Genomic DNA, 57,671 nt, shown 5'->3' with positions numbered 1-57,671 from the left:
GACCGCGACCTGGCACATGTGAAATGGGCTCCGCGCGTGAATATCTCGGCAAAAACCGGATGGCATAAAGATAAGCTGGTTCCCGCCCTGGAACGCTCGCTGGAATCCTGGGATTCGCGTATCCCAACCGGGCGACTGAACGCTTTCTTAGGCGAATTGGCGGCGGCCCATCCCCATCCGCTGCGTGGCGGTAAGCAGCCGCGCATCCTGTTCGGTACACAGGTGTCTTCACGCCCGCCGAAGTTTGTGCTCTTTACAACCGGGTTTTTAGACCCGGGGTATCGGCGTTTTATCACGCGCCGCCTGCGTGAAACCTTTGAGTTCACAGGTACGCCGATCGAAATTTCGATGCGCGTACGCGAACGCCGCTCTCTCGGGGACCGTCAGGGAAGCAAAGCGAAAAAGGGCGGCAAGGGCTCACGCAAACGCTAACGTGCTACCCAAACGTGAACGAGCATAACTACCCCACCCTTTGTATCTTTGGTGGGGTGCTTATGCTTCCCTTGGCTAATTCGTCGCGCTCATCTAAAACGGTACGTTTGCGAGTAACTGGGCGCGTTGCTCAGCTGTCATTTTGTCTACCCGCGCATAAGGAAGCCACCGGAAATTTTTGATCCCGGTCTTCCGGAAAATACTTTGTTTGAAAATTCTGACGGCGGGCGCTCGCATGATGTATTTGTATATGGGCAAGGGCATACCGAGCGGGGTTACAAGAACGATTTCGGTATCGTGATTCAGCGTAGTGACAAGCCGGTATTCGCTAGGCTGTGTGTACAGCAGATCTTTGGCGTAGACTTTATCGATAAAGCCCTTGGTCATGGCGGGCATAGAATCCCACCAGATAGGGAAGATAAAGATCAAGCGATCTGCGGATTTTACACGCGCCTGATAGTCCGCTATCTGGTTAGTGATGGGATTACCACGACGCCAGTTAGCAAGGTCTTCTGCTCGCATGACCGGGTCGAAACCGTCGGCATGTAGATCAAGAAGATCGACCTCGTTGCCGCGTGCCTCAAGTTTATCGGTTATATTCTTGCATAGGGCAGCGCAAAAAGACCGCTGATGGGGGATATTACGCCAAGCCTCGGCAGTGTAGGGATGATCGAAAATAATGAGGTTTTTCATGATGCCCTCTCTAAAAATCTGTAGCGTCTGTGAAGAGTCAGTGTGTTTTAACACTGTCATCGCAGTAGCCCATATGCAAGCAGGGCTTTGGCAGGAATCCAAGCATTCTGAAGAGACGCTATGTTCTCAAAGTTCCCTTAGTCGTCTGCGTGGAATATATATTGAGCGGCAGCGAAAAATCCAGTATTTTCGCGTTTTCTAAGTTGCACGGGGTGAGAACCTGGGGTATAGTTATTCGAGTGTTCGCAGGGATTTCCTGGAAACACGGTACATAATAGTGTGATGTACATCGGGTTGTGGCGCAGCTTGGTAGCGCACTTGACTGGGGGTCAAGGGGTCGCAGGTTCAAATCCTGTCAACCCGACGCAGAAGACGCTCTAATCGGTAAAACTATCGATTGGAGCGTTTTTATTATTGGGTTTATCGTATATCGCTGTTTTCTGTCTACAACGCCGTTTTTTGTTAAGCTCTGCCGTGGTACGGGTAATCCCCGTCTTGGTTATTGAGCTGCTACTCTCGTATTTTTTTACCGCATCTGAACATTCTTTAGATCTGTGAGGGCGATGTCGCTGCAAGCTCCTTCTTGGATAGATTATTTCGCGAATCAATATCGTTTTTTCTCTCGATTCGTATGCTTTGCGTATTATGGCTTTCACTAGGCAAGAATACGCTTTAGGTGAAAGTACAACTATGATGTTCCTGTCTTTGAGTGGGAATACTTGCGAATTATTCTGTCGATAGTGGTATATTTTGGAGTGGATGAGGTGTCTACAGCTGGTCTGCCAAGGTAAATTCCTTGACACTACAAAGAGGTACTGGTAGCGCAGTGTGGAAGCAACATCCGCACACACTGGCTTTCATGGCCAAAAACCACAGAATCGCAACCGTGGATCTTGGGTAAAAGTTCATGAACCCACGTTAATCCACATTAGCGGTACGCAGTGACCACTAAGAACCGCGTATGTCGCGGAAAGGAAAAACCATGTGGCAGCAGGTATATGACCCGCTCAATTCCACTATGCTCTCAGCACTAGTAGCGGTAATCCCCATTGTCTTCTTCCTCCTTGGACTAACCATTCTCAAACTCAGCGGTATCAAAGCGGCGATTATTTCTCTCGCACTCGCACTCGGTATCGGAATCTTCGTATTTGGGCTGCCACCCGGCGCTGGAGCGGGCTCAATCCTTTATGGTTTCTTGGCTGGCCTATGGCCTATCGGCTGGATCGTGCTCATGGCGGTGTGGCTATACCGCATTACAGTGCGTTCCGGTCACTTCGACATTGTTCGCTCCTCTATCTCGGCCATCTCCACTGACCAGCGTATCCAGATGCTGCTGATCGCATTCTGCTTCGGTGGATTTCTTGAAGGCGCGGCAGGGTTCGGTATTCCGATCGCAATTTGTGCGGCTTTGCTGGTCAGCCTCGGGTTTAACCCGCTCAAGGCCGCAATGTTCGCGCTGGTTGCTAACGTTTCTTCCGGTGCATACGGTGCTATCGGTATTCCGGTCAGCACCGGCGCCGAAAAAGGCAGTATTCCTCTGGCCGAATTATCGGCAAATATGGTTCCTGTGTTGCAGATTTTTGCGATGCTTATCCCAGTGCTCATGGTCGTTATCCAAGACGGGATACGCGGGTTACGCGAAACCGGCTTGGTGGCTCTGATAGTTGGTGCCGTTTACTCTGGCGGACAATCCCTTCTGCTACTGACCTTGGGAAACCCTGAGCTGGTTGATATTATTCCGCCGCTTCTATCATTGATCGTTTTGGCTCTCATCATGCGCGCATGGCAACCCAAGCATATTTTCCGTGAGCCTACCGCTCCCTCCCTGGAGGAAGTGCAAGCACAAGGCGAGACCAAGCATACCTCCGGTGAAATATTCAAGGCTTGGAGCCCATTCATCTACCTGTCCGTCGCAATTCTGCTCTGGTCTACGGTCCTAAAACCGGTATTCGCTAAAGCAGCTAAAGCAGGGGAGAGCGATGGCCCCCTAGGTTTCACTAATATCCTTGTCAATGTTCCTGGTATTCATGGGGCGATCGAGCAGGTGGCTCCTATTGCTAAAAACCCGACCCCTGTGAAAGCCGTCTTCACCTGGAATATTCTGGGAGCCTCGGGTACCGCTATCCTTGTGGCTGTTATTATTACCGTGCTGTTCTCCTCTATCAGCTGGAAGGCCGCTTTCGAAGAGCTGGGCGGTGCTTGGAAACAGCTACAGACGCCCATCATTATGATCTGCCTTGTGATGTCAGTTGCTAACGTGATGAACTATGCGGGTATGATCTCTTCCATCGCACTGGCCGTTGCGACGGTAGGGACGTTCTTCCCACTCTTCTCGCCGATTATCGGCTGGATCGGTGTGTTTGTGACCGGTTCGGTGGTTAACAACAATATTCTCTTCGCGGGTCTGCAATCGACTACCGCTCACCAGATCAGCGTGAACCCAACCCTGCTGGTGGCATCAAATACCGCCGGTGGTGTGATGGCGAAGATCGTCTCGCCGCAGTCTATCGCTATTGCGGCCGCAGCTGTGGAAAGCTCTGGGCAGGAGTCGAAGATCACCTCAATGGCGATCAAGTACAGTGCTATTTTGCTGGTGCTGACCTGCGTGTGGGTATACCTGCTGTCGCTCGTCGTCCACTAGCACATACCCCCCGAATGCGTCAGTCTTGTGCCTCGAACGAGGTATGAGCTGGCGTATTCTGTATGTAGGTGGGAGGAGGTTCCTCTTGTTTATCCTTGAGCCTTGGCTGTCTTACGGATTATGACGATGAGATAGTAGAATTGGTGCTTGATTTACCGACTACCTTCGAGAAAGAGGAAATAGCAATGTCTACCTTGGCAAGCGTCGTCACGGTCTTCGCATTCGTGTCCATCGCTATTCACGTGTATATCTGGATTCTTGAGACTTTCCTGTGGACTAAACCTCGGGGTCGGAATACCTTCGGTACCACGGAAGAATTTGCCGAAGCCTCCAAAGAAATGGCTGCAAATCAAGGGCTCTACAATCTCATGCTGGCCTGGATTGCAGCAACCGGCCTGTTAGCGTTCTGGGTTGGTGGTCTGCCTCAAGTTGGCATCGCCCTCATGTTTGCCGGTCTAGGTTCGATGGCCGTCGCGGGAATTTATCTCTTCTCGACCTCACCGGATAAGCGTAAACCTGCGCTTATCCAGTGTGTGCCGCCAATCCTATCTCTCATATTGCTTTTCACGATGGTGTCATAACGCAGGGCTTTAAAAACAAGACCCAACTAGCCACACAGTAGAGGTTTCTGCTTTCGCCTTTCAGCAGGCGAGGCAGGAATCTCTTCGTTTTAACCAAAACCCTTTATATCTATGAGCCCCGGCGCAGTTCTCCTTCGGGAGTGAATAATCCTGATGATCCACGCCGGTGTGAGTCCAGTAGGTGCGCATCCACCATACCAACGGCACTCATTAAGGCGTAACAGCTGGTTGGACCCAAAAATTTGCCTCCGAGCTTCTTGAATGCTTTCGACATAGCTGCAGAGACATCATTTTGCGTAGGAACCTCCTCAAGAGTTTTCGGAGTAATAGTGCTTTCGGGAAGGAAAGACCAGATAAAAGCGGGTAAACCAGGTTCAACCCATAACCCGTTTGGGAGGTAAAATCCTGCTAATGACTCGTCTCCAGCAGCTGCACGCTCGCGTAGGTCAAGAGTTAGGCGCGCATTTGAGATAGTGGCACGAATCTTGAGGTTATTCCGAATGATACGTTTATCGTGGAGCAATCGTTCAACATCATCGTCTGTAAATGCTGCAAGCTTTTCAGGAAGAAAGTTGGCAAAGACTTCCCGAAACACTGGCCTTTTGACTAAGACCGTATACCATGAAAGACCGGCCTGAAACCCTTCGAGACAAACCCGTTCAAGCACCCCGGTTTCATGGGTGATAGGTATGCCCCACTCCTTATCGTAGTAGTCGCGTTCAAGATCATGACGTACCCAAGCAGGATATTTTCGGTCTGCGCTCGTTTCGACTTTGCCAGAAGCGACAGCGTTCGCAGAATCATCTGACGACATGGCTACCTCCTAATATCGTAAATATGTACTAGTATAGTATATAGAGATTCAGTTGGAAGGCAAATATAGAATATTATTTCGATAAAATAGTCGAGAGCCTAAAAGAGTCGACCCTCGCGAATTTCTGCAGGTTCTTCGAGGTCGAGAAGGAACTGTTTGCGGTCGAGCCCGCCTGCGTAGCCGGTGAGCTTGCCATTAGACCCCAAAACGCGATGGCAAGGGATGATGATTGAAATTTTATTGTGCCCAACAGCTTGTCCGACCGCCTGTGCGGGTGCGCCTGGTCCCACGGCATGTGAGATGGTTCCGTAGGTTGTGGTGTATCCGTAGGGGACTGAACATAAATATTCCCATACCATGAGCTGAAAATCTGTTCCCTCAGGCGCTAAAGGAATTGTGAAGGTTGTACGTTTGCCGGCGAAATACTCCTGCAGTTCGCGAGTGGTGTGCTTAAGGATGCTCGCTGCAGGCGCTGGCTCGCTGTTTGCAGCGATTGCCGAGGGGTCTGGAATAAACTCACCGAGCTCGTCTGGTATAGGAAAATGTGTCTGTTCCTCATACCAAAGCCCGGTAAGAGCTTTGGTGCTTGCTGCAAGATAAAGGCGTCCTACTGGGCTGTCGATGAGGCTGTGCCAGCGTTTTGCTGTGTTGTTAATGAGTTCTTGTGGTGCTTTAAGTTTCTTCTCGCTCATGACAGCTCCTTTGTGTTTTTACTTCCTTAATCATAAACTCTGCCGCGAAAACATGACGTAGAAAAACTTTACATTGCATATTATTGTATGAAAATATGATATAAAATACATAGTTGTTTTTAAATTTTTTAGTTATTTTGGGTAAAATAAAACTTACATACTCACTCTTTCACTCATATGTTCGGGACCCAAAGATGACTTCCTTGACTTACCCGCAAAAAACTGTGGGCGCGCATACCGTACATTCGGTGCCAAACCTAGATTACTGGCGTAATTTAGTTCTTGACTATCTTGATGATAGTGATGACATAAATCTTTATTTCGCTGCGCAAAAACTCAACGTTTTAGCACCTGAAGACCCGGTAGGTTTATATGGACTAGCTTGCGCTCAACGGTATAGAGGGGAACTTAATACCGCATATTTTAATGTTATCCAAGCACGTCGACGATTGGCATACAATTCCGGGTTTCCCGTAACCTACGAGGAAGCTCTAGAACTTGAAGCAGCTATTGCCGTCGATCTGGGACATATTGCAACTGCGATCGATCGTTATGGGGAACTCATTGAGTTGAACCCCTTAGAACCTAACTATGTATCGGCTCGCGCAAAGTTATTCGATACCGCTGAGAACATGACGGTTAGCGCGCATAAGCGACGGCAGGGACAGGACGATTCCTCTCTGGCTGATGCGCAGACCAGCCTGTTTTTGCGCGCTGCTGAGGCACACGCAATTGAGCTTGAGGGTAAGCCGGTTTTCGTTTCCTACGAAGCCGCTCTTGAAGCATCCAAGGCACTAAGGCGCATTCAGGATATTCAGCGGGCACCGCAAAACCTCAGAATGCGATATACCGAATTGCAATCCGCTGTTACCTATGCTCTCCGTAGAAATTTTGTGCGTTACCAATGGTGGCAATTTTGTCTTTACGTTCTGTGCGGAATGACTCTGCCAGGATCGGTCATGAACAATATTGCAAAAGATATTGCAGAAAAGGGGAGCGCCGGAGTTTTCTCTGGAATATTCACGAGTATTATGATGATTTCTCTCTTTATTCTTGTGGGACTTTATTTTTTCTACCCCGTAGGGCATAAATACAATGCTCGTCGCGTGCGTAAACGTGATGCAAAACTACGTGCAGAGATGCTTGAAGAACCTGAGGGCATCTCTAGTTAACCCTGCGAATCCTGCGATGATAGACTCGTATCCCGTACACTTTCCTGCATATCGTACGCTTTTACCCTACGAAGATGCAGGAAGTGTACGGGATATTTCTATCCTTAGATTATTTAGCTTTAACTAGTGCAGATTGTGAACGCATTATCGCAACGGTTGCCCCGAACGAGGTTCCTATGCTTCGTACTTGGCTAAGTAGAGTTGTCTCTTAAAATCCAAACGGTATACCTTATATCCAGTGGCTTAACTACTCGACAGCATAGTTTGTCAATGTATTAGGGGACTCTGCCTCCCAAATTGCCAGCGTCTAGGATAATCATCAATATCAAGTGCGATGGTGCCGGAGTTGAACTCTGTCAAGATTTCAGGTGCACTGTGCGATGACGTGAAAACCTATTGGAGGGGTCTGTTATGGAATCGATGCGCCAGATGATGACGGTGCTCCAGTGCGCGATTCCTGATGTGGGCGTGTGGTGGCCAGCCGAAACAAAGTTCGAGATCCTGGTAGGCGCAGTATTGGTGCAAAATACCACGTGGACGAACACCGAAACCGCATTGGCAAACCTGCGTACCCTCAACCTCCTCACTCCTGAAACACTTGCTGCAGCTGATTCGGCTGTGGTGCAAGACGCGATCCGACCCTCAGGATATTGGCGCACTAAAACCGTCTATCTGCAAACCGTCACCGATTGGTTCCTCACTACTGATACCCTTGCTGAATCCATGGGTGATGCACAGTTGAGGGCTTCGCTGCTAGGGGTGAAGGGCGTAGGCGAGGAAACCGCTGACGATATTTTGCTGTATGCCTATCACCGAGGTGTGTTTATTTACGATGCTTATGCGCGCAGGCTTCTCGCAGCGGCTGGATGGGGAGATTACACCACCTATGCGCAAGCACGTAAAGCGTGCGATGAACGCATCCGTTCTGAAGTATTGAGCGTTGAAGAGTATGCACTGTTACATGGGCTAATCGTCCAAGCAGGCAAAGCGGCCCGAACCGCGGGAGGATGGCAAACCTATTGGCCTGCTATTGCTGGTAACTAAGGTTGTTCTCATACCTGATATAGACACGTGCTGTAATTACCCCGTACATTTTCCTGCAATTTCGTAGGGTAGAAGCGTACGATATGCGGCGAAATGTACGGGATGCAGTAAAAATATAAAACCCGCACTCTTTTGCATGTCTCGAACAGCGATGCTGTGCGTTTTACGCAAAAGAGTGCGGACTTTATGTACGAAGAAAATCCTTAGGAAGTCGGCACGTCCTCATCCACCCAGTCGAGGGTGCGTGCCACGGCTTTCTTCCAGAGGCGGTACTGGCGGTCTACCTCGGACTGCTCCATGGCAGGTAGCCACCGCTTATCCTCAGCCCAGTTTTCAACGACGTCTTTCTCGCCGTCCCAGAAACCAACCGCAATACCGGCTGCGTAGGCGGCACCCAACGCAGTAGTCTCAATAACCTTCGGACGGATCACCGGAACCCCAAGAATATCTGCCTGGAACTGCATCAGGAACTCGTTCGCGGTCATACCGCCATCCACACGCAGCTCGGAAAGCTTCACGCCGGAATCGGCGTTCATCGCGTCCAGCACCTCGCGGGTCTGGAAAGCGGTTGCCTCCAACGCCGCGCGCACAATATGCGCCTTGTTTACATAGCGGGTTAAGCCCACGATCACGCCGCGCGCATCCGAACGCCAGTGCGGTGCAAACAGGCCCGAGAATGCAGGAACCACATAGCAGCCACCCGAATCCTCAACCGAAGTTGCTAGTGCTTCAGAATCGGAGGCGTTGGTGAGCATGCCCAGGTTATCGCGGAGCCACTGAATTAGCGAACCGCTCATCGCAACCGAACCCTCTAGGGCATAAACGGGGTCAGCGTCACCAATCTTGTACGCCACGGTCGTAAGAAGGCCGTTATCTGAGAACACGGGCTCATTTCCGGTGTTCATCAGCATGAAGTTACCGGTGCCGTAGGTGTTCTTCGCCATGCCCTTCTCGAAACAAGCCTGCCCGAAGGTTGCCGCCTGCTGATCGCCCAGAATACCAGCAATGGGGGTGCCGCGCATCAGACCGGTGGGGCGACCATAGCCGTAGACCTCAGATGAAGACTTGATTTCGGGGAGCATACTCATGGGAATACCCATATCGGCGGCGATCTGCGGATCCCACTCAAGAGTACGAATGTTCATGAGCAAAGTGCGGGATGCATTCGTAACGTCGGTTACATGTACACCGCCATCAACACCGCCGGTCAGGTTCCACACTACCCAGCTGTCGGTGTTGCCAAAAAGCAGATCACCACGTTCGGCACGCTCACGAGCACCGGGAACGTTATCAAGAATCCACTTAATCTTGGGTCCTGAGAAGTAGGTTGAAAGATTCAAACCCACAATGTCATGGTATTTACCCACGCCGTCATCGCCAGCGAGCTCATCAACAACTTCTTGGGTGCGAGTATCCTGCCAGACAATTGCGTTATAGACCGGCTCACCAGTGTTCTTATCCCACACCACCGTGGTCTCACGTTGATTGGTGATGCCCACTGCGGCAATCTCGTGATGGTTTACCTCACCGTTTGCCATCGCCATTGCAGTGGCTTTACGCACGTTATCCCAAATCTCAACGGGGTTGTGTTCAACCCAGCCTGCCTTGGGGAAAATCTGCTCGTGCTCAAGCTGACCCACAGAAACGATCTTGCCCGCCTTATCGAAAAGGATAGCTCGGGAACTGGTGGTGCCCTGGTCGATAGACATAATGTATTTACGTTCAACATCCAAAGTTGCCGAATGCAAGGAAGTAGTCATGAGTAACCTCACTTAAATGGTTGGGGGGGGCGCATGACCGCGCCATAACAAGGAATAATGGGTGATGCCCACTCACCAAAATATCTTTAAACCGTGTAGTGGTTTCTAAAATCCCAAGACTGCAGGCACAATCAAGCCAGCCAATACGCCACCGATGATAGGGCCCAGAATCGGAACCCAAGAATATGCCCAATTCGAGCCGCCCTTACCGCGAATAGGCAGAACAGCATGGGCCATACGAGGGCCAAGATCACGCGCAGGGTTAATAGCGTACCCGGTAGGTCCACCTAGACTCATGCCGACAGCTACTACAATAAGTGCCACGGCCAGTGGACCCAAGCCGGAAGGAGTCTGTCCGGAGGCAACAACCCAGCCAACAAGTACGAATGTACCCAGAATCTCCGTCACCAGGTTCCAACCATAAGACTTGATCGCGGGACCGGTCGCAAAGATACCCAGACGATTACCGGGCTCTTCATCAAAGTGCTTCTTGTAGGCCAAGAACGCGGCAACAGCACCTAGGAAAGCCCCAAGAATCTGCGCCACAATATAGATCGCAATGTTTTCCGGAGTTGCTGGAACACCCTTGGCCAAATCTTTACCGGCCGCCGCTAAGCCAAGGGTAACCGCCGGGTTAAGATGCGCACCCGAAGGCCCGGAAAGATAAACGGCCGCAAAAACCGCAAACCCCCAAGCGAAAGTAATGACAACCCATCCGGCGTCCTTCGCATACGATTTGGGGAGTGAGACACCGGCAACCACGCCAGCGCCCAGAAGAATCAAAATGAACGTTCCAAAGAGCTCAGAAGCAAAAAGCCCAAGATGGGTAGCAACACCATTATCTCCCACCAGCAGGCTTACCGCCTGCACAGGAATGGTTGCAGCCAAGAGAGACATATTTTTCCTTTCGTCGCCGTACAAGATATCCGCACTAGGGCACGTTACCGGGTAGCCCGGTCGTGCCATTGCGGATGCGCCATGACGGTGCGTTTGTGAGGTAGAGGAATCTCACGGAATACAACATATCGTAGGATTCCAAAATTATGGGTGGTGTGCCTGCTGGAAAAATACTAAATCAAACAGGCATACCATGCAGGATACGGCAACTATAAATGCCGTATCCTGCGGCAGTATTGAGCGAAACTCTGAGCTTCGCACAAGTTTTAGTGGTGCTGCACGTTGAGCTTCCTGCGGGGAGCCACCGGGTCTACAGCCACAATCTTGGCAGACGCCTCAGCATCGGTAGAAGTGGACTCTGCCTCGCGAATAGCTTTCACCCGTTCGGTGTAGAGTGCAAGTTCGCGCGCGACCTTCGCATCATCCCAGTTGAGTTCGGATCGCATAATCTCAAGGATCTCAGGGGCCGCAGCCAACCCGCGATCACGTTGTTCAAGGTCAAGACGCACGCGGCGAACCAGTACATCCTCGAGGTGCAGGACACCCTCGTAGCGAAGAGCGAACACGACATCGGCGCGTAAGAACTGCGGTGCATGTTTAAGAGGTTTGCCAAGATCCGGATCAGCATCAATAAGCGCACCAAGATCTTCAATCTGCGCGCCATAGCGTTCCAGCAGATGGGTAATACGGTCTTCATCCCAACCATAGCGTTGCGCGTAACGGTCACGGCCCGCCTCAATAGCGCGATACCCCTCGGCACCCACCAGCGCGATTGTTTCCGTCACCGACGGACGTTCCTGCGCACGATCACCGAGTGCAAAATCAACCGCATCCGCTGCCATTACGCGGTAGGTAGTCAGCTTGCCGCCAGCAATGGCACTCATACCGGGGGCAACCTCCGTGACAGTATGTTCACGAGACACCTTGGTGGACTGTGCACCATCACCCTTAACCTTCGGCTGCAAGAGGGGGCGCAGCCCCGAATAGGTACCGATGATGTCGTCGTGGGTCAGCGGATTAGCAATCAGCTTATTCGCCTGCTCCAGCACATAATCAATATCCTGACGCGTTGCCACAGGGCGCTCGCGATCCTCGGTATACGGGGTATCGGTCGTACCAATAATCCAGTAGCGCTGCCACGGGATAATGAAAAGCACTGATTTTTCGGTCTTCGTGAAAATACCGCTAGTAGCCTGGATACGATCACGCGGCACGACAATGTGAATACCCTTAGAAGCAAGCACTTCAAGGCCGGCATCCGGGTTTGCCAGAGATTCGGATTCTTCGGTCCAGACCCCGGTGGCGTTAATAATGTGCTTGGCTTTGACCGTGAGTTCCTGTCCGCTTTCAAGATCGGCCAGTCGCGCACCTACCACCTTGCCAGAGGTGTCTTTATCAATACCCACCACCTGGGTACGTGAGGCAGCCAGGGCACCATAACCGCTGGCGGTGCGAACAACATCAACGACCAAGCGGGCATCATCTACACGGGCATCGTAGAACTGAATAGCGCCGGTAAAAGCGGAGTCTTTGATATCTGGGAAGACTGTTTTGGTGCCTTTTTTTGTAAAGTGACGCTGCGAAGGAACTCCCTTTTTACCACGCGAACCGATATATGCGAGAGCATCGTACATGCCAATACCGATAGCGGAATAGGAGCGCTCAATGACCGGCGTCTTCAATGGCCACAAAAAAGGCTGCGCGTGCACAAGATGAGGTGCAATTTTTTCGAGCAACAGTCCGCGTTCCTTGAGAGCCTCGGTTACGAGTTTGAAATCTAGGTTATAGAGGTAACGTAGGCCACCGTGAATAAGTTTTGAGGACCAAGCGCTGGTGCCCGCAGCCCAGTCTCCGGCCTCCACAATACCTGTACGTAGGCCGCGAGTCGCCGCATCAAGGGCAATACCGGCACCAGTAATGCCGCCGCCAATTACCAGAACATCAAGTTCAGTACCGCTGCTCATCTCAGCTAGGGCACGTGCACGGGATTCTGTTGTTAGGTGCGAGAGTTGCGCAAATTGTTGAGAGCTCATAGGTATCTTTCTTCTTGTGAGTATGGAGGCCGGACTACATGCCGAACCGAGGACGTATTGCTCTCAAGTAAAACTTAGTGGTGAAATAATTACCAAGTGGAGTGAACGGATTTTCACTTAAGGTTAGGAACGAATGAACGAACGACTCAGCCAAACCTATGAGGTTGCGCAGCTGTATTACATCCAAAATCTCACAATGGATACTATTGCATCCCGCCTAGGAGTTTCACGCGCAACTATCTCGCGTTTACTCAAAAATGCGCGCGAGACAGGCATGGTGCAAATTCGCCTCGACGACTCGTATAGAACCCGACATGAGCTCGAAAAACGGTTGGGGGAGCGGTACAAAGTTCGCGTTACTCTTGTGAATACCAAGCAGGACGCTACCCCAATCGCTAGGATGAGCCAGGTTGCGCGTTCTGCCGCGCAACTTCTTGATTCGCTAGTCGATAACGGCACAAGCATCGGGGTGGCCTGGGGTGCAACTCTCACAGAGGTTTCGCGGCATCTGCCTAAACGACCACTAGAGGGGGTGAGCGTGGTGCAATTAAATGGGGCAGGGAATGCGCATCATTCTGGAATACCATATTTAGGCACGCTATTGGGACGCATGGTAAGCGCTTACGATGCTTATATGATTCATTTTCCGGTGCCCGCATTCTTTGACTTTGCCGATACCAAAGCTGCGATGTGGCGCGAGCGGAGCATCCAGGCAACACTGCAGGTACAAAGCCGGGTCGATGTAGCAGTTTTCGGTATTGGCGCTTTCGGAGGGGCTATTCCCTCACATGTGTACTCTGGTGGGTACTTTGATGCGGCAGAACAGCGCTTATTGCGTGAGCAGGGAGTCGTCGGCGATATCTGTACGGTGCTTCTGCGGGAGGACGGAAGCTGGAACGACCTTGAGATTAACCGCCGAGCATCCGGACCCAGCCCCCAAGAACTTTCCCGCATTCCTCGGCGTATATGCGTAGCCTCCGGAACGCACCGTGCGGCAGCGCTAAGAGGAGCGCTGCGTACGGGCGCTATTACAGACCTGGTGCTCGACGAAAAACTCGCCCGAGCCGTGATAGAGAAATAAGTGTTTAGGTTTCTTGTTATGAGCCGAATGCTTCTTTAACGGCATGCTGAAGTGCATCACGAACCATTACTAGAGCCGGATTCTTCGCCGACTCTGTGCGGACTGCGGTAAAGATCTTGCGTGAAGGCTTACCCGGAAGATCTACTGTGCGAATACCCTTTGTGTTAGAGAGGCTTGAGAGTACGAATCCAGGCACTATAGTGGTTGCGCAGCCTGAACGCACCAGGTTTGCATTAGTGATCATATCATTTGCGCTGTACCGAATATCTGGTTCGAACCCTACAGTGCGGCACTGATTGATAGCCCACTGACGTGATGTATTCTGCTCCATCTCAAGAACCCAAGGCAATTCGTTGGCTTCTTTGAGAGATTTGATGCTGGATTCTTCGGGGACGATAAGACTCAGGGGATCCTCTACCAAAAGCTCAGAGTGCAGGTCTGGATACTCCGGGATAGGGTGGTGCGGGTAAGCCTCTGAAAGAACCATGTCGTACTCGCGGCTTCGAGTGAGCGAAGTTCCCGTCTCTGGGTCGATCTGTAGAACGTGCAGAATTAGACGCGGTGCATGTTCTTCGAGGTATTTGATAGCGCGGGGCAGAAGCGCAAAGGAAGCGGATTGGAAGATCGCCAAGCGCACGGTTCCTGCTGGTTCTCCTGCAAGGTTTGCTACTGCTGTCTGCATGCGGTCTATCTCGCGCAATATAGTACGAGCACTATCGACCATGACAAGACCGGCGTTCGTGAGCTGAACGCGCCGCCCAACACGTTGTAATAATGCTGTACCTGTATCTTTTTCGAGGTTTGCAATTTGCTGTGACACAGCAGATGGGGTCAAGCTGAGAGCATCCGCAGCAGCGATAATGGTGCCGCGTTCGTGAATCTCCAGAAGCATTTGCATACGCCGGATATCAGATACAGACATAAAGTCTCCTTAAATTAGCGCGGTCGTGGTTGGTTTAGTGGAATAAGGATGCGCTGTTCGCATAGGTCTTGCTGCCCCTCATTTTGCGGAGTACTAGGCTGCCTGATGCGGTATCTTAAACCACCTTAAGCTTTTCTTCATGGTATCGAAATAGGTACTTTCTGTGTCGCAGAAACGACGGACGCAACGATAAAGTTTTCATAAACATTTTGGGATGTCATTCTCTTGTAATAAATGAACTCTGTTCGTTTTGTCCAGTACTAAGTACTGTATTTTGATTGCAAACAAGTCTGGTTTAAAGCCGTAAATCTTTAAGGTTTAAAGTGCTTGTTGAATGTTGGATGAGGTGGGGTTGGATGGTAGTTGTTTGGCTTGTAGTGCGCTCAGGCCCTTCCGCCTATTTCATGGGGCTTAGTGGGGATTTGTGGCCGCCAAAAATATTTAGATATTCTAAAATATTATTGGCAAAAACATTCAGTTTTTCTAATGAGGTATTCAATACCCTTTTGTGGTGAAATAGAGACATCAATACGCTTCGTGTGCTTATAGCACACCGTAGTTAGTTAGGAGTCAAGGATGACGCATCCTTTCGCATCTGAGCATTACCAGAAATTGGCTCAAGACGCTCGTGCACTCGTTCGTCAATGGGTGACTGAGTCTCAGTCCATTAAGCCAACTTATGCTGCCAAGCAACTGGCTGGTGTTTTGAAAGACCCAAAGGGTCTGCCCTTTACCGTTGGATTTGTCGATGGCGTCATTCGCCCTGAGGACGACAACGTTTCGGGTCGTAACCTATCTCGTATTTCTGGTCTAGCTCCTTCCTTCTTGCCGTGGTACATGAAGTCCGCCGTTGGCTTCGGCGGCAAGCTGGCCGGTAAGATGTCGTGGCCTACCGTTCCTGTGGCGCGTCGCGTATTGCGTGAAATGGTAGGTCACCTGATCGTCGATGCTTCCGAAGAGAAACTGGGAGATGCCATCGCAGAACTTACCAAGAGTGGTAACCGTTTGAACGTTAACCTGCTGGGTGAGGCAGTGCTGGGTGATAATGAAGCCGAGCATCGCCTCTCTGAGACTAAGCGTCTGCTCGCTCGTGACGACGTTGATTATGTTTCTATTAAGGTATCTGCTGTCTCTGGTCCTCATCAGCACTGGGCATTTGACGAAGTTGTCGAAGAAGCAGTTCGACGTTTGACTCCGCTGTATGAGCTGGCCGCATCCTCTTCCCCCAAGAAGTTCATTAACCTGGACATGGAAGAGTACAAAGACCTCGATATGACCATTGAGGTCTTTACCAAGATCCTGGATCAGCCTCATCTGAAGGATCTTGAAGCAGGCATCGTGCTTCAGGCATACCTGCCCGATACTCTCGCCGCAATGCAGCGGTTGCAGGCATGGGCAGCGGAGCGCGTTGCTAACGGCGGTTCTTCCATCAAGGTTCGTCTGGTTAAAGGCGCCAACCTCTCCATGGAAATCGTGGAAGGTGTTATGCATGGTTGGCCTGTTACCACCTGGGACACCAAGCAGGCTGCAGACACCAACTACAAGCGCATCCTCGATTACGCACTGCGTCCCGAGCATGCGAAGAACATCCGCCTAGGCGTTGCCGGGCACAACCTCTTTGACGTTGCGTTTGCGCTGCTTTTGGCTGAAGACCGCGGCGTTAAGGATCGCGTGGAGTTCGAGATGCTGATCGGTATGGCCGAGCAGCAGGCAGAAATCATTCGCCGTCGTGTGGGACACCTGCTTCTGTATGTGCCCGTGGTGAACCCCAAGGAATTCGACGTTGCTATTGCATACCTGATTCGTCGCCTAGAAGAGAACGCATCTTCCGAAAACTTCATGTCGGGTATTTTTGATCTCGCAACTGACGAAGAAATCTTCAAGCGCGAAGAAGACCGCTTTATGCGCTCACTGAACTCGGTCACTGATGAGGTTCCGGAAGGCAAACGCCATCAAAACCGTCAGACTGAGAATGCAGATAACGTCTTCGTACCCGCAGGTCGTTTTGAGAACACACCCGATACCGACCCATCGCTGTCTGGCAACCGTGAGTGGGGCCGAGCAATCCTTGAGCGTTCCAAGACCACTCAAATCGGTATTGCTACTTTGAAGGAAAACGAGCTAACTTCTGCCGCTGAGGCTGAACAGCTTGTTGCTGATGCTGAAGCATCGGGTAAGGTTTGGGGTCGTCTCTCTGGCGCTGAGCGTGCTGCTGTACTGCGTAACGTTGGTAAGGAAATCGCCCTGCACCGTGCCGAGCTTCTGGAAGTTATGGCTGCTGAGGCCGGCAAGACTCTGGATCAGGGTGATACCGAGGTTTCTGAAGCTATCGACTTTGCCTATTACTACGCAATGCTTGCTGAGGACTTGGAAAAGATTGACGGTGCTCAGGTACAGTCGGTTGATTTGACCGTGGTTGTTCCGCCGTGGAACTTCCCGACGGCTATTCCCGCCGGTGGTGTTCTTGCCGGTCTGGCTGCAGGTTCGGCTGTTATCTTCAAGCCTGCAACTATTACCGCACGTACTGGTGCTCTGATTGCTGAGATCATGTGGAAAGCAGGCGTTCCCAAGGACGTTCTGAAGCTCGTCAAGGTTGTTGACCGTGAGGCTGGCAAGGTTTTGATCTCTCACCCCGAGGTTGATCGTCTGATCCTCACCGGTGGTTACGAGACGGCAGAGCTCTTCCGCTCCTGGCGCGATGATCTTCCGCTGTTTGGCGAGACCTCTGGTAAGAACTCTATCATCGTGACCCCCAACGCTGACATCGATCTTGCTGTCAAGGATGTTGTATACTCGGCATTTGGACACGCAGGTCAGAAGTGCTCCGCAGGCTCTACCGTCATATTGGTAGGCGCTGCCGCACAGTCCGAGCGTTTCCGTCGTCAGCTTCTTGACTCCGTCAACTCTCTGCACGTGGCACATCCGCAGGATATTGAAGCTCAGATGGGGCCTGTTGCACAGAAGCCTGAAGAGAAGCTTCTGCGTGGTTTGACTACTCTAGGGCCGGGGGAGCGCTGGCTCATTCAGCCTAAGGAACTTGACGATACCGGTCGCCTATGGAGTCCCGGTGTTCGTGAAGGCGTTAAGCCTGGATCTGAGTACCATATGACCGAGTATTTTGGTCCGATCCTGGGCATCATGACCGCGGATACTTTGGAAGAAGCTATTGAGCTTCAGAACGCACCGGATTACGGCCTCACCGCTGGTCTGCATTCGCTGGATGCAGAGGAGCTTGAGCTCTGGCTCTCCAAGGTGCAGGCAGGTAACGTCTATGTGAACCGTGGTATTACCGGCGCTATCGTCCGCCGTCAGCCCTTCGGTGGCTGGAAGAAATCCACTGTTGGTTCTGGTACCAAGGCAGGCGGTCCTAGCTATCTCATTGCACTGTCCGACTGGGAGCGCACCGAGGCTACCGCAACCGCTGTTCCTCAGTCAGTTGCTGTACGTGAAGTTCTGGCAACAGCAGATAATGCCGATTTGTGCACCGCAGAAGATTTCGCCTTCCTGACCCGTTCGGCATCCTCGGATGCTGAAGCTTGGGAGAGCGAGTTTGGTTACGGCTACGATCCCTCGAAGCTTGGCGTTGAGCGTAACATTCTGCGTTACGTTCCCACTCAGGTTCTGGTACGTGCTGACGAATCCGCCTCTGTCGCAGAGGCTGTTCGTGTGGTTCTTGCTGGCTTGGCTGCGGGTGCGCCGATGGCTCTGTCTGTGGGCAAGGATCTGCCGGTCGCTGTACGCGGTATTCTCGAAAACAAAGGCATCAAGTACCTGGTCGAGTCCGATGAAGCATGGCGCACATACTTGGCTTCTAACGCTAAGACTCCGGTTCGCGCTCTGGCTGGTACTCCGCTTGAAGGTACTCGTATCCGTTACATCGGTGATGACGTCAAGTCCGTGTACACGGCCTTGGGTGGTCGTCCCGATGTTGCTGTGTACTTCCACCCCGTGACCGAGGCTGGTCGTATCGAGATGCTCCCCTTCCTGCGTGAACAGGCCGTTTCGATTACCGCACACCGCTTCGGTAACCCGAACCCCTTCTCAGAGAGTGTTATCTCCTCTCGATAAGTGAGGTTCTAGCCTGAGTTGGGCTAAATAGAATGAGATGCCTCGTCTCTGCTATACGTAGAGGCGAGGCATCTCACTATATTCTGTCTGATTTTCAATGTGTGAAATTTGCGAGGCACATCTTAACCTTACGGAAATTACTTCTAAGAACCCATGACACGATTCGGAAAAAACGTGCTCAACATTACGTATCTATGAGATAATTTATGTATTGCCTCTCGTGTCCCACACCGTGAGAGGTTCGCACAGAACCGTGCGTAGCAAGAACACACTGAAAGGAAATCGCTGCTATGAGCAACGTTCCCGCAGAACTTCTGTACACATCTGATCATGAGTGGGTTTCCCCCCTTTCGGCTGAAGGTACTGTTCGCGTCGGTATTACCGATCATGCGCAGGATGCGCTGGGTGACGTGGTTTATGTAGACCTGCCCTCTGTCGGTGACTCCCTCGATGCTGAGGGTAGCTTTGGCGAGATTGAGTCCACTAAGTCCGTATCCGATCTTCTGTCACCAGTTGCTGGTGAGGTTGTCGCCGTCAATGAGGCGCTGGCTGATGACCCCGCACAGGTGAACTCCGATCCTTACGGTGAGGGCTGGCTTATCGAACTTCGTCCTGAAAATGCTGATGATGTGGCAAAGCTTCTTTCAGCGGAGGCCTATCAGGCTGAGTTGGACTAATTACCGGTACCTAGGCGTAGATATATATCCGGTGATTACCGCCAAAAAGACGGTAATCACCGGATGATTTTGTAAAATGTGACGAAAAATAAATACAAATAATTCTAAAAATTTATCAATACCTATACTTATATATCGCGTGGAAAAATAAGGGTTTTTGGATAAATTGGTATTGTTTTACTACTTGATGGTTAAAGTTTTGTAATCTTTCGGCATCGAAAATGCCGTTATTCGGCGGTTTTCTAATGGAATTCTGAGACGGAACACTATAAGATTGACTCAAAGGTTCAGTGTTTATCATTTTGTGATAAATTATCTGAACCTCACTCACTCACAATACAAAAGAACAAGTAACGCCGTCTGCGAAGAAGCCGATTAGGTACTATGCAGCACGCCGAGGCGGTCTGCGCATCGGCGTAACTTTGACGAGCACAATTTCTCAAAGGAATACTATGAACTCCCGCATTGATGACAATCTCGCTCGGGCAGAGGCTCTAGTAGAGAGCGCTGAACGTGGCAAAGATAGTCGTGACCCCCGAGATATTAAGAGCCGCACTATAGGACAGGTTTTAAGTCAACTGGATCTTGATTTTCCGGGGATTAGCGCCTCTAAGATTCGTTTTTTGGAGGAGCGTGGTTTGGTCCATCCCAAACGTACCGATACTGGGTATCGAAAGTACTCCCAAACCGACATCGAGCGCCTGCGGTATATCTTGACGATGCAACGCGACTACTATATGCCGCTCAAGGTTATTCGTCAGCATCTTGACGATCTTGAGGCGGGTCGCGCCATTAACTCTGTACCTGCACCCGTTTCGGACGAGATGTTGGACCAGGTTTTGGGATCCACCAACGTTGCGGAGGGGCGTACATACAGTATTCGTGAACTCGCAGAGTACTCGGGTGCGCCCGTTGAGCTTATTCGTGAGCTTATTGACTTCGGCCTTCTGGATGACGAGGCAGATGCGAAATACACTGAATATGATGTGCTTATTGCCCGAGCTGGCGCTGAACTTATGGGACATGGCATTCAGCCCCGTCATCTGAGAGCTTTCAAATCTGCAGCAGACCGTGAAATCTCTCTTGTTGAGATCGCGGTAGCTCCTTTAGCTTCGCGCCGTGACGCAGCTTCTCAGACGCAGGCTCAAGAGCGAGCCGATAAGATTCGCAAACTTTGTCTGCAGTTGCATGCAACCCTTGTAGAGTCTGCAATGCCGACGTATAACTAGGGCTTTCTGTACGCATGTAGTTAGAAACTTGCGCTGGCTTCTGCGTCTGTCTACGAAGTAGGGGCTAGTCCTGCCAAGAAAAATATCACTCAATCTCAGTGTTGGATGCGTGAAAGTTTGATCGCTTTTGCGCATCCATTTTTTAAGGTTTGTTGCAGATATAGTGCTCAATATGAGTAGGGTTTACATGTTTCCATGACCGTATTCTAGGCGCGCTTAGATGTTGTATGGGCGGAGAATAATCTACTAAAGCTCAACTCCCACCCTGAAGATGTGCAAGTTTTATGCTAAAGGGAGAGATAGGTTAAACTATAAAGGCTGCCGTAGCTTTCAGAAGGCGCGGTTCCTCTTTTTATCCCGTAATGTATTTGCTCTCTAAACGTGTAAAAACTGCTGGAGCTTAGTGCCCGGTATTTCCGTGCATTTGAACGGGTAACAAGGTAGGATAACAAACAGAAGTAACCCGTTCGGCTACGGACATCGGATAAGAAGGAGGTATTGCCAATGGCGCGATATAGCGTCGGTGACAAGACCACACCAGGGAATACCTCAAAAACTGGATCTCGTTCTTCTGAGGCTTACCATGATATGCATGGTACAGCCGAGCAGTTAGAAGGGTTTGAAGTTCTTCTTCCGATGGCACCACCTCCGCGTGGTGAACAGGGGGTTCTTTTTAAAGATCCTGTATCAATCGTCGATGAGAACTTAGGGTACCGCGGGTCTGTTGCCAGGAAAGCTGCCGGGATTAGCTATCGGCAGCTTGACTACTGGGCTCGTACGGAGCTTGTGGTGCCTACTGTGCGCTCCGCCTCAGGGTCTGGGACTCAACGGCTCTATAGTTTCCGCGATGTATTGGTTCTCAAGATCGTTAAGCGCCTTCTCGATACCGGAGTATCTTTACAACAGATTCGTACCTCTATTGACCATCTTCATACTCGGGGGATCGAGGATCTTGCAGGAATCACCCTGATGAGCGATGGAACCACCGTTTATGAGTGTACGTCGCCGAGCGAAGTTATTGATCTCGTACAGGCTGGCCAAGGTGTCTTCGGAATTGCTATTGGGCGAGTCTGGCGTGAGATCGAAGCGAATCTGAATGGGCAACCTAGTGAAGAGATGCAGACGGTATCGGACGCGGAAGACGAACTTGCCGCACGCCGCGCCCGTAAAGCCTGACGTGCACTAAAACCTCAATACTCTAGTAGAGTGGTTTTAAAGACATACGCTGTGGCACCACATATGCGTGATATACACGAGTGTAAAGATTATTGGGAAAACTTGCGATCGAGCGTTATCGAACGCAAGTAATTTCGATAAAATAAGAGTGCACTCATTCAATTGTTGAACTTATAACTTCGGAGCGCCATGCCTAGAATTGTCAGTGTTAGTAGCCTCAAAGGTGGCGTGGGTAAGACCTCCATTGTGTTAGGTCTTGCATCAGCAGCGTTGCACGGTGGGCTCAAAACCCTTGTCATAGATCTCGATCCCCACGGGGACGCTAGTACCGGACTTGCCGCGGAAGGCGGGTGCCCGGACATTGCCTCTATCCTGCTTACCCATGACACCGATGCGCTCACCCGTCTTGTGAGCCCGTCAGCTTGGAATAGCCTGGTGGGTACACCTACGCTACTCACGAGCAATCCTATAGGGGGCGGCGAAATTCATGTAGCTCGTGGTTCGGCGCGTTCGGCTCTTCTCGATACGAAAGAGCCCACGCCCTTCATTGAACGGTTGCAGAATCTTATCGAAAATACTGGGAGCACATACGACCTAGTCCTTATCGACTGCCCACCGTTTTTAGGGACCCTTACAGCAACTGGATGGGGCGCAAGTCAGCGAGTGCTTTCGATTGCGGAGCCTTCACTTTTCTCCGTGGCGGGTACTGAGCGTACCCTCCGTGCGATTGTTAGGTTCCAGAAAGACGAGAATAGTTCTGTTGAGGCTGCTGCCGTTGTCGTGAATAAATTACGTGCCGACGATCCTGAGCACAGCTATCGGTACGAAGAATTGAAGGCACTCTTTGGGCAGCTTGTTGCTGAGCCTACGTTCAACGAGGAAGCTGTTATTCAGCGTGCTCTTGGGGCAGCACATCCGATTCACTTCTGGCCCGACGAAGAAGCTGTGGAGCCCTCCATACGATTTACACGTCTGCTTGCCGGACTCATGGCAGCACTGTAGAGCCTAGAGACGGATGTCCTGTGCCCCGGAATAAAAAACCCGGGGTATAGCGTTGTAACGTACGTATCAAGACTCAGTAATCTTTATTGCAGGTGAGGGACTATGAGTATCAAAGAGCTCGAAATTATTGATGGCGTAGCACAGTACGACCTTATCGTCATCGGCTCGGGATCGGGGAACACCCTGATAGGACCGGAATGGGATAACAAAAAAGTAGCGCTTATAGACGGCGGTACTTTCGGCGGAACATGCCTGAACGTTGGGTGTATCCCTACGAAAATGTTTGTGTACCCGGCAACTACTGCGCAGAAAGCACGTGAGCTCAATAAGTTAGGTATTGAGGCTGAAATTACTGCAATTAACTGGGCACAGATACGCGATCGTATTTTCCCTCAGCGCATCGATAAGATTTCTGCTGGTGGGCGTGACTGGCGCGCTGGTCTACCTAATGTGGATTACTACCCCGAATACGCTCATTTTGTTGATGCTCACACAGTGCAGACAGAGTCCGGGCAGAAACTTTATGGTCGCCAGGTTGTAATTGCTGCGGGTTCGCGGGCGGTTCTTCCGACGATTCCTGGTATTGACTTACCACAGGTTCATACAAACGACACGATTATGCGTTTGGAAGAGTTCCCTCAACGTCTTGTAGTGCTTGGTGGTGGGGTTGTCGCCGCTGAGTTTTCGCATGTATTCTCTGCTTTGGGGGCACAGGTTTATCAGGTTGTTCGTTCTAACCGTATTCTCCGTGAGGTAGATAAAGAAGTTGTAGACCGGTTCATAGAAGCTGCCTCTCACCAGTGGAATATTCTCCTAGAGGGCTCCCTTGTTGAGATACGCGAGAACGGCGATGGAACCGTTACCGTCGTAGTTGAACACGATGGTGAGGTAGAGGAGATTGTTGCGGATGCCGTACTTGCCGCAACTGGTCGTCGTTCCAATAGCGATACTCTTAAAGCATCCAGTTTCTTTGACGTCGATAGCCGCGGGTTTATTGGAACTGATAAATACCAGCGCGTACTGTATAACGGTTCTCCCGTACCTGGAGTATTCGCGCTAGGTGATGTCTCCTCGCCGTTCCAACTCAAGCATGTGGCAAACCATGAGGCACGGACCGTTCAACATAACCTTAGCCATCCCGATAGCTTCGTTGCCAGCGATCATCGTTTTGTCCCTGCTGCGGTTTTCAGTAATCCGCAGATAGCAACTGTAGGGCTCTCGGAAGAGAACGCCCGGAAGCTGGGGGAGCGTGAGGGCTTCGAAGTTACGGTGAAGAGCCAGAACTACGGCGATACCGCTTATGGATGGGCTATGGAAGATTCCGTGGGACTGGCGAAACTTATTGCCCGCAAAGACACGGGACAGCTCTTAGGCGCCCACCTTGTAGGGGAAGAAGCTTCAGTGTTGATCCAGCCGCTTATTCAAGCCATGAGCTTCGGGTTAGGCGTGAAAGACATGGCCCGTGGTCAGTATTGGATTCACCCTGCTCTGACTGAAGTTATAGAAAATGCTCTTCTTGGGCTAGATGTAGATAACTAGTTTTCATATATAAAGCTGTGGGGCCCTCCCCAATCTTGGTGAGAACCCCACAGCTTTTAGCCTCTTTTCGCATTCAAGAGCTACGATTCTTCCGAAGAGATTCGTGGAGCTTTTTGTTGTTTTCTGAATCTCCGCGCACGTGCTCTTTACCATCAGGGTATGTACGCTCTTTATCTGAAGGTGTGGCTCGGGCTGGCTGATGCTGAGATAACTTTTCCGCCGCTTGCCCTTTAAACTCTTCAAGACGTTCAGTCGCTTCGACCTTTAGATCATGAAGTTTTTCTGTCTTCTCTGTTTTGAACTCTTGGAGCCTATCAGAAGCTTGCTCGGCGTAGCTTTGCAGACGTTCGAGTTTATTATTAGCGCTTTCCGAAACACGGCTATAGATGTCATCCACATAAGCAGAAAAATCCTGCAGAATCTTAGCCCGTTTGAGCTTTTGAGAAGGTGTTAAATAGCCGTCTGCTTCCGTCAAATCCTTACCCATAATGCGGAATTCGCGAATAGCTTCTGCGCGAGATACCAGTTGATTAGCCTCGTCAATAATGCGCTGGATCGCGGCACGCACGGCAGGATGCACGGCGGCCTCCGGTATGGAAAGGGAACGCGGAAGCCCCAAATGTTCAAGCTGATCGGGAAGAGTATCGGGATCGAGAGTGACCAAAGCCGCGATAAAGGGTTTCTGATCTCCCACGAGCATAGCCTGAGATACCAAGGGAGAAGTTCGTAGATGGTTCTCCGCAGTGCCGGGAATAACATTCTTGCCCCCGGCCGTCACGATGATTTCTTTTTTGCGCCCCACAATTTTGAGGAGCCCTTGATCATCGAAACGGGCTAGATCACCGCTCTTGAACCATCCATCGTCAGTGAAAGACTGGGCATTTTCAGCGGGATTTTTGTAGTATTCCTTCATCACGCCGATTCCACGCAGTTCAAGCTCGCCATCTTCGGCAAGACGGCCTTGAGAACCTGGCAGGAGCGGACCAATAGCCCCGATCTGAAAATTGCTGATGCGCCCAGCAGCAATCGGCGCACATGTTTCCGTGAGACCATAACCCTCAACCACTCGGACTCCTACCGCATGGTAGAAATGATTCAAACGTGGGGAGAGAGGTCCGCCTCCACAGACTGCGTAACGTAATTTACCGCCCATAGCGGCACGCAATTTTGTGTAAACTAGCTTATCGTAGAGTGCATATTGTGCCGCCAACTTGAAGGGGAGTTGTCCAGAAACTTTAGCCTCAGACCAAGCGATGGCGACCTTAACCGCTCGCTTAAAAAGATTTTTGTTTATGGTTCCGCCACGAGCCGCCTTAGCCAATGCTCCCTCATAAATCTTTTCAAAGACACGCGGTACCACCAGCAACATGGTGGGCTTAAAACTATCCAGATCAGCCGCAAGATTCTTGATGGTAGGGGAGTGCCCAACAACAACCCCGGAATCCAAAGCAAGAACCTGAATAAACCTTGCCAGAACATGCGCTAAGGGCAGGAAAATAAGGGAAGAATTATGTGGATTAGCGATCTCCGGCTCCACGATGCGCGTGTTAAGACTCAAATTAAGAAAGTTTCCGTGCGTGAGCGCACAGCCTTTAGGCTTACCTGTTGTTCCAGACGTGTAGACGATGGTTGCAAGCGAGTCGGCATGGGCATGTGTGCGGGCCACTTCAAGTTCGGCATCGGAGACATCTAGACCTGCCGTGATGAGTGCATCCAGATCTCCATTTTCAATAACCCAACGATTCTTAATATTGAGCGGGTGAAATTTATGCGCCTTATCAGTAATCTGAACCAGATTATCGTTCTCCACAAAAATTGCTTGTGCCTCAGAATGCGATAAGGCCCAGGCAACTTGTGCGGGTGCGTTCGTCTCGTAGATAGGTACCGATATGGCACCGGCATACCAGATAGCAAAATCTATTAAAGCCCACTCAAAGCGGGTGCGGCTCATAATACCTATGCGATCACCAGGTTTAACGCCATGCGCGATGAGTCCCTTGGCTACGGAAACCACCATGTCATGGAACTGATGTGCGTGAATGTCCTGCCAATTGCCAGGCGACATCTGCCACCGATACAGCACGGGATTTGAGGTGTCGGAGGCATGGCGTTCCACAATACTGGTGAGATTCAACGCTGGATCTACCATAGCTTCTGCGGGTACGGAGACAATTTGCATACAAGGCCTTTCAATGCTGTAGCTTGGATTATGCTTCACAGTCAACGACAAAATCTTGTATCACGGATAAAACAAGTTCCGCGTCGTAGTCTAGAGTCGGCACATGGTAACTGTGAGTCAACCATTTAAAGTTTACCGGTGCTGAGCAGTGTTCTAGAAAATAGCGGTGCGAACTATCTGAGACAACATGATCGTGGAGGGAACGCAGATAAAGCACCGGAGCTCGTAGTAAGGGTATCAGCTCACGAGTCTCTCGGCCCAAAAGGTGAAGCTGCCGTACAGAAACGGTAGGAGTTCGCGGATATGCACCTTCATCAACTCCAGGACGGGCAATGTCAGATCCAACAGAGTTGAGCGAAGGAAATATAGGGGCAACTCGGTGTGCCACTTTCATCATGGGGTTTACATCCACAAAATAGGGGTTAATGAGCACCATGCCTAGAACATCATGCCGAGCCGCTAAATTGGCAGCAATGCACCCGCCCATAGAAATACCGATTACGATAACCCGATAGCCTGCATTGAGGAGTTTCCAATATCCTTCTTCGACACCATCAACCCACTCTTTATACTCGGTCGCGACCATGTCCCGCCAGTGTGTGCCATGCCCAGCAAGACGAGGCATCTCAACAGGGTAGCCGAGCTTAATAAAGTGATCTGCTATAGGTCGCATACTGTGCGGGGATCCTGTGAAGCCATGAATGATGAGAATGCCAACATCACCCTCATAGAGTTCACGGTCAGCCGGATGGGAAATAGGATCGTGGTTGAACTCCGACTCTAAAGAGCTTTGCGCACGCATTGTTGAGGGCTGGATGGCAAGCTCACGATGCTGACGTGCCTGACGGCGGATGCGGCGAAACGGTTCACCTGCATTCTCGAAAATACTCATGGCATCCTTTCAACAGTACACTCTCACTTTGAGACTTGGAACCGTTCAAGAGTTGAAATAGGTTCGTGGTCAATTATTACCTACAGCTCTGGGATAACACCGTCTGAGCTACGCTAAGAGCGCGAAAACGATAATATTCACAGATAACTATCAGACAAAAGTCACCTCGGTGTCGGGAAAGAGGGGATTTAGGCACGGTACTGCTAAACCCGTTACAATCTAATCACGTAGAGTTTTCGCATTGTTGCCGTCCTCTCGTGATATGTGCTCGCAAACCACATCCGTCATATACGGGTACGCGTGCCTATCCCGCATTTATTGTTTTATGACGGAAGAGTTATGACCCTCGCCTACAGCACCCTCAAATTTCTTAGTACGCCCATTCTGCATAGTCTCTATCGGCATGAAATTATCGGGCTTGAGAACATACCCCAGGGACCGGTCATTATTGCAAGTAACCACCTAGCATTTTGCGATTCAGTTTTTATACCTCTTGCACTCGATCGCCCTATTAATTTCTTGGCGAAAAGTGATTACTTCACAACATCCGGTGTCAAAGGTCGCGCTATGGCTAAATTTTTTACAAGCATGGGTCAGCTTCCGATGGATCGTTCCGGTGGGGTCAAAAGTCAAGAATCTCTTGCCAGAGGCCTTCGGGTGCTAGAATCAGGCGGCATACTGGGGATCTATCCCGAAGGCACCCGCAGTCCTGACGGGCGTGGTTACCGTCCGAAAGTTGGAGTAGCAAGATTAGCCCTTGAATCTGGAGTTTTCGTCGTACCAGTAGGGCAGATTGGTACGGACCTGGTGCAGCCGCTGGGAACAAATAGTCCGCACCTGCGCAATCGCGGACAAAAGATAACGATCCGTACAATTTTTGGAAAGCCGCTAGATTTCTCCAGCAGAAGTCACGAAGCGCATCTTTTCTCCGTACAGCGTGAGATTGCGGATCGTGTAGGTGTAGCTATTCGTGAGCTTAGCGGGCAAGAATATGTTGATGTGTACGCGGATGCGGTGAAAAAACTCATGGCATCCGACAGTTTAACCGCCGAACAGGCTGTAAACCGTCTATGTGCAGAGTGCCCATAAACTTATCTAAGACTGCGCCATATGCTCAGATACGGCATTTTAGGAAGGTACAATAATCTTTATCCTTGTAACGCCGCGTCAGCGTGCTGAACCATACAGAAATTCTGGAGTACACACCCATGAGCAACGCGAACCATAACCACCAGCTTGGCGCAGATTACGGGTTGGATACCTGGCGGAATCTGCACATAGATCAGCAGCCTACATGGGCAAATCACGCTGATTTTGACGCAACTGTTGCCGAGCTGAGCTCTCTGCCCCCGCTAGTTTTTGCTGGTGAGGTAGATTCTATGCGCGAACAGCTGGCGGAAGTAGCCGAAGGACGTGCGTTCTTGCTACAGGGCGGTGACTGTGCCGAAACTTTTGAAGGTGCCACAGCCTACAAAATCTCTGGTCGCATCAAAACTCTTCTCCAGATGGCGGCGGTTCTTACCTACGGCGCTTCGATGCCTGTGGTGAAGATGGGTCGTATGGCTGGCCAGTTCTCAAAGCCACGTTCCTCGGATACGGAAACACGCGGCGATGTTACTTTGCCTTCCTTTCGGGGAGAAACCGTCAACGGTTTTGAGTTCACGCCTGAAGCTCGTGAGCATGATCCTAAACGTATGCTGCGCGGCTACCACACCAGTTCCGCCACCCTTAACCTTGTGCGTGCTTTTACAAAAGGTGGCTTTGCAGATCTACGCGCAGTACATCAATGGAACCGCGGGTTTACTTCAAACCCAGCGCATGAGCGATACGAACAAACAGCTGATGAAATCGGTCGCGCCCTCAAATTCATGGAAGCCTGTGGAGTTGATTTTGATGCGCTCAAAACTACCGATATGTATGTGGGGCACGAGGCTTTAGTCCTTGACTATGAAAGGTCCCTCACCCGCATCGATTCACGAACCGACTTGCCCTATGACACCTCAGCCCATTTCTTGTGGATTGGTGAGCGAACTCGTGGGATTGATGATGCGCACGTGGATTTCCTCTCTAAAGTGCGTAACCCCATCGGCGTAAAACTTGGCCCCACAACCACCGCCGAAGATGCACTGGCCCTTATCGATAAACTTGACCCGAATCGTGAACCCGGTCGCCTCACTTTTATTACCCGTATGGGGGCTAAGAATATTCGAGAGAAGCTGCCTCCTATCGTCGCAGGGGTACAAGCTGCTGGTGCACAGGTTATCTGGGTAACCGATCCTATGCACGGTAACACAATTTCCGTTCCTTCTGGCTATAAGACCCGCCGTTTTGACGATGTACTCGATGAAGTTCGCGGTTTCTTCGAAGTACATGATGCTCTCGGCTCATTCCCTGGCGGTATTCACGTTGAGATGACCGGGGATGACGTTACTGAATGCCTAGGTGGCTCAGACGCTATTGATGAAGAAGCCCTCGCTGATCGTTATGAATCTCTTTGCGATCCCCGGCTGAATCACTCGCAGTCGCTTGAAATCGCGTTCTTGGTATCCGAGTATCTCAGGAACCGATAAGCAATCTAGTTTTAGCTTTATGCTGAAGGTCGCATAGAACTTTACAGAGTTCTATGCGACCTTCGCATATGGGATTACTCTATAATCCGCCGAAAAGCCTGGAAAAATCTTGCCACCAGGCGGCCTGCAGCACTGATGTGGCGAGCATCCAGCCCGTAAAACCAGCCGCCATAAAGAGAACGACCACCACTAATGCGGCGAGACTCCACGCTGTAGCTGAAGGTGGCTCGGCAAGAGACTCGGTAGGGAATCGAGGATCAAGAATGTGCCGACGTTCGCGCTCCTGCGTTTGAGAATCCCAGCTTTGTTTAGAGTCTAGAGAGGAATTTTGCTCCTGGTTTGCTTGAACAGGAACACTTGAATTCCGGCGATCATATATTCGTTGCGGATCTGCATAAGCAGAGAACGATTCATTGTCCAGCTGCTCTTTGGACATAGACTTTTCTTGCTGAGGAACGTGCTGAGTGGAAGGTGATTCTGATCGTGGTACTGGCGATGGCTCTGGTCGTAGCGCGTTATGGAGATTCGCTGGTGCACTAGGGGTTGAAGATGGGGGAGATATTAGGCTCTCGTCGGGACCATGTGGTTCTGGGCCAATACCTATATGCCCTTGTTCATGGACAGCAGGGGAGAGAGGGACACCAAAATCGTCAATTACCGAATTCTCTGCATCTACGTCGAGAATCAAATCTACCGCGCTGCCGTACGCGCTAATAGGAGTATCACGCACCATTTGCGCCATGCCGCTGCGCTCAGCAATATCACCCACCTCATCCCAAAGTGCAAGCTCTGGAGGTTCAAGATGCGGAGAACGCCATGCACGATCTTTAGGATTCATCCGCTGGGCTATCTCGGATAAAGCAGTGAAAAGTTCCGTGGCGTCCTCCGGGCGTGCATCCGCTTGTTTACGTGTGCACCACCTGATAATCCCCGCTATATCGGGGTCGATTCCCGGAGCTACTTCCGTAATTGGAGGCATCTCAATGTTGGCGTTGTGGTAGAGAACCTGTTGATCGTTGTGTAAACCGGTAAACGGTAAACGACCGGAGAAAATACGGTACATCATAACGCCCAGCGCAAAAATATCCGCTGGAGCACCAACACGTCCTTGCGGGTCTAAGATTTCAGGCGCCACATAGGCGGGGGTACCCATAAGAACCCCAGAGTCATATTGGTCATTGCGGCGCGTAAGACCAAAATCTGCTAACTTAATGCGCCGCTGAGTATCTAAAAGAATATTCCCCGGCTTCATATCGAGGTGAACATACCGATGCGCATGCACCTCTGAAAGCCCCTCAACAACGGGAAGCAAAATTTCAAGACCTTCCCCCATAGACAGTGCTTGGCGAGAGCGAAGGAGCTGGCTGAGCGTACACCCATAAACGTACTCCAAAGCGATATACATAATGCGCTGCCCCTGAAGATACTCGGTACCTGAAGACAACACACCTACTGTGTGACCCCCGCCAATTTTACGCAGAGAGCTTTCCTCACGATGGAATTTTTGCCTGTTCTCCGCTTGTTCGGCAAGTTCGGGCGTAAGCACTTTAATAGCTACGGGATTATTCGACCACAAGTCAGAAGCGTAATAGACTTCACTCATGCCTCCGCGGGCTATCATTCGTCCCATGAGGTAGTGCTTTTCGAGCACTTGACCGGTTAACCGCAGCGGCTGCTTATGATTCGTCTGGGGAGCAGGACCGGGCACAGAGGAACCGGAATTAGGCTGTGGAGTATGACTCATAGTGATAAAAATTTTAGGCGATGCATTTGAATGATGCGACCCTATTCGTCATGTCGGAACCTAACCCTCAGCAGATTTTCAGGAAAGGTGCATACCTGTGATTTAGTCGTAGGCTAGATGAGCACGCTACTTGCAACACACCAGCTTGCGGTACGGAATAAGTGGTAATTGATTAGGCTCTCTGGCACTCTTAAAGGGTGACTAACGAAAATATTGCTCAGACCTTTGCCCTTGTAGGCGAGTGGGTCACTATTCCAGAGATCGCTGAGATCCTCGATCTGAAGATCACTCGCATACATAATCTTCTTTCTGACGGGTCTTTGATAGCCTTGCGTGATCCCGAAACCAACGTGCGTAAAGTCCCCGCACTCTTTTTGAACGGGAACCGTGTCTTGGAATCTTTAAAGGGAACTCTAGTCGTACTCAAAGACTCAGGGTTCAGCGATGAAGAAGCAATCGTCTGGCTATACACGGATGATGACTCTCTTCCTGGGCGCCCTATTGATGCTTTGAAAGACGGACGCAAGACAGAGATCCGCCGTCGCGCACAGGCGCTCGCCTGGTAAAACAAAACTAAGAAGAGTTTTTATCAAGATCGAGTTCCAACGGTACCCGAAAAATATATAGTTATGCGGCGCATCTAACAGCTTGGATGCGCCGCATCACCATTCTCTCTAAGCTTTACGGTGCAGCGCCTTAGCCGCTATAGCGCTGAGCGCGCAGCGTATCGGCTCGGATACCGGCAGCGCATGAAGAGCAGTATCTACAGCTTCTGACTTCTGAGCGATAAGCTCTTCGACATGCTCTAGAGTCCCAGAATCTATCATAAGCTCTCGGATTTTAGAGATTTGCTGGTTCGTGAGTTCCGGGTTCCCTAAGGCGCCTTCAAGCATCCTGCGGTCTTCAGCAGAGATATTTTGTGTTGTTAGCGCTATGAGAACGGTGCGTTTTCCCTCACGAATATCATCTCCGGCGGGTTTGCCTGTGGCGCTAGGTTCTCCAAAGACACCAAGTTCATCATCACGAAGCTGAAATCCTTCTCCCAGCGGAAGTCCGAAAGCATGATATTTCCCAAGAATCGGGTGGTCTTGATGCGCGATTGCGGTGAGTGCTAAAGCCCCTCCTAAGACGAGTGGGTGCTCACAGGAGTACTTTGCGGATTTGTATTGAATAACACGGTGAGCACGAGCGAGGGCGTTCTCAGGAGTCTCTGCTGGAATAACTTCGGAAAGCACATCAAGGTATTGGCCAGCCATAACTTCGGTACGCATAGTATCGAAGATATTTCGCGCTTCGGTGCCGGATAAAGCACCTTCTCCGATGGATGAGAACATCTGTTCCGACCACGAAAGGCACAGATCACCCGCGATGATTCCACCGGTTAGTCCGTAGTTGAAAGTATCGCCCACCCATGAGTTCTGGATGTGCTGCGTTTCAAACTTTTTATGTACTGAGGGCTTTCCGCGGCGTGTATCAGAGCGATCGATAATATCGTCGTGAATAAGAGCCGCTGATTGAAAGAGCTCAAGGGCAGCCCCTGCTCGAATAATAGGGGTAGGAGCCGACCTTTCGAGTATGGAGTCTCCTCCAGCACCTCGCCATCCCCAATAGCTCAGAAGAGCCCGGAGACGTTTACCCCCGGAAGAGAGCGACTCGATAGCTTCAAGAAGGGGCAGCGCATCTTGAGATATAGCGGTCAGCAGAGTGCGTTGTTGTGCGAAAAATTCTGACATAGTAGCTTCGACTGCGTGTAGGTAAGCTTCTTGCTCAGACTTAACGCCGTCGCTGAGATTTTCAGGTTTCGGCTGTTCTGTCATGTTTGTGTTCCTTAGGGGAGTGCGCGCGAATACTCCTCTAGAGTAAAGCACCGGTTGATATTTGCGAATATTATAACCTTCCTGAGGTCTGAGGTTTCTATGATGTAGAATACAAGTACTAATTGTAGAATATATATGCTATTATATTGTGAATTGGGAAGGAGGGGTATGAACCAACAACAGGGGCGCGTTGTTATGCATCTTGATATGGACGCTTTTTTCGTTAATGTGGAGCTTCTGGAGAGCCCCGAATTACAGGGTTTACCTATCATCGTTGCTCCACAGGGGCCTCGCGCCGTGGTGTGTTCTTCCTCGTATGAGGCTCGCATATATGGAGTTCGTTCTGGCATGCCCCTTTCACGAGCTCTTTCTCTATGTCCTGCTGCTGTGGTCATGCCTCTTCGCGGTAACTATAGGTATTATTCGCAGGCTGTTATGGATATTTTGCGTGCAGAAAGCCCGTTGGTAGAACAGGTAAGCGTGGACGAAGCTTTTGTGGATCTCACGAGTGCAGTTATCCATGGAACGAGTCCTGTAGATATCGCTCAGCGTGTGCGTTCACGAATTGCGGAGGAACTTCATCTACCAAGCTCGGCAGGCATTTCCGTCAATAAACTTATTGCCAAGATGGCTTCGACCGGTAGTAAACCTAACGGGCTATGGGTGGTTCCTCCTGCAAAAGTCCGTGAGTTTTTAGATCCACTTCCTGTCTCAAAACTCTGGGGTGTAGGGTCTAAAAGTGCTGCAGCCCTCGGTAAATACGGTATTACAACAATTGCTGGTTTGCGCGAACTCGACATAAGCTGGCTGCGTGCACGGTTCGGACGAGCTGCTGGAGAACACCTTTGGGCTACATCTCGTGGGCTCGATAGCCGTGATGTTGTGCCCTATCGTGAAGAGAAAAGTATAGGCGCTGAGCACACATTCGGGACTGATACTACGTCGGGGTATGAGATTACAGATGCTTTGCGCTCGCTTTCGTTTAAAGTGGGTATACGTTTGCGCCGTGCACGTAAGCTGGCAGGTTCTCTCAGCCTCAAAATTCGGTATGAAGGATTTGAGACTCATACGAAATCTGTGCCGTTGTCGGTTTCTTGCGATTCAGGTATGGAAATTTATCGGGCATCTCATGCTGCACTGCGCGGGATGGGGCTTTTGGCCTTTTCTGCTGAGCAGTCTCAGGAGTATGCGACACGCGCTATTCGCCTCATTGGTGTTCGCGCCGAAAAACTTGAACGTAGTGAGCTCGGAGTGCAGTATCCACTCTTCGACGATGCAATACTGTTAGATTTAGAGGCAGGTTCTAAACATCTTGAAGATACTGTGGGTGATGATAAGTTCAGGGTCGGTGCTTGGAATGGAATCCGCAGTGCTCCTGACTGGAGCGCAGTGGAACATGCTCTCGATAGTATTCGTCAGAAGTTTACTGATGCAGCCGTTTCTAGTGCTTCTGATCTTTCATATATTCACAAGAGCAGCCCAGAAAAACAGAAAACTTCTTAGGGGAGCGCTCTGGAGTATAGGGGAGTAAAAAGTGGAGGGAATCGAAGAATCTGGGGCAGAAAAATCTGTCCTGAGGTGAATCTTCCCATAAAGAGCGTAAACAAGACCATATTTGGTTAGAGAAGAAAATTTTCACGCGAGCGAGTGGTAGGTATCTTAAAAGAGGATTGCGGGGTAGTATAAAAGCAACGGAGTGTTGTAGGTTTAGGATAGACGAATAAGCACTCATGTCACCGGTTCGTTCAAGGAGAATGAAATGGCACTTTCTGAGCGTGAACAGAAGGTTCTCGACCAGCTCGAAGAACTGATGAGCGCTGAGGATCCACATTTTGCGTCATCAATGTCATCAACGGGTAATACAGCTCCCGTATTTAGTGCCCGACACATGGCTCTCGGCATTTTAGGCGTGTTAGCTGGGTTGGGTATTATTATCGGTGCCGTTGCCTCAAAGATGATATGGCTGGGCATTATTGGATTTATTATTGCTGCCGGTGGTGTTTATTTGGCGACAACAAGTAAGAAGACTCCGGTGGATTCGTTCTTAGGAGACAAGGCGCAGGGAGCAACCCAAGCTCGCCAGGAAGGTGCGGGTTCTTCTGAAAAATCTACAAAGCAGTCGAAGTTCATGTCTCGCCTCGAAGAGCGTTGGGACGATCGTAACCGTGGCGAAAACTAACTTTTGATGATTTAAACTTTACTAATAAGTTTAAAGAAACGTCCGAGAGGGCGAGTGGTTTTTGATAAACCACTCGCCCTCTTTGGTGCTTAAAACTAAGGAAAAGCTGTGTTCTTTCTGAGAAAAATCCTCATGAGGTAGGAATAGTGGAGCAAAATGGAGTAAAGTGGAGGGGAAGATAGTTTCAGGGGTAGACATGCCTAATTGGAGCCGCGGGTATTCCGCTTGTCAGGAAAGGGGTGCCGCATGTTTCTTGGAACATATACACCCCGCCTGGACACCAAAGGGCGCATCATCCTGCCAGCGAAATTTCGCGATGAGCTATCAGCTGGTCTCGTGCTAACACGCGGTCAGGAACGCTGCCTATACGTGTTTCCTGTCGCCGAGTTTGAGCGTATCCACGAAACGATGCGAAGCTCTCCGCTCCCTGGGCGGCAAGCACGTGACTTTATGCGCATGTTCCTTTCGGGAGCTTCTGATGAGGTGCCTGATAAGCAGGGACGTGTAACGATCCCGCCTGTGCTGCGTGAGTATGCAGGTTTGTCGCAAGAGCTGACTGTGATTGGTTCAGGAAGCCGTGCGGAAATCTGGGACTCCAAAGCATGGGAAGAATATATGACACAGACAGAAGCAGAATTTGCGTCGTTGGACGAAGATCCTTTCGCTCCAATTCTGTAATGACTATGTCACCACACAGTTTTGTTGCCCCAAACGTAACCTGTGATCCGCTGTGAACGACCGCTAGAGCTATGGGAAGGAGCATCATGAACGCCGAGTCTCACTCACTTACCGGCGTGGTTGCCCCAACGCACGATGTTTCGACATCCCCCAATGCTGTATCTGGCGACCCTGGATATCGGGAAGGGCTTTTGGGGCAGCTTTCACAACGACAGGCACAGGAACGCCATATTCCGGTTATGCTCGAGCGTTGCCTGGAGCTGTTGGAGCCCGCTATTTTGCGTCAGGATGCGGTTGTCATTGACGGGACTTTGGGTATGGGGGGCCATACAGAAGCAATGCTTGAAAGGTTCTCCAACCTAACGGTTATTGGCATAGACCGTGATGCACAGGCACATGCTGTTGCTGCCGAACGTCTGGCACGTTTTGGAGATCGCTTCGTGCCTGTGCACACCGTATATGACCATATAGAAGATGCGATGTCCGCGGCGGGAGTCACCTCTGTAGATGGCGTTCTTCTGGATCTAGGCGTGTCTTCGATGCAGCTGGACGAGCGTTCCCGTGGGTTCGCGTATTCCTATGATGCACCTTTGGACATGCGCATGAACGGTGATGATGAGCTAACTGCCCGCATCGTTGTCAATGAGTACAGCGAGAATCAGCTGCGTCGCATCATCAAAAACTGGGGCGAAGAGAAATTCGCTGCCCGTATTGCCCAGCATATTGTCGAACAGCGAAAGCACACACCCTTCACCACGACTGGGGAACTGGTAGCTACCATTCAGAAGGCCGTACCCGCTGCAGCACAGCGCAAGGGCGGTCATCCGGCTAAGAGAACTTTCCAGGCTCTGCGCATCGAGGTTAATCATGAGCTAGAAGCTCTTGAACGGGCGGTTCCTGCGGCTTTGGATGCTCTGAGACTCGGCGGTCGTTTTGTCGCTATGAGCTATCACAGCCTTGAAGACAAAATCGTCAAACGTGCTTTGACCGAGGCTGCTACGTCGAAGGCCCCTAAAGGCTTTCCCGTGGAGCTTGACGAACATCAGCCGACGATAAGAGTTATCACCCGCGGTGCAGAGCCGCCTACAGAGGCTGAAATCGCCGAAAACCCGCGTGCAGCAAGCGCTAAACTGCGTGCCGGAGAAAAAATCAAAGTATCCAGCTGAATCTCTAAGACAGCTTAACTCTCCCAGCGCATCTACCTAATTGGCATAACAACAGATACAGACTTGAAAGAGCAGGATATGACCCCTCCGCAACACTCTCCGAGCGTTACCACTCCCGAAGCGCCGACTGTAACCGGCGTAGAGGAGACGCCCCGCACTGCCACTCAGCGCAGGGGAACTCGGAACGCTAATTTGCGTATTATCCCTGAGCATAAACCTGCTCAAAAACATCCAACGCGCCGGGGTGTACCGGGGCGGAATAAACCTGCGTCAAACATGAAAAGCCGTGTTTCTCAAATCCAGGTTCCACGTACTTCCGTAACTTCTGATACGCACGCTCGAATTGCTCATCGTGCACAGAACCGGTTGTCGGAACATGTAACCGCATACGCTGGTCCGCGCACTGGCGGTGCTCAGCATCCGCGTACTATCGGATACCCGGCGAAATCTGCATACCCAGCTCGTTCGATTGCGGCTAAGAGCTCACGAGTAAAAGCTCAGGCTCGGGAGACTCGTCGTGTACCGCTTGCCCTGTCACTGGTACGTCCGCGAAGCTGGAGTCCTGTGGCGTTGGTGGGTGTATTTGTTGCTATTCCGTTGACCTTGGTCTTTATCTTGATGCTCAATATCTTGATCGCAACCCGTCAATACGACCTTGTGGACTTGCGTACCCAAGAGCAAACACTGACCCAAGAGAACCAAGCCCTGCAACAAGAAATTGGGTACCAGCAGGCCCCGCAAAACTTGGCGAACCGTGCAAGCTCACTGGGTATGCATGCGACGGATATTCCGGCAACTTTGGATATCAACAGCGGGCAGATTAACGGCACGGCTACTCCTGTAGCGAAGCCTAAAGATGATGCCCCGGGCGCTCGCAACCTCGTGGATGCCCCCGCCGTTCCCAGTCAGGGGAGTCGCGCTTCGACATCTGCAACGCCGAGTGCAGCACCGTCTGCATCGGCAGATAAACAGCAGCCAGCTTCGAGTGCGTCTGCTTCATCGTCGGCGTCTGCAAAACCCTCGGCATCCACTAACCCTTCAGCATCTCAACGATAGTATATTGGTGGAGACTGGAACGAACTGTTTAAGAGTTTGAAAGGACACCTTTGAGCTTTCATGAGAATGCGCCCGTGCCGCCCGAGCCTCAACAGCTTGGGCGTCGCGGGTTTGTAGTGGGTGCTTTGGCCACTGGCGGCTTGGCGGCCGTGGGTGCACGGCTTCTCTATCTACAGGGGTTTGATCCACAGCATACTGCTGAGAAATCGCGTGAGAAACGCATGCGCTCTCAGACTGTTCCAGCGGTTCGAGGTCAGATTCTCGATATTAACGGAGTGGTGCTTGCTCGAAGCGTGCAGCGGTACAACATCATTGCGGATCAGACTATTGTTGCTTCGTATAAGCGCTACGATAATGACCGCGATACTAAGAGCGAAATCACTCCAGAACAGTTGGTGTATGAGCTAACCGACATTCTGCATACCGTTGACCCTACGATTACCGACGAGTTTATCAAGTCTAAGCTTGACGGAGACTCAAAATATGCCGTCGTGAAATCAAATGTCACCCCTGAGATATTTCGCCGTATTGATGCTCTAGGAGCCCCGTTCCTTTATGGGGAAGCCATCTCTGAGCGCCTGTACCCAAACGGACCCGTGGGCGGCTCTGTTGTGGGCCGTTACCGTATTGTTGATGAGGCAACTGGTAACGAGAACGAGACGATCAAGAAGAATTTATCTGTAGGTATTGAGCGCGTCTTTGAAAAAGATCTTGCGGGCGTGGACGGTCAGCGTACCTACGAAATTAGTGCCGATGGTGTGCGTATTCCTGTTACTAAAGAAGAGGCGACCGATGTAGAAAATGGGAAGAACGTACGTTTGACCATTAACCAGGACATCCAGTATTTCGCGCAGCAGATTGTCAAAGCGCGTGTGGACGAGCTCAAAGCGGAATGGGGTACCGTTATCGTTATGGATGTGCGGGATGCCTCGATTTTGGCAATGGCCGATTCTACGATGATGGATCCCGGCGCTGAGAAAGTTAAGAACGAGCAGGATACAAGCCCACGTGCTATTTCCCAGGTTGTTGAGCCTGGCTCGACTGAGAAGATTCTGACTGCATCAGCTTTGATCGAAAGCGGCATTACGACCCCTACCTCGGCGTATGATGTTCCGGAACGTTTAGTGATCAACGGGCAAACATTCACGGACGCCTTTGACCACCCCGCACAGCGCCGGACTTTTTCAGGTATTATCACCGACTCGATGAATACCGGAACGGTACTTGTCGGGCAGAAACTCCCCAAGGAAGACCGCTATAACTGGCTCAAAAAATACGGTATGGGGGATTATACGGGTATTGAGCTGACTGGCGAACAGCAGGGGCTAGTAACTGATTGGCATGAGTGGGACGGTCGTCAGGAATACACAGTTTTCTTCGGGCAGGGTATTGCCCAGACCCCTCTACAAACCGCCATGATTTTTCAGGCACTCGGTAATAACGGTGTGAAACTTAAACCGCGCATCGTTGACGCTTTGATTGATGCCGATGGTACGGTGCATAAACGCGATGTGGAACCCGGCACCAGGATGGTGAGCGAAAAAACTGCTGAACAATGTCGAGAACTAATGGAGAATGTTGTACTTCAAAGCCATGCGAAAACAGCCTCGGTCGAAGGGTACCGAGTCGGCGGTAAGACGGGTACAGCTGAAGCTCCCAGCGATAAAGGCGGATATGACGGATACACCACATCCTTTATAGGGCTTGCGCCTATAGACAACCCGCAGTTTCTCGTAAGCGTTACTCTGCAGCGCCCTCAGGGCGATGTGCGTAGTGTGGGAGCAACAAGCCAGTTCTCACAGATTATGGAGAAAGTACTGCACACGTATAACGTGCCTAAATCCACCACAGACCCAGTAAAAATTCCTATTTTTGCGGATGGAAAATCTAACGGGTGAGTCACATGCGGTCACCCGACCGTGCAGAACTTATTACAATAGGAACGTACCTTGACGTTGATCGAGGACGATAACAATAATAATCTCGGCGGCAAGAAATGCGTATGACCGTCAGGAAAGAAGGATAATGGACAGCGAAACGCGCTTGGCTCAAGACGTTCGTCGCATCCCGCACTTGGGAGGCGATGCGCAGAGTCTGCGACCTCAGAATCCACGAGGGAGCACGGTTACTGAGCTCGTGGAGCATCTAGAGGCCTTAGGTGCGCATCCTGTTCTAGAACATCAAGGCTCTGAAGAAGATGTGCGAGGGATCAGCATGGATTCTCGCGCGGTTCGTCCTGCAGACCTATATGTTGCTCTTCCAGGCGCGAAAGCTCATGGTGCACAATTCGCGCAAAAAGCACTAGAGGCCCAGGCTCACGCTATCCTCACGGATACTGCAGGCGCTCGGATGATTCGGGAGGCAAATCTTTCTTTAGATGGGTGCTCCCTGCTGGTCTGTGACTCTTTACGTCCTGTTATAGGATCACTCGCCGCTTTGATCTATGGGTCACAAGATCACAAGAATCTGAATCGCTACGCTGTCACAGGAACCAATGGAAAAACGACGACTACCTACATGCTGGAGTCGGTATTCCGAACTGCTCTCAAAGCTAAGACCGGTCTTATCGGTACTATCCAAATTCTCGTTGATGGTGTGAGCGTTCCTTCAGCTCTAACCACCCCAGAGTCTGTTCACGTTCATTCGCTCCTTGCGATTATGGGGGAGCGCGGTGTGTCTCATGCAGCAATGGAAGTTTCCTCGCATGCTATCGACTATCACCGTGTGGATGGTGTAGTTTATAAGGTTTCTGGGTTTACAAACCTCACCCAGGATCATTTAGATTTGCACGGCACCATGCAGAATTATTTTGATTCTAAAGCACAGCTTTTTACACCCGAGCGGACTGAGTGCGCTGTCATCACTGCCGATGACGAGTGGGGCGAGAAGATGCTTCGCCACGCCCAGATTCAGCTGGGGACAGGTAATGCTGTTCGGCTTGTTACTGAGTACGGCATGGGTCTAGCCGAGGTTCCAGCTGAGTTCGGTCCGCTTGATTGGGCGGTAATCAACGTTGAACGTGATGGGTTAGGACATCGTTTCACGCTGGCTAACGGCGCGGGAGACACCATTCCCTGTTGTACCCATCTTCCGGCAGATTTCAATGTTTCAAACGCCGCACTCGCCGCGCTGATGGTATATATTGGTGCTTCTGAGGAAGAACGCATTATCCTACGACCTGCCCTAGCTGATGGCACGGCACTAACCCCTATAGTGCCCGGGCGTATGCAGCTGATTTCTCTGGCACCGCATACTATTGTCGATTTTGCCCACAACCCTGACGGGCTCACTCGGGCGCTTGAAGCCATGGACCGACCAGGTGGTGGGCGAGTCATTATTGTTTTCGGGGCAACAGGCGAACGCGATCATCTCAAACGTCCCCTAATGGGAGAAATTGCTGCACAGCACGCCGATATTGTGATTGTGACCGATGACGATCCGCACGGTGAAGATCCCGCCCCAATTCGTGAGGCTGTTGTTGCCGGGGCTGAACGAGCTAATGCCGAAGGTGCGCGAGCATCCCAAATCCTTAATCTTGCTCCGCGAGAAGTGGCGATTGCTCGGGCAATTGAACTCGCAGATGCGAGAGATGCTATTCTTATCGCCGGTCGTGGACATGAAACGGCACAGGATGTTGCCGGTACCGATGTGCAACTTGACGACCGCGTGGAGACCGCGAAAGCGCTTGTCTCCAACGACTTCGAAATTCTTCCGGATTATCGACGCATGCTTGAAGAAGCATAAGGAGCATAGATGATTAAGCTTTCCGCCGCCGAAATTATTACGGCAACAGGCGGCTCACCGCTCGGCTTAGCCGGGCGTGAGAGCGAGCTAGGTGCTACCTTCGCGACCACCGATTCGCGTGAGGTTATACCAGGCACCCTATTTGTTGCTAAGCCAGGTGAGGTGACCGACGGACACAACTTCGTGTCGGGAGCCTTCGACAAAGGTGCTGTCTTAGCGCTTGTCGAACGCCCTGTTAAAGATGAGCGGGGTATTCTGTACCCCAGCATCCAGGTTGATGATGTGGTTCTCGCCATGGGTAAGATCGCACAGTACGCTGTTGAAAAGATGCGGTCTCTAGGCGATCTTACGGTTATCGGTATTACCGGTTCTGCGGGGAAGACCACCACAAAAGATTTATTAGCAGCGATCCTAAGTTCTCAGGGCGAAACTATAGCCCCTGTAGGTTCGTACAACGGCGAAGTTGGCGTACCTTTGACTGTATTCCGCGCTGACGAAAGTACTCGCTACCTTGTGATTGAGATGGGTGCCGATCATGTGGGGAATATCGAATACCTGGCAAATATTGTGCACCCTGACCATGGTGTGATCCTTAAAGTTGGCACCGCACATGCTGGCGAGTTTGGCGGGGTCGACAACATCGAACGTACTAAAGGGGAGCTTGCCGAAGGTATTCGTACTGGCGGAACCTTGATCCTCAATGCTGATGATGAGCGTGTTGCACGCATGTCAGCTCGTGCAAGTGCGCCGGTAACCTACTTTGGGGTGGGGGAGAAACCGCAGTACGAACGCTATACTGCCGCTTTGGGGCTGCATACTAATGATGCTGGTTGTCCGGAATTTACTCTTCGCCTTCCCGACGCCAGCGAATATGAGATTTCCTCCAAACTCATTGGTGAGCATCATGTATGCAATATTCTGGCGGCTGCTACGGTAGCCTATAACGCTGGTGTTCCTGGAGACGCTATTGCCCATGCCCTCAATAACACCGGTGCACTGTCTAAATGGAGGATGGCTCGTACAGACCGCGCAGACGGTGTGACTGTCATCAACGATGCGTATAATGCTAATCCCGAGTCAATGACAGCCGCTTTACGCACTTTGGCCCAACTGGGACGAGGCGCGAAGCCACGACGGACTTGGGCAGTTTTGGGGGCTATGCTCGAACTGGGCGAGGCCTCTTTGGAGGAGCACGATCGACTCGGTCGTCTGGTGGTACGCATGAATATATCAAAGCTTATTGCGGTTGGTAATGAGGCGAAACCAGCCTACAACGCCGCGCATCTTGAAGGTTCATGGGGTAACGAAGCTACCTGGGTAGAGACACCGCAAGAAGCACTAAATATTTTGCGTGCAGAGTTACGTTCTGGCGATATTGTGCTGTTTAAATCTTCAAATGGCGCTAAACTAGGTTCTTTGGGCGATGAGGTTGCCTTCTGCACCGAGACCTTTGGCGAGGCTCAAGAACAGGCTCCAGCTTGGCTGAGTGCTGGCGATTTTGTTGAGGTGACGGATTTAACGGGCGCCGCTCTGAGCACGGTATCAGCTGGTAGTTCTGCAGCGCAAACCTCGACGACCGCCCTAGACCGTAGCCATCTTCACGAAGGAACACATTAACCATGATTACTGTGCTTATTGCTGGAATCCTAGGGTTTATTATCTCCTTCTCAGCAATACCGCTCTTCATCAAGCAGATGCAGAAGCTCAAGTTGGGGCAGCTGATTCGTGAAGAAGGCCCCGCCGCGCATCAGCATAAGGCGGGGACGCCCACGATGGCAGGTCTTATTTTTATCCCAGCCGCCGTTGTTGCCTACTTGCTTGCGTTGCTGATTAACGCTGCGGTTTTTGGAACCTCGCCGGTTCCTAGTGCGACGGCTTTATTGACCCTCGGGTTTACACTAGGAATGCTCGGAGTCGGTGCCGCCGACGATATTATGAAGTTCCGCAACCAGGGGAACGAAGGACTTACCGAGAACCAGAAGACTATTGGTCTGCTGGCGGTGACTCTTCCTTTTGCGTATTTGGTGTTTCAATTTCCTAATGCGGTGGGAGTGACCCCCGCCTCGACGGCGATTTCGTTTGTGCGTGATCTTCCGTTCGACTTCATGGCTGCTGGGGCTATAGGCGGTACTATCCTCATGGTGTTGTGGATTACCTTGATTTCTCTTTCGGGCACTAACGCCGTGAATTTCACTGATGGTCTCGATGGACTTGCGGGTGGCGCAACGATGACCATCTTTACTGGATACCTTGCCATGACTATCTGGCAATACGTACATGCCTGCAGCGGTGGGGCGGGAAATGCATGCTATGATGTGCGGGATCCAGGGTCGCTGGCACTTATTGCAGCCGCACTTGTTGGTTCCCTCGCCGGGTTCCTATGGTGGAACGTTTCTAAGGCACAAATCTTTATGGGAGACTCTGGTTCTCTTGCTTTGGGGGGTGCACTGGTCTCCTTCGCTATTTTCACCCGTACCGAGCTCCTGCTTCCCATTATCGCGCTTGTGCCGGTTCTGGAAGTGTTTTCGGTGATTGTGCAGAAAGTTGTCTTCAAAGTTAGCCGTAAACGTTCTGTATCTGTTGGCGATAAAATTCCTCATGCCTACCGTTTCTTCCGCATGACTCCTTTCCACCATCATCTTGAGAAAACCGGTGCAAACGGAAGATACTCCATAGATAAGAAGGGTCTTGTCCCCGGCTCTGTCAGCAGTGGTGAAGTGAACTCGGTATTCCGTCTGTGGATTGCAAATGCGCTTTGTGTGCTGGTTGCTCTTGCAATTTTCTTTGGAGATTGGTTCTCACAGACGTCTGGAGTGATTCACTAATGCCTGACGCTAAGAACTCGCAGCGGGCCTCCAAGTATCAGGCACAGCGTGCCCAATATGCAGATGCTATCGCTGTCAATCCAGTCGTCAATAATCCTCGGCTTGCTGAGCTCACTACCTGGGACGGGCCTTGGGCGGGGCTGAAGGTTGTCGTGATAGGCCTCGGCACCAGCGGCGATGCTGCAGTGGATGTGCTGGCCCAGAAAGGTGCCCACATTACCGCTATTGATGCGCAGGATACGCAAGAAAAGCGAGAGCGCATCCGAATTTACCAAGAGGCCTATGGAAACGTGGCGGGTTTATTTGGTGAGGAATACATGGAATGTGTGCCTCGTGTCGATGATCAAGACCCGGATGTTATCGTGACTTCGCCAGGAATTCGTCCAGATAGCCTGGTCATGCTCGATGCTTATGAACGGGGTATCCAAATTTGGAGTGAAATCGAACTGGCATGGCGTCTGAATCAACGTCAAGGTCGGGTTACTCCAAAGTGGCTGTGCCTGACGGGAACCAATGGGAAAACTACGACCGTGGGCATGGTCGATTCGATTCTTAAAGCAGCCGGTAAAAAATCTCTGCAGGTTGGGAACGTGGGCATGCCAGCAGTCTACGCTGTTGCCGACGATGAACCCTATGAATTTTTTGCGGTAGAGCTTTCGAGCTTTCAGCTGCATTGGACTTCTTCACTGTCGCCATACGCTTCCGTGGTGCTTAACGTAGCGGAAGATCACGTCGATTGGCACGGTTCCTTTGAGGCTTACAAGGCCGATAAAGCACGTGTGTACGAAAATACTCAGGCAGCGTGTATTTTCAATACCGATCATGCTGATACTTTGCGTATGGTCGAAGAAGCAGACGTTATAGAAGGTGCCCGTGCCATCGGTATTAGCTCAACCGAGATCCCCTCAGTCTCCATGTTGGGCTTGGCGGAAAACATTATTGTTGACCGTGCGTTTTTGAAGAATCGATACAGCGAGGCACTTGAGCTTGGTGTTCTTGAAGATTTAGCGCCCGTTCCCGGTCAAGCTCCCGCACAGCACACCGTGGAGAATGCGCTAGCCGCTGCCGCATTATGTCGTGCTGCAAATATTGCTCCTGAGGCTGTGCGGGATGGACTGCGTTCTTATAAGCCTGGTGCGCATCGTAATCAGACGGTGCTTTACCGCGATGGAATCCAGTGGGTCAACGATTCTAAGGCTACTAACCCACACGCCGCTAACGCTTCAATGAGCGCTTATCCTTCGCTGATTTGGATTGCTGGAGGTCTTTCTAAAGGGGTGGAGTATGATGATCTTATAGCTCAGCATGCTTCACGTTTGAAAGCAGTATTAATCATTGGCACTGATACGGCGGGACTTAAAACATCTTTGGCGAAGTATGCAAGCCATGTTCCTACCTATAATATGACGGCTTCGGCGAATGATCCCTCTGACGGGGTTACTGTTATGGAAGCTGCCGTAGTCAAAGCAGAAGAGCTAGCCGCTGAGGGTGATACAGTACTCATGGCGCCTGCCGCTGCTTCGATGGATCAATTTAACAATTATGCCGTTCGTGGTAACGCTTTTGTGGATGCGGTCAAATCTCATATTGTCGGTATCTGAAGGCATATTGATTGCTCTGAAACGATAAACGCCGTGTAGACTTTTCTGCTGTAGGAAAAATCTATTGAGTTTGTCGTGTTAAGACACAGAAGAGGAGAACGCATGAGTAATGCACCCGGTCAGACTCACTCGTCGGCCCGTGGAGGCGTAAGTCATGCACAGCGCCAGGGCAGGAACGGCTCAACGAGGCTCGGTTCTTTTCTGCATAACGCTATCTCGTCTCTTTATAAGCGTTCCGCATCGCGCGATTTAGCGGATGTGCCGCGACTGATTCTTTTAGTATGCGCTGGTCTCACAGTTTTTGGCGTGATCATGGTACTGTCTGCATCATCTGTGAGCATGATTTCACAGGGAATGTCCCCTTTCTCACAGGTAACCCGTCAGGTAATGTTTGCCGCTCTAGGCGCCGCTGCATTAGGGGCTATAGCAGTATTGAAAGTACAGCGGTACCGCAAAATGTGGGTCGTTAATATCCTCTTAACCCTGGCGATTCTTGCCCAGATTGCCGTTCTTGCTATTGGTACCGATATTAATGGCAACCGTAACTGGATTAGGTTCAGCGGCATTCAGATTCAGCCTTCGGAGTTCTCTAAACTCGCTATTGTGCTGTGGATAGCGATGGTCATGACTCGGCAGGGCAGTAAACTCAAAGAGAAGACATCTCGTGCAATTTTTCCCGCACTTTTTGGACTCTTGCCTTTGATGCTGCTTATTCTGGCAGGTAAAGATCTCGGTACCGTGATCGTCTACGCCTTTATCTTCTTGGGCATGGTATATATTGCGGGCGCAAACCGTAAGACTATGGTATGGCTTTCGATTATTCTGATCGTGAGTGCCGTAGTGGGGTCAATTTCGAGTTCAAACCGTCGTGAACGACTGATGAGTGTTCTCGGTGTGTGCACCGGTTCTGTCTGTGATCAATCTCAGGCTGGCGGGGTTGCGTTGGCAACCGGTGGGTTCTGGGGCGTTGGTCTAGGACAATCCCGCCAGAAGTATAACTATTTGCCCGAAGCACATAACGATTACATTTTCGCCATTATCGGCGAGGAACTGGGGCTTTTGGGCACGCTTACCGTAGTGCTTTTGTACCTGGGCCTGATCTATTGTGCGTTACGCATTATCGCCCGAACCGCAGACCCGTTTATTCGTATTGCAACGGGCGGTATTATCGCATGGCTTTCCACTCAGGCTATTGTGAATATGGCGATGGTTTCCGGTATTCTTCCCGTGATTGGTGTGCCGCTTCCCTTTATTTCATACGGCGGTTCATCCTTGATTTCATCAATGCTTGCCGCAGGTATGCTCTATGCTTTTGCGCGGCAAACTCCACTTGTAGGTGGGCCCATACCGGCCGCCGATTTAACGAAACAGACACCTCGCGAAGTGCGACGCGCTAATGAAGACTGGAAGCGACGACTGTCTCTTCAAGCCATCGTTGAAGATGAGCGGCTTCAACTGCAAGAAGCCGGTGGAGCTCTTGGTAAAGATTACTGGGGTGGGGGCTTACTGCGTAGAGTCAAAGAACTGCCATCCTGGTTGGGCATAACCCAGCGACAGCGTGAGCATACTCGCAAGACGTATGAGCAGCGCGCTCAAGCACGTGCCGATCGTGCTGCTGAGCGTCGCCGTGAGGCGGAGCATCAGGAAGCTCTCGCTCATGAAGAGCAGCGTATTCAGCGTGAACGGCAGCGACTTCGTGAGCAGCGGTTCCAAGAGGAACATCCAAATGGATTGCATACCCATGAACGGGTTCCTCAATTGCGCCGTAAGGGAGATGCGCATCCTGCATCTCGCCCCTCGCAGGGCAAGCAACGGTCAACCCCTGCAGACCATGAAGACACAATTCCCCTGCAGAACCTGCAAAAGCGCACAAACGCCAATCGAGCGCGTCACCGTTCTTCGTCATCGGGACGTTTGCCAGCCGGGTTGCGACCTTTGCACCCTCAACCGGGTTCCCAAACATCTTCTTCAGGGCAGCCTTCTGCGGGAACATCACGTCAGATACGTCGGCAGCAGCCTTCACAGAGTCAGCAGAACCCGCGAGGCCGTAAACCTGGCCAGGGTGGTTCACGCTCATAGCCTCTGAAATAGGGAAAGGAGGAATACCAGGCTCGGGACGTGGGTATATACCCGACTTCATATTCTTTCACTACGGGGTTAGTCCTGCTATGTCGTAAAATGAGGTGAATGTATTTGTTGGGAGTTATTATCTATGTCTAAGGCACCCTCTGTGGTTCTCGCTGGCGGCGGCACCGCTGGTCATATTAACCCGATGCTTGCTATAGCACGCGAAATCCGCCGGATTGAGCCGGAAGCTAATATTCTGACTCTTGGCACCAAGGATAAGATGGAAGCTCAATTAGTTCCTGAAGCTGGATTTGATATTGAGTTTATTCCGCGTGTAGCTTTCCCCCGAAGTCTATCGCTTAACGCATTAACCTTTTTACCAAGATTCGCAAAAGCGATTTCGCAAACCCGTAAAATTCTCAAAGATGCGAATGCAGATGTTGTAGTAGGCGTAGGTGGTTATGTGTGTCCGCCAGCATATCTTGCCGCTTTTTTCTCCCGCATTCCTGTTGTTATTCACGAGGCTAATGCAAAGCCCGGTTTAGCAAATAAACTGGGTGGTCCTCTAGCGAAGTTTGTGGGTGTGGCTTTCTCCAACACCCCTTTCCCTCGCGCCAAACTTGTGGGTATGCCCATGAAAGATGAGATCGCGCATCTGAACCGTCGAGCGGCACGAGCACAGGCGAGGCATACTCTAGGTCTTGACCCCGATAAGCCTGTTCTGATTGTGACGGGCGGTTCCTTAGGCGCACAAAGCCTTAATAACGCCGTCGCTGAGAACATTACGAATTTTGAGGACTGGGGTTTTCAGGTTTTGCATATTACTGGTAAAGGCAAAGCTATTGTGGATGATTCAGGCGAGCCCGTTACAGCCCCAAATTATCGTCAGATTGAGTTTAGCCACGGCATGCAGGATGTTTATGCCGCAGCCGATCTTTTGATAGTCCGTGCTGGAGCCGCAACCGTAAGCGAAGTTGCTGCGGTGGGTGTACCCGCAATTTTTGTTCCGCTCCCGTTTGGTAATGGTGAACAAAGTCTCAATGCTCGTTCTCTGGTTATGGCAGAAGCCGCGCTTCTCATCGAAGATAAGAAAATGACCGGGGCGTGGTTTGCCCGTGAAATTCCATCGTTGATGGCTGATGCTCAGAAGTTAAAAGAAATGGGTCGTCGAGCATATAAATTGGGCATTCGTGATGCCGCACATGTTATGGCTGAGGCAACCCTGAAGGTGGTTAAATAAATGTCCGAACTGATGAACCTTAACATGGTGCTTCCTGAGCCCCTGAACCCGCCGTTTCCCGCGCGCGCATCTCTGCAGGAGTTGGGACGTGTGCATTTTGTAGGGATCGGCGGTGCCGGTATGAGTGCTATTGCAACGTTGATGCTGAAAGCTGGTATTCCCGTAAGCGGCTCTGACCGAGCAGAAACGGCGACTATTCAGGCTTTACGTGAAGCGGGCGCTCGTGTTTATACTCCCCAAGATGCTGCGAATATTCACGATATTGATACCGTTGTTATCTCAACGGCCATTCACGAAGATAACCCCGAACTGATTGCGGCTCGTGCTCAGAACCTTCGGGTATTGCACCGCTCTGAGGCTTTGGCTGCCGCTATGGGATCATCACAGGTTGTAGCGGTTGCTGGCACGCATGGTAAGAGCACAACCAGTTCCATGATTGCCGTCATGCTGGATAAGTTAGGGTTTCACCCGTCTTTCGCGGTAGGAACAGTTATTGCAGGATACGGCAGCAACGCGCGATTGGGGGCCACTGGTGAAGGCTCTTGGTTTGTAGCAGAGGCTGACGAATCCGATGGGTCTTTTGTGCGCTACCAGCCTGCGATCGCAGTGGTTACCAACGTTGAACCTGACCACTTGGATTTCTACGAAACTCCCGAACGCGTGTATGAGGCGTTTAACCGTTTTGTTGCCTCTATGGCCCCTGGGGGCGTCTTGGTGACATGCTGGGATGATGAAGGCGCTCGTGCGCTTGCAGAACGTGCGCGCGATGCTGGGATTGAAGTGGTAACTTACGGCCAGTCTACTGAGGCTGATCTACGGGTTTCACGCATTACGAGCCACGGCTCGGAGTCTTCGGCAACACTGCGCTGGTCTTTCGAGTGCGCGAGTAAACATTACGAAGGCGAACAGGATGCTCAGCTGCGGGTACCCGGTATTCACAATCAGTTGAACGCAGCGGCAGCTTTTATTACCGCTCTTCTCGCTGGAGCACAACCTGAGGACGCGGCCGCCGCGTTATACGGCTTCGGAGGAGCAGATCGACGTTTTACTCTGCGTGGTGACGTAGCAGGTATTAAAGTCTTTGACGATTATGCTCATCACCCAACAGAGGTATTCCGTGCACTTGAGACCGGCCGCACGGTTGCCGATGGGCATAACCTCTATGTGGTTTTCCAGCCGCATCTGTTCTCACGCACCCAAGAATTTGCCGCCGATTTCGCGCAGGCTCTTTCGAAGGCTGATCGTTCGTATGTACTGGATATTTATCCTGCCCGGGAACTTCCGATTGAGGGAGTCACGAGTGAACTTATCACCGGTGCTGGATTTTCTGAGGTGCATTATGCGTCGGATGCAGCTGCAGCCATTGAAGATATTGCTATGTGTGCTGTTCCAGGCGATATTATTATGACCATTGGTGCAGGTGATGTTACCGCATTAGGAGAGCGTATTCTGCATGAGCTACATGCCCGTTACCTTAAGGAGTAATAGTGGCTAAAGGACGTCAAAAGCGAAAACCGGGCACGGAAGCGTTTGCAACCTCGCCGATACGTACTCCGAAGTTACCGGTTGTTCGCGGCAAAAAGAAAGCTAAACCTGCTGAAGATACGTCAAAATCTTTTGAAGGTATGAGCCCTCAGAACCAGACGAATCCTGTTGAGCAAGAAACTCATACCGAAAGTAAGAGCCAGACGGGTTCTTCCCGTGCAACGTATTCTGAATCTTCAGAGCTCAAGGACCGTGATATACGTCTGGATGCAGGGGAATCTGAACCGGATGAGTTGGATTCACAATCGGCGAAATCTACGTCTAGTACCTTTGGCCGATGGCATCGTGAACGTGAGAAGGAACGCCAAACCGAGATAGCGCGGGAACAGGAGATCCGCGAAGAGCAGGGGCGTATCGCCCAATTACGCGATGACCCCGGGCTCGACGGGCTTTTGGCAGAAGACCAAAGTAAGAGTCAGACTTCGAAGCGCCGACGTCCGCTCACTCGATTGCGGAAACTCCTTTACGGCTTTGGTGCGTTCATGCTTGCTGTGCTTCTATATATCGGTTTGGTCTTTTATTCTCCGCTGCTCTCTGTTCAGACTATTCGAGTTGAAGGCGCTTCGCTATTGGATAGCGTGCAGGTTGAGCAGAAACTGGAACCACTCAAGGGCACGCCGCTGACTCGTATTAATGATCAGAAGGTGCGTGAACTTATCGACCAGGAGCATGTACTGCGCGGCGTGCAGATTGAGGCGCATCCTCCGCATGAACTAGTTGTAACCCTCAAAGAGCGTACCCCTGTTGCCGTCATTCATCAGGACGGGAAATATGTGGTTGTTGATAGTGAGGGAATCAAACTTCGTGAAGTTGAGAATGCTGATGGAATCAATGTTCCGCTTGTCGATGTTGGACAGGAAGTTCCCCAGGATTCTGCGGCCTTCCGCACGGTTGCAAATGTGCTCTCTGCTTTGCCCTCGTCAATCCTGACACAGGTGAAGGAGGCACGGGCAAGCTCAACCTCAAATATTAACTTAACCTTGAAGGATGGGGTTGTCGTACAGTGGGGTACAGCTGAAGAGAGTGACCTTAAAGCTAAGGTTTTAACCAAACTGATGGAGGCGGTACATGAGGACCAGTCAAAAACCGCACAACAAGGACAAGCTACTAATAAAGTAAACACTTATGATGTTTCTTCGCCGCGTGTTCCGGTTACTCGTTAGCCTTTAACCTTATGGTTAAGCATCGGGTAAAAAGATAGATTTTTTATAAAAATCTATAAATAATACACGTCAAATACCTCAGGCAACTAGGAACCTGGTGAAACTGTTGGTATCCTTGCAGATAAAGTCACTATGAGGTTAGGAAGACTAAGGTTCTACTTGAACCTTTGGTTTTTCTAGAGATTTACACGAAATAATCGAGGGATAAATGGACGCTGGAACTCCCCAGAACTACTTGGCAGTCATCAAAGTCGTCGGTATCGGTGGCGGTGGCGTCAACGCAGTCAACCGTATGATCGAGGTTGGCCTGCGAGGCGTAGAATTCATCGCTATTAACACAGATGCTCAGGCACTTTTGATGTCTGACGCTGACGTCAAACTTGATGTTGGTCGTGAACTAACTCGCGGTCTCGGAGCGGGCGCAAACCCCGAGGTCGGTCGTCAGGCTGCTGAAGACCACGCCCAGGAAATCGAAGAGGTTATCAAGGGCGCAGACATGGTCTTCGTGACTGCAGGTGAAGGCGGCGGCACCGGTACCGGCGGTGCTCCCGTTGTAGCACGTATTGCACGCTCTTTGGGTGCCCTCACGATCGGCGTGGTAACTCGTCCCTTTACCTTTGAAGGTCGTCGCCGTTCGAACCAGGCAGAAACCGGCATTGCTGCACTTCGTGATGAAGTAGATACCCTCATTGTGATTCCGAACGATCGTTTGCTCTCTATCTCTGATCGCAACGTTTCGATGCTTGACGCCTTCAAATCGGCAGATCAGGTTCTTCTCTCCGGTGTGCAGGGTATTACCGACCTGATTACTACTCCGGGTCTGATCAACCTTGACTTTGCAGATGTTAAGTCTGTTATGCAGGGGGCTGGTTCGGCTCTGATGGGCATTGGCTCTGCCGCTGGTGAAGACCGCGCTGTTAAAGCCGCCGAGCTCGCTATCGCATCCCCACTTTTGGAAGCATCCATTGATGGGGCACACGGTGTACTCCTCTCCATTCAGGGCGGTTCCGATCTCGGTCTATTTGAGATTAATGAGGCTGCACGCCTGGTCCAGGAAGTCGCACATCCTGACGCAAATATTATCTTCGGTGCTGTGATTGATGACGCCTTGGGTGATGAAGCACGTGTGACCGTTATTGCCGCTGGATTTGACGCTGTCAATCCTGAGACTAACACCAACGCTAACAGTTCAGCTTCGGCAAATGCTCAGGCGCAGCGTACTCAGCAGGCATTCGGCGGCTCTGCGCAGGCCGCTCCTGCAGCTCCCGCATCAACCGGATATGGTTTCGGCGGTGCGCAGAATGGTACTCAGCAGAATGATGTTCCTGCCGCGGCTGGCTTTGATGTTGATCTACCGCCCGTCGTGGAAGAGTCCCCGGCGCGGCGCGATACCCTCGATGTGCCCGACTTCCTGAAGTAAGTCGCACACATCCTTTTTAGACATAAGGGAGCCAAGGACATATACGTCCTGGCTCCTTTGTGTATGCTTTGACCTTATGACAGCAGAAAGAACCATGAGTACCCTCAACCCGTTCTACTCCACAGGAACTTATACCAGCGGCCCATATACCGTGCATATCGGATTTACTTCACGGTCGGCCGGTAATTTGGGGCTTCATGTTAATGCGGGCGAGTCCCATACCGCAACGCTGAAAAACCGTGCTGATGTACAAAGTCTCTGCGGTTCGGCTCCTTTCCTCTACCTCAATCAAGTACACGGTGCAGATATTGTATGCGCCGATCATATTCTGAGTACACAGATTTCTCCGAATGACGAGCGTGGAGCATATACGTTGAAACGTGCCGATCAATTACGCGAGCAGGCTCCGCAAGCAGATGCTGCCTACAGTACAACAGGTCAGCCTCTAGCTATTATGGTTGCTGACTGCATTCCACTCGTGTTCGTGGGAGAGAAACCTACCCCACATGACGTGCCCATTATTGCTGTGGCACATGCAGGGCGTCCTGGGCTACTTGCAGGAGTTATTCAACGCACAGTTGCGACGATGCGAGAGCAGGGCGCAACACAGATTCACGCGTGGTTAGGGCCTAGTATATGCGGAAGCTGCTATGAGGTACCTGAAGATATGCGCGAACATGCGACACAGCAGATTCCTGAAACGTACGCTCAGACAAGCCAAGGAACACCGGCTTTAGATTTGCCAGCGGGAGCGATTGCTCTCTTGAATAAGCTGAAGATAGAGGTTTCTACCGACTTGGCAGCCTGCACTTATGAAAGCACCAGTCTTTTTTCGCATCGAGGATTTATGAATCGAGGTGAAGCACCCGGACGTATCGCTGGGCTCGTATGGGTGACGAAACCTTCCTAAGATCTTAAAATTGAAGAAGAGCTGAGTATGAGGGTATATCGGTAAAGGGGACTGATGATGAGCGAAGAACAGACATTGACGTACACCTCGGAACGCGCGCAGCAGCTTGCGGATAACTACGCACGGGTTATGGCGCGCGTCCGCGATGCTGAAGCCGATACCAGTGGTGTGCGCACCGAGCATAGCCCTACAGTTCGCCTTGTCACCGTGACCAAGTTTTTCCCTGCCTCTGATGTAGCAGCGCTTTACACCCAGGGGGTACGTATTTTTGGTGAGAATCGTGATCAAGAGGCGGCTCCTAAAGCTCGTGCTCTTCGAGCCATCGAAAAACCTGCCGACCCCGCTTACTGGACGTTTATTGGGCAGTTGCAAACGAATAAGGCAAAGTCCGTCGTAAAATATGCCCATCAGGTACAGTCCGTAGATCGTTCGTCTCTGATTGATTCTTTAGCAAAAGCCTATCGCAACCAAGTAGCTCGCTATGAGACGGGGGAGCAGGATGCCCCAGCGGCTCTATCCCAAGGAGCTCTAGAATGTCTGATTCAGGTTTCGCTTGAAGCGCAGGCAACGGCCGGACATGCATCGGAAGGGGCGCGTGGTGGAACGGACCAAGACGAGATTTTAGAGCTTGCTGAGCGTATCGAAGCTCAAGAAGAATTACGCTGTGGGGGTATTATGGCGGTGGCGCCACTGGGTGCGAACCCCGACGAATCCTTTGAAAAACTCTGGGAATTGGCGCAGGGCCTGCGCGCCGAGTTTCCGCATGCAGATCAGATTTCGGCGGGTATGAGTGCAGATTTAGAAGCCGCTATTCGCTGGGGGTCTACGTGTGTGCGGGTAGGAAGCGACATCATGGGGAAGCGAGATTACCCCTAGATTTTTACCAGGTTTTGTTGTGCAAGGCATGCAGCAGATGAGAAATACGCTGATAGGATTTTCAAGCGCTGGTAGAATGTACACCTGTGAGGGATGGTTGACGTCGTCTTTAAGAATATGCATCATCGTCAATAAAGCCCGTGGGAATACCCCCAAAATTCTCTGTGAACATATATAATCGGTGTCGAACCGACAGCGTGTGCGGTGCTATTTCCCACGTTAGAATCTCAGGTATCGGTGGAGCGAATCTCCCGCATATATGTGAATGTACGACTGCGAAACGAGAGTAAAGAATGGCGAAACAAGGCGGTGGCAAACTTGCCAATAGCCTCGGTTCTTTCTTCGGCGTGACTCGTTATGGGTCGGAAACTGAAGAATTATCGGAAGGTATGCAGGATGTCCATAGTCATGATTCGACGGATGAGGCATCTATTCCTTCCACTGAAACTCCCGCTCCATCACCTGGAACCCGGCTGAATGCATTACCCACACCACCATCTGCTAACCCTGACACCGCAGCTATGCCGCAGGCAACGGGCGCTGCGGAGCCACTATCTGTAGAATCAGAAGCGATTACGGCATCGTCTGCTTATCAAACTTCAGCTCAGCGGCAAGAAACCAACCAGTTTGCCGCGACTTACACGCCAATCCCACACCGGGAACAGAAAACTAACCGAGAGGAATACCAGGTGCAAAATCACTACGAGACCGACGAGTACCCCTACCCTTCCTCCGGCTACGATCAAGTTCATGAGCTTGATGTGAATTCTTACGGCATTGACGAGGGTCTTGGTGCCGGATACCCCTACGAGGAAGATGAGGACGAATTGCGCCGCATTACAACAATCCACCCCCGCTCATACAACGACGCCAAAATTATTGGTGAAGCGTTTCGTGAGAATATTCCTGTGATTATGAATGTCGCTGAAATGAGCGATTCGGATGCTAAACGTCTTGTGGACTTTGCCTCCGGACTCGCATTCGGGCTCTCAGGTCGCATTGAACGTGTGACCGGGCAGGTATTCTTGCTAACCCCCGAAAACCTAGAGGTACTGGGGGCTGACACGACTCCGGCACCGGGCGCTTTTGAGGCTGAGGGTCCGTTTCCTTTTGACCAGGGGTAATGCATGGGGTACATCTTCGCCATCATTACCATAGCCCTGCATATTCTCTACATTGGGTTGCTCTTGCGGATGCTTCTGGACTGGGTGCGTGTCTTTGTGCCGGGGTGGCGTCCGCGAGGGATTGCCCTGCTGTGCGCCTCTGGAGTGTATGCTCTGACGGACTGGCCTATGAACCAGCTTCGCAAGGTTGTACCGCCACTGCGTATTGGTAATTTCGCCCTTGATACTGGGTTTCTGATTCTGATTTTAGGCGTGGGACTTTTATTGTCAGTGATGACCTCTTTGACACTAACTTTTTCACGCTAAATAACAGTTATATTTCCTGGTCAAAGCATAAATTTTTCTGATATGCATAAAGATGTATGAAGCAATAACGGCGAGGCAGACTTTCCGTCAGGAAATACATTTACTATGATGGTAAG

Annotated in this window: 44 protein-coding genes, 1 tRNA gene and 1 pseudogene (1 of these 46 running past the window's edge); 35 read left to right on the top strand and 11 right to left on the bottom strand. The window is 51.1% G+C overall.

All coding sequences use genetic code 11. The features are described 5' to 3' along the window. On the top strand, positions 1–432 hold the 3' portion of the coding sequence (der, locus tag HMPREF2981_RS10390; RefSeq protein WP_004004352.1) for a ribosome biogenesis GTPase Der. 1,158 nt of this gene lie to the left of the window's left edge; the window shows 432 of its 1,590 coding nt (coding positions 1,159–1,590); the start codon falls outside the window, past its left edge; it ends in the stop codon at positions 430–432. 93 nt (positions 433–525) lie between these two features. On the opposite strand, the gene HMPREF2981_RS10385 is transcribed toward der, so the two are convergent. Further along, positions 526–1,125 (bottom strand): NAD(P)H-dependent oxidoreductase, encoded by a 600-nt coding sequence (locus HMPREF2981_RS10385; protein ID WP_004004353.1) that lies wholly within the window; start codon positions 1,123–1,125, stop codon positions 526–528. A gap of 290 nt (positions 1,126–1,415) precedes the next feature. Here HMPREF2981_RS10385 and HMPREF2981_RS10380 point away from each other — a divergent pair. The 3 genes from HMPREF2981_RS10380 (at position 1,416) to HMPREF2981_RS10370 (ending at position 4,347) form a co-directional block, all read left to right on the top strand. After that, positions 1,416–1,489: transfer RNA gene (locus tag HMPREF2981_RS10380), tRNA-Pro, on the top strand. 618 nt (positions 1,490–2,107) lie between these two features. After that, positions 2,108–3,766, top strand: coding sequence for an L-lactate permease (locus HMPREF2981_RS10375; protein ID WP_004004354.1), 1,659 nt, complete (start codon positions 2,108–2,110; stop codon positions 3,764–3,766). Between the two features lie 185 nt (positions 3,767–3,951). Next, positions 3,952–4,347, top strand: coding sequence for a DUF1304 domain-containing protein (locus HMPREF2981_RS10370; protein ID WP_070627647.1), 396 nt, complete (start codon positions 3,952–3,954; stop codon positions 4,345–4,347). Between the two features lie 109 nt (positions 4,348–4,456). Here the strand turns inward: HMPREF2981_RS10370 and HMPREF2981_RS10365 are convergent, their stop codons facing one another. Both HMPREF2981_RS10365 and HMPREF2981_RS10360 read right to left on the bottom strand, forming a co-directional pair. After that, positions 4,457–5,161, bottom strand: a complete 705-nt coding sequence (locus HMPREF2981_RS10365; RefSeq protein ID WP_070627649.1) for a DNA-3-methyladenine glycosylase I — start codon at positions 5,159–5,161, stop codon at positions 4,457–4,459. Between the two features lie 98 nt (positions 5,162–5,259). After that, the gene (locus HMPREF2981_RS10360) at positions 5,260–5,853 is read right to left on the bottom strand and encodes a methylated-DNA--[protein]-cysteine S-methyltransferase (protein ID WP_048751996.1); all 594 of its coding nucleotides are present in this window, start codon (positions 5,851–5,853) and stop codon (positions 5,260–5,262) included. Positions 5,854–6,047: 194 nt separating this feature from the next. Here HMPREF2981_RS10360 and HMPREF2981_RS10355 point away from each other — a divergent pair, with 194 nt between their 5' ends. Then, a complete protein-coding gene (locus tag HMPREF2981_RS10355) occupies positions 6,048–7,025 on the top strand; it encodes a hypothetical protein (RefSeq protein ID WP_048751995.1) in 978 nt (325 codons plus the stop codon). A 411-nt stretch (positions 7,026–7,436) separates the two neighbouring features. Further along, complete coding sequence (locus HMPREF2981_RS10350) at positions 7,437–8,069, top strand: endonuclease III domain-containing protein (RefSeq protein ID WP_037230798.1); 633 nt, start codon at positions 7,437–7,439, stop codon at positions 8,067–8,069. A gap of 203 nt (positions 8,070–8,272) precedes the next feature. Here HMPREF2981_RS10350 and glpK read toward each other — a convergent pair whose 3' ends face one another. The 3 genes from glpK to HMPREF2981_RS10335 form a co-directional block, all read right to left on the bottom strand. Then, entirely contained in the window at positions 8,273–9,829 is a 1,557-nt protein-coding gene (gene glpK / locus HMPREF2981_RS10345) for a glycerol kinase GlpK (RefSeq protein WP_037230800.1), read from the bottom strand. Positions 9,830–9,934: 105 nt separating this feature from the next. After that, positions 9,935–10,726 (bottom strand): MIP/aquaporin family protein, encoded by a 792-nt coding sequence (locus HMPREF2981_RS10340; RefSeq protein WP_037230801.1) that lies wholly within the window; start codon positions 10,724–10,726, stop codon positions 9,935–9,937. Between the two features lie 266 nt (positions 10,727–10,992). Beyond that, positions 10,993–12,759, bottom strand: coding sequence for a glycerol-3-phosphate dehydrogenase/oxidase (locus HMPREF2981_RS10335; RefSeq protein ID WP_004004362.1), 1,767 nt, complete (start codon positions 12,757–12,759; stop codon positions 10,993–10,995). Positions 12,760–12,892: 133 nt separating this feature from the next. Here HMPREF2981_RS10335 and HMPREF2981_RS10330 point away from each other — a divergent pair, with 133 nt between their 5' ends. Continuing rightward, positions 12,893–13,840 carry a sugar-binding transcriptional regulator gene (locus HMPREF2981_RS10330; protein WP_004004364.1) on the top strand — a complete coding sequence of 316 codons (948 nt, stop codon included), beginning with the start codon at positions 12,893–12,895 and terminating at the stop codon, positions 13,838–13,840. Between the two features lie 16 nt (positions 13,841–13,856). Here HMPREF2981_RS10330 and HMPREF2981_RS10325 read toward each other — a convergent pair whose 3' ends face one another. Beyond that, complete coding sequence (locus HMPREF2981_RS10325) at positions 13,857–14,762, bottom strand: LysR family transcriptional regulator (RefSeq protein ID WP_004004365.1); 906 nt, start codon at positions 14,760–14,762, stop codon at positions 13,857–13,859. A 576-nt stretch (positions 14,763–15,338) separates the two neighbouring features. Here HMPREF2981_RS10325 and HMPREF2981_RS10320 point away from each other — a divergent pair. The 6 genes from HMPREF2981_RS10320 (at position 15,339) to HMPREF2981_RS10295 (ending at position 24,453) form a co-directional block, all read left to right on the top strand. Continuing rightward, positions 15,339–18,830, top strand: a complete 3,492-nt coding sequence (locus tag HMPREF2981_RS10320) for a bifunctional proline dehydrogenase/L-glutamate gamma-semialdehyde dehydrogenase (RefSeq protein ID WP_004004366.1) — start codon at positions 15,339–15,341, stop codon at positions 18,828–18,830. A 290-nt stretch (positions 18,831–19,120) separates the two neighbouring features. Continuing rightward, on the top strand, positions 19,121–19,507 hold the full coding sequence (gene gcvH, locus HMPREF2981_RS10315; protein WP_004004367.1) for a glycine cleavage system protein GcvH: 387 nt from the start codon (positions 19,121–19,123) through the stop codon (positions 19,505–19,507). A gap of 452 nt (positions 19,508–19,959) precedes the next feature. Beyond that, the gene (locus tag HMPREF2981_RS10310; protein WP_070662818.1) at positions 19,960–20,736 is read left to right on the top strand and encodes a transcriptional regulator FtsR; all 777 of its coding nucleotides are present in this window, start codon (positions 19,960–19,962) and stop codon (positions 20,734–20,736) included. Positions 20,737–21,324: 588 nt separating this feature from the next. Beyond that, on the top strand, positions 21,325–21,912 hold the full coding sequence (locus tag HMPREF2981_RS10305; RefSeq protein WP_004004369.1) for a MerR family transcriptional regulator: 588 nt from the start codon (positions 21,325–21,327) through the stop codon (positions 21,910–21,912). 189 nt (positions 21,913–22,101) lie between these two features. After that, the gene (locus HMPREF2981_RS10300; RefSeq protein ID WP_004004370.1) at positions 22,102–22,914 is read left to right on the top strand and encodes a ParA family protein; all 813 of its coding nucleotides are present in this window, start codon (positions 22,102–22,104) and stop codon (positions 22,912–22,914) included. 102 nt (positions 22,915–23,016) lie between these two features. Continuing rightward, a complete protein-coding gene (locus tag HMPREF2981_RS10295; protein ID WP_004004371.1) occupies positions 23,017–24,453 on the top strand; it encodes a mycothione reductase in 1,437 nt (478 codons plus the stop codon). A gap of 73 nt (positions 24,454–24,526) precedes the next feature. On the opposite strand, the gene HMPREF2981_RS10290 is transcribed toward HMPREF2981_RS10295, so the two are convergent. Then, complete coding sequence (locus HMPREF2981_RS10290; RefSeq protein ID WP_004004372.1) at positions 24,527–26,632, bottom strand: AMP-dependent synthetase/ligase; 2,106 nt, start codon at positions 26,630–26,632, stop codon at positions 24,527–24,529. 28 nt (positions 26,633–26,660) lie between these two features. Then, positions 26,661–27,524, bottom strand: a complete 864-nt coding sequence (locus HMPREF2981_RS10285; RefSeq protein ID WP_070662816.1) for an alpha/beta hydrolase — start codon at positions 27,522–27,524, stop codon at positions 26,661–26,663. A gap of 339 nt (positions 27,525–27,863) precedes the next feature. On the opposite strand from HMPREF2981_RS10285, the gene HMPREF2981_RS10280 reads away from it, so the two are divergent. Both HMPREF2981_RS10280 and HMPREF2981_RS10275 read left to right on the top strand, forming a co-directional pair. Next, a complete protein-coding gene (locus tag HMPREF2981_RS10280; RefSeq protein ID WP_070662814.1) occupies positions 27,864–28,613 on the top strand; it encodes a lysophospholipid acyltransferase family protein in 750 nt (249 codons plus the stop codon). 119 nt (positions 28,614–28,732) lie between these two features. Beyond that, positions 28,733–30,094 carry a class II 3-deoxy-7-phosphoheptulonate synthase gene (locus HMPREF2981_RS10275; protein WP_013398830.1) on the top strand — a complete coding sequence of 454 codons (1,362 nt, stop codon included), beginning with the start codon at positions 28,733–28,735 and terminating at the stop codon, positions 30,092–30,094. A 79-nt stretch (positions 30,095–30,173) separates the two neighbouring features. Here HMPREF2981_RS10275 and HMPREF2981_RS10270 read toward each other — a convergent pair whose 3' ends face one another. After that, positions 30,174–31,838 carry a serine/threonine protein kinase gene (locus HMPREF2981_RS10270; RefSeq protein WP_070662812.1) on the bottom strand — a complete coding sequence of 555 codons (1,665 nt, stop codon included), beginning with the start codon at positions 31,836–31,838 and terminating at the stop codon, positions 30,174–30,176. Between the two features lie 197 nt (positions 31,839–32,035). Between HMPREF2981_RS10270 and HMPREF2981_RS10265 the strand changes: the two genes are divergently transcribed. Continuing rightward, on the top strand, positions 32,036–32,404 hold the full coding sequence (locus tag HMPREF2981_RS10265; protein ID WP_004004377.1) for an Rv2175c family DNA-binding protein: 369 nt from the start codon (positions 32,036–32,038) through the stop codon (positions 32,402–32,404). 108 nt (positions 32,405–32,512) lie between these two features. On the opposite strand, the gene HMPREF2981_RS10260 is transcribed toward HMPREF2981_RS10265, so the two are convergent. Continuing rightward, entirely contained in the window at positions 32,513–33,655 is a 1,143-nt protein-coding gene (locus HMPREF2981_RS10260; protein ID WP_070662810.1) for a polyprenyl synthetase family protein, read from the bottom strand. Positions 33,656–33,823: 168 nt separating this feature from the next. Here HMPREF2981_RS10260 and dinB point away from each other — a divergent pair, with 168 nt between their 5' ends. From dinB to HMPREF2981_RS10165, 19 genes and pseudogenes are all read left to right on the top strand, one after another. Further along, positions 33,824–35,158: a DNA polymerase IV gene (gene dinB / locus HMPREF2981_RS10255; protein ID WP_070662808.1), complete on the top strand. Its 1,335-nt coding sequence runs from the start codon at positions 33,824–33,826 to the stop codon at positions 35,156–35,158. 256 nt (positions 35,159–35,414) lie between these two features. Then, positions 35,415–35,834: a DUF3040 domain-containing protein gene (locus HMPREF2981_RS10250; RefSeq protein WP_004004380.1), complete on the top strand. Its 420-nt coding sequence runs from the start codon at positions 35,415–35,417 to the stop codon at positions 35,832–35,834. Positions 35,835–36,080: 246 nt separating this feature from the next. Further along, on the top strand, positions 36,081–36,512 hold the full coding sequence (gene mraZ, locus HMPREF2981_RS10245; protein WP_070619873.1) for a division/cell wall cluster transcriptional repressor MraZ: 432 nt from the start codon (positions 36,081–36,083) through the stop codon (positions 36,510–36,512). An 86-nt stretch (positions 36,513–36,598) separates the two neighbouring features. Continuing rightward, the gene (gene rsmH / locus HMPREF2981_RS10240; RefSeq protein WP_256370523.1) at positions 36,599–37,678 is read left to right on the top strand and encodes a 16S rRNA (cytosine(1402)-N(4))-methyltransferase RsmH; all 1,080 of its coding nucleotides are present in this window, start codon (positions 36,599–36,601) and stop codon (positions 37,676–37,678) included. Between the two features lie 78 nt (positions 37,679–37,756). Further along, a complete protein-coding gene (locus HMPREF2981_RS10235) occupies positions 37,757–38,734 on the top strand; it encodes a cell division protein FtsL (protein WP_141756685.1) in 978 nt (325 codons plus the stop codon). Positions 38,735–38,784: 50 nt separating this feature from the next. Then, positions 38,785–40,632 carry a peptidoglycan D,D-transpeptidase FtsI family protein gene (locus tag HMPREF2981_RS10230; RefSeq protein ID WP_048754841.1) on the top strand — a complete coding sequence of 616 codons (1,848 nt, stop codon included), beginning with the start codon at positions 38,785–38,787 and terminating at the stop codon, positions 40,630–40,632. A 127-nt stretch (positions 40,633–40,759) separates the two neighbouring features. After that, complete coding sequence (locus tag HMPREF2981_RS10225; RefSeq protein ID WP_004004386.1) at positions 40,760–42,478, top strand: Mur ligase family protein; 1,719 nt, start codon at positions 40,760–40,762, stop codon at positions 42,476–42,478. 9 nt (positions 42,479–42,487) lie between these two features. Continuing rightward, positions 42,488–44,095: a UDP-N-acetylmuramoyl-tripeptide--D-alanyl-D-alanine ligase gene (murF, locus tag HMPREF2981_RS10220; RefSeq protein ID WP_004004387.1), complete on the top strand. Its 1,608-nt coding sequence runs from the start codon at positions 42,488–42,490 to the stop codon at positions 44,093–44,095. Positions 44,096–44,097: 2 nt separating this feature from the next. Then, entirely contained in the window at positions 44,098–45,303 is a 1,206-nt protein-coding gene (gene mraY / locus HMPREF2981_RS10215) for a phospho-N-acetylmuramoyl-pentapeptide-transferase (protein WP_004004388.1), read from the top strand. Then, complete coding sequence (gene murD, locus HMPREF2981_RS10210; RefSeq protein ID WP_004004389.1) at positions 45,303–46,904, top strand: UDP-N-acetylmuramoyl-L-alanine--D-glutamate ligase; 1,602 nt, start codon at positions 45,303–45,305, stop codon at positions 46,902–46,904. The genes mraY and murD overlap by 1 nt, the downstream gene beginning before the upstream one ends. 102 nt (positions 46,905–47,006) lie before the next feature. After that, positions 47,007–48,983 (top strand): FtsW/RodA/SpoVE family cell cycle protein, encoded by a 1,977-nt coding sequence (locus HMPREF2981_RS10205; RefSeq protein WP_037230815.1) that lies wholly within the window; start codon positions 47,007–47,009, stop codon positions 48,981–48,983. Positions 48,984–49,116: 133 nt separating this feature from the next. Next, the gene (murG, locus tag HMPREF2981_RS10200; protein ID WP_004004391.1) at positions 49,117–50,211 is read left to right on the top strand and encodes an undecaprenyldiphospho-muramoylpentapeptide beta-N-acetylglucosaminyltransferase; all 1,095 of its coding nucleotides are present in this window, start codon (positions 49,117–49,119) and stop codon (positions 50,209–50,211) included. Continuing rightward, positions 50,212–51,696 carry a UDP-N-acetylmuramate--L-alanine ligase gene (gene murC, locus HMPREF2981_RS10195; RefSeq protein ID WP_037230817.1) on the top strand — a complete coding sequence of 495 codons (1,485 nt, stop codon included), beginning with the start codon at positions 50,212–50,214 and terminating at the stop codon, positions 51,694–51,696. Positions 51,697–51,698: 2 nt separating this feature from the next. Continuing rightward, positions 51,699–52,919, top strand: a complete 1,221-nt coding sequence (locus HMPREF2981_RS10190; protein ID WP_246825457.1) for a cell division protein FtsQ/DivIB — start codon at positions 51,699–51,701, stop codon at positions 52,917–52,919. 208 nt (positions 52,920–53,127) lie between these two features. Then, the gene (gene ftsZ, locus HMPREF2981_RS10185) at positions 53,128–54,339 is read left to right on the top strand and encodes a cell division protein FtsZ (protein ID WP_004004394.1); all 1,212 of its coding nucleotides are present in this window, start codon (positions 53,128–53,130) and stop codon (positions 54,337–54,339) included. A gap of 94 nt (positions 54,340–54,433) precedes the next feature. After that, complete coding sequence (locus HMPREF2981_RS10180; RefSeq protein ID WP_037230819.1) at positions 54,434–55,249, top strand: purine nucleoside phosphorylase YfiH/LACC1 family protein; 816 nt, start codon at positions 54,434–54,436, stop codon at positions 55,247–55,249. Between the two features lie 54 nt (positions 55,250–55,303). After that, positions 55,304–56,125, top strand: a complete 822-nt coding sequence (locus HMPREF2981_RS10175; protein ID WP_004004396.1) for a YggS family pyridoxal phosphate-dependent enzyme — start codon at positions 55,304–55,306, stop codon at positions 56,123–56,125. Positions 56,126–56,937: 812 nt separating this feature from the next. Then, positions 56,938–57,249, top strand: a pseudogene (locus HMPREF2981_RS11165) (cell division protein SepF); the annotation flags it as partial. Positions 57,250–57,252: 3 nt separating this feature from the next. After that, positions 57,253–57,555, top strand: coding sequence for a YggT family protein (locus tag HMPREF2981_RS10165; RefSeq protein WP_004004398.1), 303 nt, complete (start codon positions 57,253–57,255; stop codon positions 57,553–57,555). The last annotated feature ends 116 nt before the right edge of the window (positions 57,556–57,671 follow it).

Source organism: Rothia sp. HMSC069C01, from assembly GCF_001814655.1.
GTDB classification, from domain to species: domain Bacteria; phylum Actinomycetota; class Actinomycetes; order Actinomycetales; family Micrococcaceae; genus Rothia; species Rothia dentocariosa.
The sequence above is the reverse complement of the archived record's forward strand: the minus strand, read 5'-3'. Positions and strand labels throughout refer to the sequence as shown.

Bases quoted from the DNA above. Each gene is read 5' to 3' on its own strand.
- HMPREF2981_RS10205 (WP_037230815.1), top strand. From the start codon at position 47,007: ATGAGTAATGCACCCGGTCAGACTCACTCGTCGGCCCGTGGAGGCGTA.
- HMPREF2981_RS10320 (WP_004004366.1), top strand. From the start codon at position 15,339: ATGACGCATCCTTTCGCATCTGAGCATTACCAGAAATTGGCTCAAGAC.
- rsmH (WP_256370523.1), top strand. From the start codon at position 36,599: ATGAACGCCGAGTCTCACTCACTTACCGGCGTGGTTGCCCCAACGCAC.
- HMPREF2981_RS10180 (WP_037230819.1), top strand. From the start codon at position 54,434: ATGAGTACCCTCAACCCGTTCTACTCCACAGGAACTTATACCAGCGGC.
- HMPREF2981_RS10250 (WP_004004380.1), top strand. From the start codon at position 35,415: ATGGCACTTTCTGAGCGTGAACAGAAGGTTCTCGACCAGCTCGAAGAA.
- HMPREF2981_RS10295 (WP_004004371.1), top strand. From the start codon at position 23,017: ATGAGTATCAAAGAGCTCGAAATTATTGATGGCGTAGCACAGTACGAC.
- HMPREF2981_RS10165 (WP_004004398.1), top strand. From the start codon at position 57,253: ATGGGGTACATCTTCGCCATCATTACCATAGCCCTGCATATTCTCTAC.
- murD (WP_004004389.1), top strand. From the start codon at position 45,303: ATGCCTGACGCTAAGAACTCGCAGCGGGCCTCCAAGTATCAGGCACAG.
- HMPREF2981_RS10360 (WP_048751996.1), bottom strand. From the start codon at position 5,853: ATGAGCGAGAAGAAACTTAAAGCACCACAAGAACTCATTAACAACACA.
- HMPREF2981_RS10260 (WP_070662810.1), bottom strand. From the start codon at position 33,655: ATGACAGAACAGCCGAAACCTGAAAATCTCAGCGACGGCGTTAAGTCT.
- HMPREF2981_RS10270 (WP_070662812.1), bottom strand. From the start codon at position 31,838: ATGAGTCATACTCCACAGCCTAATTCCGGTTCCTCTGTGCCCGGTCCT.
- mraY (WP_004004388.1), top strand. From the start codon at position 44,098: ATGATTACTGTGCTTATTGCTGGAATCCTAGGGTTTATTATCTCCTTC.
- HMPREF2981_RS10285 (WP_070662816.1), bottom strand. From the start codon at position 27,524: ATGAGTATTTTCGAGAATGCAGGTGAACCGTTTCGCCGCATCCGCCGT.
- HMPREF2981_RS10350 (WP_037230798.1), top strand. From the start codon at position 7,437: ATGGAATCGATGCGCCAGATGATGACGGTGCTCCAGTGCGCGATTCCT.
- glpK (WP_037230800.1), bottom strand. From the start codon at position 9,829: ATGACTACTTCCTTGCATTCGGCAACTTTGGATGTTGAACGTAAATAC.
- HMPREF2981_RS10370 (WP_070627647.1), top strand. From the start codon at position 3,952: ATGTCTACCTTGGCAAGCGTCGTCACGGTCTTCGCATTCGTGTCCATC.
- HMPREF2981_RS10355 (WP_048751995.1), top strand. From the start codon at position 6,048: ATGACTTCCTTGACTTACCCGCAAAAAACTGTGGGCGCGCATACCGTA.
- HMPREF2981_RS10225 (WP_004004386.1), top strand. From the start codon at position 40,760: ATGGACAGCGAAACGCGCTTGGCTCAAGACGTTCGTCGCATCCCGCAC.
- HMPREF2981_RS10385 (WP_004004353.1), bottom strand. From the start codon at position 1,125: ATGAAAAACCTCATTATTTTCGATCATCCCTACACTGCCGAGGCTTGG.
- HMPREF2981_RS10335 (WP_004004362.1), bottom strand. From the start codon at position 12,759: ATGAGCTCTCAACAATTTGCGCAACTCTCGCACCTAACAACAGAATCC.
- HMPREF2981_RS10310 (WP_070662818.1), top strand. From the start codon at position 19,960: ATGAACTCCCGCATTGATGACAATCTCGCTCGGGCAGAGGCTCTAGTA.
- HMPREF2981_RS10290 (WP_004004372.1), bottom strand. From the start codon at position 26,632: ATGCAAATTGTCTCCGTACCCGCAGAAGCTATGGTAGATCCAGCGTTG.
- HMPREF2981_RS10330 (WP_004004364.1), top strand. From the start codon at position 12,893: ATGAACGAACGACTCAGCCAAACCTATGAGGTTGCGCAGCTGTATTAC.
- HMPREF2981_RS10300 (WP_004004370.1), top strand. From the start codon at position 22,102: ATGCCTAGAATTGTCAGTGTTAGTAGCCTCAAAGGTGGCGTGGGTAAG.
- HMPREF2981_RS10280 (WP_070662814.1), top strand. From the start codon at position 27,864: ATGACCCTCGCCTACAGCACCCTCAAATTTCTTAGTACGCCCATTCTG.
- dinB (WP_070662808.1), top strand. From the start codon at position 33,824: ATGAACCAACAACAGGGGCGCGTTGTTATGCATCTTGATATGGACGCT.
- HMPREF2981_RS10275 (WP_013398830.1), top strand. From the start codon at position 28,733: ATGAGCAACGCGAACCATAACCACCAGCTTGGCGCAGATTACGGGTTG.
- murC (WP_037230817.1), top strand. From the start codon at position 50,212: ATGTCCGAACTGATGAACCTTAACATGGTGCTTCCTGAGCCCCTGAAC.
- HMPREF2981_RS10175 (WP_004004396.1), top strand. From the start codon at position 55,304: ATGATGAGCGAAGAACAGACATTGACGTACACCTCGGAACGCGCGCAG.
- ftsZ (WP_004004394.1), top strand. From the start codon at position 53,128: ATGGACGCTGGAACTCCCCAGAACTACTTGGCAGTCATCAAAGTCGTC.
- HMPREF2981_RS10365 (WP_070627649.1), bottom strand. From the start codon at position 5,161: ATGTCGTCAGATGATTCTGCGAACGCTGTCGCTTCTGGCAAAGTCGAA.
- murF (WP_004004387.1), top strand. From the start codon at position 42,488: ATGATTAAGCTTTCCGCCGCCGAAATTATTACGGCAACAGGCGGCTCA.
- HMPREF2981_RS10375 (WP_004004354.1), top strand. From the start codon at position 2,108: ATGTGGCAGCAGGTATATGACCCGCTCAATTCCACTATGCTCTCAGCA.
- murG (WP_004004391.1), top strand. From the start codon at position 49,117: ATGTCTAAGGCACCCTCTGTGGTTCTCGCTGGCGGCGGCACCGCTGGT.
- HMPREF2981_RS10325 (WP_004004365.1), bottom strand. From the start codon at position 14,762: ATGTCTGTATCTGATATCCGGCGTATGCAAATGCTTCTGGAGATTCAC.
- gcvH (WP_004004367.1), top strand. From the start codon at position 19,121: ATGAGCAACGTTCCCGCAGAACTTCTGTACACATCTGATCATGAGTGG.
- HMPREF2981_RS10340 (WP_037230801.1), bottom strand. From the start codon at position 10,726: ATGTCTCTCTTGGCTGCAACCATTCCTGTGCAGGCGGTAAGCCTGCTG.
- mraZ (WP_070619873.1), top strand. From the start codon at position 36,081: ATGTTTCTTGGAACATATACACCCCGCCTGGACACCAAAGGGCGCATC.
- HMPREF2981_RS10235 (WP_141756685.1), top strand. From the start codon at position 37,757: ATGACCCCTCCGCAACACTCTCCGAGCGTTACCACTCCCGAAGCGCCG.
- HMPREF2981_RS10305 (WP_004004369.1), top strand. From the start codon at position 21,325: ATGCATGGTACAGCCGAGCAGTTAGAAGGGTTTGAAGTTCTTCTTCCG.